Consider the following 57,671-nt stretch of genomic DNA (forward strand, 5'->3'; position numbering starts at 1 on the left):
TAATGATGGCAGAGAGGTCACACCCGTTCCCATACCGAACACGGAAGTTAAGCTCTCTAGCGCCGATGGTAGTTGGGACTTTGTCCCTGTGAGAGTAGGACGTTGCCAGGCTTGTATTATTCCGCAGTAGCTCAGTGGTAGAGCTATCGGCTGTTAACCGATCGGTCGTAGGTTCGAGTCCTACCTGCGGAGCCATATGCTTCCATAGCTCAGCTGGTAGAGCACTTCCATGGTAAGGAAGAGGTCACCGGTTCAAGCCCGGTTGGAAGCTTGTGAGAAGTATCAAAACTTTTTGGCCCGTTGGTCAAGTGGTTAAGACACCGCCCTTTCACGGCGGTAACACGGGTTCGAATCCCGTACGGGTCACCACTTTTGGAGGATTAGCTCAGCTGGGAGAGCACCTGCCTTACAAGCAGGGGGTCGGCGGTTCGATCCCGTCATCCTCCACCATATAAGTTTTCATGTCGGAGGGGTAGCGAAGTGGCTAAACGCGGCGGACTGTAAATCCGCTCCTTCGGGTTCGGCAGTTCGAATCTGCCCCCCTCCACCATTTTTAAAAACAACCTTACAAAGGTTTATTTTTTTGGTGAGATGAACATAATAGTGAGTATTAATGGGCTATAGCCAAGCGGTAAGGCAACGGACTTTGACTCCGTCATGCGCTGGTTCGAATCCAGCTAGCCCAGCCATTTAAGAGCCATTAGCTCAGTTGGTAGAGCATCTGACTTTTAATCAGAGGGTCGAAGGTTCGAGTCCTTCATGGCTCACCATTTTTGCGGAAGTAGTTCAGTGGTAGAATACAACCTTGCCAAGGTTGGGGTCGCGGGTTCGAATCCCGTCTTCCGCTCCAACCCGGGGCCTTAGCTCAGCTGGGAGAGCGCCTGCCTTGCACGCAGGAGGTCAGCGGTTCGATCCCGCTAGGCTCCATACAGTTAAAAAAAGCTTGAAGTCGAATAAAAGACTTCAAGCTTTTTTGTTTATATAAATCCAATTTTGATTTTTGGCCATGTAAGCCGCTACTATGTAGAATACAACATGACCGCTATTTAAACCTTGCATGTGGCAGAAAAAGGCCCTGAACGCTTCTATGCATGGCCGGATGCTCTCGCCCGCCTAAAAAGAAAAAGGATTTTTATGTCGGTTTTTAATTTGTATTTATATATTTTTGATGACTCCAACTTTAATATTGAAGATGAAGGGAGTTGTTTCATATGAAGATTATTATTGCGTCTGATTCATATAAAGAAAGTTTAACGGCTTTAGAAGTATGTGAAGCAGTAGAAAAAGGGTTTCGTTCTATATACCCAGAAGCAGAGTATATAAGAATTCCTATTGCTGATGGCGGGGAAGGGACAGTACAAGCACTTGTTGATGCAACGCAAGGGAAAATCGTGAAGGTCCCTGTCACAGGTCCATTAGGAAACGTGGTAGAAGGATTTTACGGCCTTTCTTCGGATAAACAGACTGCTTTTATTGAAATGGCAGCTGCTTCTGGTTTACATCATGTTCCACTTGAGAAAAGGAATCCATTTTTAACGACAACAAGAGGGACAGGGGAACTCATTTTACACGCGTTAGAAAAAGGGGTTCATCGTATTATTTTAGGACTTGGAGGAAGTGCTACAAACGATGGAGGAGCAGGAATGTTATCTGCGTTAGGTGTCCGTTTTTTTGATAGCAGTAATTGTGCTATAGAGCCAAATGGAGGCAATTTAGATTGTATTACTTATTTTGATATATCACGCTTAGATTCTCGTTTAGCACGGGTTAAAATTGAAGCAGCTTGTGACGTTGAGAATCCTTTAACAGGGATAACAGGGGCATCGTTTATGTTTGGGAGACAAAAAGGGGCTACAGACGAGATGATAGAGCGGTTAGACTGTAATTTGAAGCACTATGCTAGGTTAATTAAACAAACTCTTCGTGTTGATATCGAATTTGTTCCAGGAGCAGGTGCTGCAGGAGGACTTGGAGCGGCTATTGTTGCTTTTTTACATGGTACGCTTAGAAAAGGGATTGATATTGTACTTGATTACACGAATTTTAATGCTCATTTGCAAGAGGCAGATTTAGTGATTACAGGAGAAGGAAGAATTGATGAACAGACAGTCTATGGAAAAGCGCCTATAGGAGTAGCAAAGCGAGCTAAAGCGCATAGCCTTCCTGTTATTGCAATTGCCGGAGCGGTTCATCCGAATCATATCCCTATTTATGAAGAAGGCATTGATGCTGTATTTAGTATTGTTTCAGGAGCAATGACATTAGAAGAAGCGTATGAAATGGGAAAAGAAAATATCTATATAACAGCACGAAATATTGCGGCTGTATGGAAACTAGGATTGCAGAAACGTCCCTACTCGTAAGGGGCGCTTTTTTTATGCATATTTTAGTGGAAAAGTCTTAATTTATTGCTTCTTTGTGTTGTATTAAGTGTATATAAATACAAAAAAATGTCGAGTTGAGTCAGATAATATAAAAGATTTAAAATATTTAGTGAAAGCATAAAAGGGGGAATCATCTATGAAGAAAGAAATTTCAATTGTGGGAGTACCGATGGATTTAGGACAAATGCGCCGTGGTGTTGATATGGGTGCGAGCGCGATTCGTTATGCTGGAGTGGTTGAAAGAATTGAAAATATCGGATATAACGTAGAAGACTTAGGGGATATATGTATTGAAAGAGAAGTTCAAATAAATGAAAATGAAAAATTACGAAATCTTGAACAAGTTGTAAAAGTATGTCATGAGCTAGCCAGTAAAGTTGATAGCATTATTGAGAAGAAAAGCTTTCCACTTGTATTAGGCGGCGATCATAGCATTGCGATAGGAACGCTTGCTGGGATTGCGAAACACTATAAAAATCTTGGTGTTATTTGGTATGATGCACATGGGGATTTAAATACAGAGGAAACATCTCCATCTGGGAACATTCATGGTATGTCATTAGCTGCAAGTTTAGGACATGGTCATTCATCACTTGTTAATTTATACGGTGAGTATCCGAAAGTGAAAAAAGAAAATGTAGTTATTATCGGTGCTCGTTCTTTAGATGATGGAGAGAAAGAGTTTATTCGTAAAGAAGGTATTAAAGTTTTCACTATGCATGAAATTGATCGCATGGGAATGACAGCGGTTATGGAAGAAACAATCGCATACTTATCACATACAGATGGCGTACATTTATCTTTAGATTTAGATGGCCTTGATCCACATGATGCACCTGGCGTGGGTACACCGGTTGCTGGTGGTTTGTCGTATCGTGAAAGTCATTTAGCGATGGAAATGTTAGCTGAGTCTGGCATGATTACATCTGCTGAATTTGTGGAAGTGAATCCAATTTTAGATGAAAAAAATAAAACTGCAATTGCAGCTGTAGCATTAATGGGTTCTTTATTTGGTGAAAAGTTGAAATAATTTAAAAAAGCAGCTGAAAAGCTGCTTTTTTTACTTTAAAATAAAGATACAGTAATTATGTTTATAATCAGTTTTTAAAGTCTGACATCTAACGATTGCATGTCAGGTTTAGAGATGTGGTTTGAAATTTTGGTTCGTATAATGTATGTTATAATTAATTTGTTGTTGTAAATTACATATAGATGGAGGAAGGGTCAGAATGCCTTTTGGAGATATAAATGTTCTTTTGAAATATCTCAGCACTATAGTAGATATCGCCCTTGTATGGTTTGTTATATATAAATTGATTCTTGTAATCCGTGGTACAAAAGCTGTCCAGCTTTTAAAAGGAATTACAGTAATCATTATTGTTCGTATTTTAAGTAATTTCTTTGAATTGCATACACTGCAATGGCTTATGGATCAAGCATTAACTTGGGGATTTTTAGCGGTTATTATCATTTTCCAACCAGAGTTAAGACGTGCTCTTGAGCAGCTTGGACGGGGAAGTATATTTTCACGTGGAGGCAATCAAGAGGAAGATGAACATGAGTCGGTTGTAAATGCTGTTGTAAAGGCAACAGAATATATGGGAAAACGTCGTATTGGTGCACTTATTACAATGGCGAGAGAAACTGGTATGGGAGATTATGTTGAAACAGGAATTCCACTAAATGCAAATGTTTCATCAGAGTTATTAATTAATATTTTTATACCAAATACACCGCTGCATGATGGGGCAGTAATTATGCAAGGAAATATTATTAGAGCAGCTGCGTGTTATTTACCATTATCAGAAAGTCCACTTATTTCTAAAGAATTAGGAACACGTCATCGTGCGGCAATGGGCGTAAGTGAAGTAACAGATAGTTTAACGATTGTTGTATCAGAAGAAACGGGACAAATTTCTTTAACAAAAAATGGCGAGTTACATCGTGATTTAAAAAGTGAACAATTAAAGGAACTGCTTATGAAAGAATTAGGCGGAAACGTAAAACAGTCTTCTTCGTCTTTGTGGAATTGGAGGAGAAAACGTCATGGATAAGTTAATGGATAACCATTGGTTTTTAAGAGGAATTGCATTATTATTAGCAATTATGCTCTACATGTCAACAAACATAGATAAAAATGTGTCAGATAATTTTAATCCATCTCCTTTTCCTGTAGGAGATACAACAGAAACAATATCTGGGGTCCCGGTATCTGCATACTATGATGAGGATAAGTATATTGTAAGCGGAATTCCTGAAAAAGTAAGTGTCACGCTTGAAGGGCAAAATAACGTTGTGGCTGCTGCTAAATTAAAACGGCAGTTTGAGGTATTTGTTAATTTGCGTGGTTATACACCGGGAACATACGAAATCCCATTAAAATATAGCGGTGTTCCAAGTAACTTACATTTCAAAGTTCAGCCAGCGAAAATACAAGTTACCATTAAAAAGAAAGAAGTAAAATCTTTTCCTGTAGAAGTGAAATATTTAAATGAGAATCAAGTGCAGGCAGGAACGGTTATAGATAAACCGATTGTTAAGCCAAGCACAGTAGAAGTAGCTGGTACGACAGAGCAACTTTCACAAATTGCTCTTGTGCGGGCGTATGTTGATTTGAAGGGTGTTAACAAAACAGTAACAAAAGAAGCAAAAATTGTATTGTATGATAAAGACGGGAATCAGTTAGATTTGAAAACAGGTTCTTCTGCTGTCAATGTCACTGTACCAATTTCATTACCTGAAAAAACAGTTTCCCTAGGTGTCACGAAAACGGGAAGCTTACAAGAAGGTATAACTGTAACGAGTATAAAAGTTGAACCGAGTGAAGTGGAGATTTATGGTTCGAAAGACGTACTTGATAATATTACATCTCTTGAGGGCATCGAAGTGGACTTAAGTAAAATTACAGAGTCAACTACCTTCGATGCCTCTGTTTCTTTGCCTAAAGGTGTTACAAAAGCGGCACCTAGCCAAGTAAAAGTGACAGTTGAAGTACAAAAGCAACAGCGAAAAACAATAACTGACATTCCTTTACAGGTGAATGGGTTATCAGATTTATTAACAATGAAATTATCTGATCCACAAAATGGAAAAATTAGTGTTGATGTTTTTGGGGATGCAAGTGTTGTAGAGAAGATGAGCGCAGAACAGATTAAAGCATCAATTAATGTAGGAAATATGAGTGCAGGAACACATGACGTTCCGATCCAAATTAGTGGTCCCAATAATGTCACATTAGAATTAAAACAAAAAAATGCGAAGGTAGAGCTCGCAAAGAAGCAAGAAACCGGACATGAAGTACAAGGGCAGCCAGAGCAGCCAAAGCAGCCAACAAGTAAAGGAAATGAGCAAGAAAAAAGGAGCGAATAGCAATGGGAAAATATTTTGGTACTGACGGCGTACGAGGCGTTGCGAATGAGGAATTAACGCCTGAATTAGCATTTAAGATTGGTCGATTTGGTGGCTATGTATTAACTAAAGATACAGAGCGTCCAAAAGTAATTATTGGCCGTGATACACGTGTATCTGGACATATGTTAGAAGGTGCTTTAGTAGCGGGACTATTATCAATTGGGGCAGAAGTAATGCGCCTTGGTGTTATTTCTACTCCTGGGGTTGCCTATTTAACGAAAGCATTAGATGCACAAGCTGGTGTAATGATTTCTGCATCTCATAACCCTGTACAAGATAATGGAATTAAGTTCTTTGGTCCAGATGGTTTTAAATTAACAGACGAGCAAGAAGAAGAAATTGAAGCACTATTAGATAAAGAAGTAGATGAACTTCCACGTCCTGTTGGTACAGCTTTAGGTCAAGTAAATGACTATTTTGAAGGCGGACAAAAATACTTACAATACATTAAACAAACAGTGGATGAAGATTTCTCTGGCTTACATATTGCGTTAGATTGTGCACACGGTGCAACATCTTCTCTAGCACCGTATTTATTTGCTGATTTAGAAGCTGACATTTCTACAATGGGAACATCGCCAAACGGCATGAATATTAACGAAGGTGTAGGTTCTACGCATCCAGAAGTATTAGCAGCGTTTGTGAAAGAAAAAGGTGCTGATGTTGGTCTAGCATTTGACGGAGATGGTGACCGTTTAATTGCTGTTGACGAAAAAGGAAATGTTGTAGATGGCGATCAAATTATGTACATTTGCGCGAAATATATGAGTGAATCTGGAAAATTAAAACATAACACAGTTGTTTCAACAGTTATGAGTAATTTAGGATTCTATAAAGCAGTAGAAGCAAATGGTATTACAAGTAATCAAACAGCTGTTGGTGACCGTTACGTAATGGAAGAAATGAAACGTGGTGGCTATAACCTTGGCGGGGAACAATCTGGTCATATTATTTTCTTAGATTACATTACAACTGGAGATGGTATGTTATGTGCACTTCAACTTGTAAACATTATGAAAATGACGAAAAAATCATTATCTGAGCTTGCAAGTGAAATGAAAAAGTTCCCTCAATTACTTGTGAATGTTCGCGTAACAGATAAAAAACAAGCATTAGAAAATGAAAAAATTAAAGAAATTATTCGTGTTGTAGAGGAAGAGATGAATGGAGATGGTCGTATTCTTGTTCGCCCTTCTGGTACAGAGCCATTAATTCGTGTTATGGCAGAGGCGCCAACACAAGATCTTTGTAATCAATACGTAAGTCGTATTGTAGAAGTTGTAAAAGCGGAAGTAGGGGCTGAATAATAGCCGAATGTTACTACAAAAAGGAGCACGTTTTGTGCTCCTTTTGCATATACTTGTTATCTACAATGAAAAAATTTCATTGACGGTTTATTCCATTTGTTATAAGATGATTTTGTTCTTTTTCTCAGCAAAATAGTTTGAAGTAAGAAGCGCCAGAACTACCTGCGATGTAGTTGACGAGGAGGAGTTTATCGAGATTTCGGCGGATGGCTCCCGGTTGTTCATCACATCCGAAAGCTTTTACTTAAAGCATTGAGGTGACTCAGCGGACAAAGGTGAAAGTGTGATGAGAGAAAAAGAACGGATTACACTAGCAGTATGAAGTATACAGGCTGAAACCAAAATGAGAGGAAGGTGAAAGCCGTTACAAGCTTACAAAGCTAGCGATATGTAAATCCGTTTTTTTGTATTCAAAAATAAGATCGGGCTATGTCGTTATATGTTTATGAAAGAGCATAAGCATATTGTAACGGCGACTAATTATGTGTGGAATCGTAGGATTTATTGGGGAACAAGATGCAAAGGAAATTTTATTAAAAGGGTTAGAGAAGCTAGAATACCGCGGATATGATTCAGCTGGTATTGCAGTGCAAGCAGCGAACGGTGTTGTTGTATTTAAAGAAAAAGGCCGCATTGCAAAACTTCGCGAAATCGTGGATGAAAATGTAGCAGCTAACGTGGGAATCGGTCATACACGTTGGGCAACTCATGGTGTTCCGAGTCAGGTGAACGCACATCCGCATCAAAGTACTTTAGAGCGCTTTACCCTTGTGCATAACGGTGTAATTGAAAACTATGAGTTATTAAAGAATGAATATCTTCAAGATGTAAACTTTGTAAGTGAAACAGATACAGAAGTAATCGTTCAGCTTGTAGAAAAACAAGTGAAAACAGGTTTGGCTGTAGAAGAAGCATTCCGTAAAACGTTAACACTATTACACGGTTCGTATGCATTAGCATTACTTGATGCAGAAAACCCAGACATGATTTATGTTGCTAAAAACAAAAGCCCACTATTAGTGGGTACTGGAGATAACTTTAATGTTGTTGCAAGTGATGCGATGGCAATGCTACAAGTTACAGATCAATTTATCGAACTAATGGATAAAGAAATGGTTCTTGTAACAAAAGAAAAGATTACAATTCAAAATTTACAAGGTGAAACGATTGATCGTGCACCATTTACAGCAGAATTAGATGCAAGTGACATTGAAAAAGGAACATATCCTCATTTCATGCTAAAAGAAATTGATGAGCAACCACTTGTAATTCGTAATATTATTCAAAAGTATCAAAATGAAGCTGGTGAGATCGAACTTGATGCAGAAATTCGCGATGCGATTTTAGAAAGCGATCGTGTGTATATCATCGCGTGCGGAACAAGTTATCATGCAGGTCTTGTTGGAAAACAATTCATTGAACGTTTTGCAAAAGTACCAGTAGAAGTACATGTAGCAAGTGAATTCTCTTACAACATGCCATTATTAACAGAAAAACCATTCTTCATTTACATTTCACAAAGTGGTGAAACTGCAGATAGCCGCGCAGTACTTGTGCAAACAAATGAAATGGGACATAAAGCATTAACAGTTACAAACGTACCAGGCTCTACACTATCTCGTGAAGCGAATTATACATTGCCATTACATGCTGGCCCGGAAATCGCTGTAGCTTCTACGAAAGCATATACAGCACAGCTTGCAGTACTTGCAATCTTAGCAGCTGACATTGCAAAAGCAAAAGGTTTAGCAATTGGCTTTGATTTAATCAAAGAACTAGGTCTTGTTGCAAACGCAATGGAAGTACTTTGCGACCAAAAAGATGAAATGGATGCAATTGCAAAAGAATACTTAGCAACAACACGTAACTGTTTCTTCATTGGCCGCAGTGTTGACTTCTACGTTGGTTTAGAAGGCGCATTAAAGCTAAAAGAAATCTCTTACATCCAAGCAGAGGGCTTTGCTGGAGGAGAGTTAAAACACGGTACAATCGCGTTAATTGAAAAAGGTACACCAGTTATCGCACTTGCGACGCAAGAGCACGTAAACCTTGGAATTCGCGGTAACGTAAAAGAAGTAGCAGCACGTGGAGCAAACCCTTGCATCATCGCAATGAAAGGCTTAGAAATGGAAGGCGACCGCTTCATTGTACCAGCTGTACACGAAGCATTAGCACCGCTTGTAGTAGTAGTTCCATTACAGTTAATCTCATACTATGCAGCACTTCACCGCGAGTGTGACGTTGATAAACCACGTAACTTAGCTAAGTCGGTGACTGTTGAGTAAGAGATTTGTAGATTTAAAATAAAGTTGTAGCTTTATAAAAAAGATTGATAATTTGTAATAAAGTTTGATAATTTTAAAAAAAGATTGATAATTTATAAAAAAGTTTGATAAAAATCACCTCGTGAGATATCGTTATCTTAAGAGGTGATTTTTTTGTCTAAAAGAAAAAGAGTAAATTCTATAGAAAAGAAAATCAAAGATAATCGCGGCGTAGGTATTGGTGCTGAGTATAAACCGTGGTTAAACATTCAAGATGTTTCATCATTGGGGAGATCAACGAGATTAAAAGGTATTAAAACACAACGTCAGCATGAATTTTTATCTGATTTGGAACGAAACTACTTTTATTTATTGGAATATTCCGACTTATCGGAGGATATTCGTGAACAATACCCGTTGTTACCAATTGAGGATACGTTATTAATTGCAGATGAATTAGGGATTGTACATCCCAAAAATCCCAAAACAGGAGAGCCTATTGTAATGACTACAGATTTCTTAATCACCTGTAATGACACAATTAATCGTTATGATAGGGCACGCACAATTAAAAGCAAAACTGATTTACTAGAACCGCGTGTTTTGGGGAAATTTGAAATTGAACGAGTATATTGGGAAAGAGCAGGTATTGATTGGGGAATTGTAACAGAAGAAGAAATTAACAAAACAATGGCTTTAAATATTAGTTTTGTACATGGCTATCATGATATTTATAAAATTGATGGATTTGAATTTATGTCACCTCTGTACTTAGAGGATTTAACGATTGAATATATCAGTAGAATACTTCAAGAAAATGAATCAATTAGAACTATTTCGCAGCAATTTGATCATGAATTCGACTTGATGATGGGGAGTGGGTTAAGTATTTTTAAGCATTTGGTGATTAATAAAGTGATTGAAGTAGATCTTTTAGAGAAATTAAATATAGGTAGCATTATTCCTATCAAGGCCATTCGAGAGGATTTCTCGGAGAAGGTGAATGCTATATGATATTGAATAACCAAGTTTATCAGTACGTCAGTAAAGAGGGCAAAGATCGCATTAGAGTGATAGAAATTAACGAAAAGAGTATTTATTATGTTGAATTAGATGGAGATACTGCAATGCCTAAAAAGGCATCATATGCCTACTTAGAAGCAGAAATTCAAGGAGAATCTCTACTATTAATTCATGATCCTTATTCAAAAATGTATTCGGACAAGGATTTAACAATAAAGCAGATGTCAAAAAGAGATGAAGATTGGCAAATAGTATCTCAGTACTGGAATATGTATAAAGAACAGATATTAGAGAAATCAACTCGTGAGAAAGTTTTCGATGAAATAACAAATGTTAATAATCTAAGTAAATTGAAAGTAAAAAGGATGTTTACTCGTTTTTGGCAACGAGGCTTAAATAAAAACGCTTTGCTTCCTGATTATATGCATTCAGGCGGAAGAGGAAAAGAAAAAGAGCTTTCTAAAGCTAAGGTTGGACGCCCACGGAAAATAAGTTTACTTGGTGAAGAAAATCAGGGGATCAATATAAGTGAAGAAGTTAAAAAGCAATTTGTTTATGTAATTAATAAATATTATAGGAAAAAGAATCAGATTACATTGGCAGAAACATATGAGTATCTTTTAAGAGAATTTTTCTCAGATCATTATAAAGAAGATGGAATTATTAAGTATAAAGTTTGGGATAGTTCTAGAATACCAACGTATAACCAGTTTTACTATTGGTTTAAAAAGTATGAAGACCCTCAAAAGGATATTGTACTACGGCATAGTGCAAAAGAGCATGACTTAAAGCATCGCCCTTTATTAAGTAATTCAACAATTGAAACCGATGGACCAGGGACTCGTTTTCAGATTGATGCTACAATAGCAGATATTTATTTGGTAAGTTCTTTTGATCGTAATCGAGTTATTGGACGTCCAATCATATATGCAGCGATGGATGTGTTTTCTCGTTTAATAGCGGGTATATATGTTGGATTGGAAGGGCCATCTTGGATAGGAGCGATGATGGCATTAGATAACATGATATCAGATAAAATAGAGTATTGTAAGAAATTTGGAATTGATATAACACATGAACAGTGGCCGGCACAGCATTTGCCTGAAATTATTATTGCAGACCGTGGTGAGTTTGAGGGGTATTCAGTTGGAAACCTTATTAATAATTTAAATATCAAGGTTGAGAATACTTCGGCTTATCGAGGGGATTTAAAGGGTATTGTTGAACGAAAGTTTTGCACGATTAATGGGAAAATTAAGCGTAAAACCCCAGGAGCAATACAAAAAGAATATCGTGAACGGGGAGATAGGGATTACCGTTTGGATGCCACATTAAATTTAGAAGAGTTTACACAGATTATCATTCGTCTTGTATTACAACACAATTGTAAAATAATCGGAAAATATCCGATGGAAAAAGAAATGATAGCGAGTCATCTTACTCCAACTCCAATTAATTTATGGAATTGGGGCATAGCAAATAGAAAAGGACGGTTACAAGGTGTTACAGATAGAAGTATATTTCGAATGAATTTGTTGCCTAAAGAGAACGCAAGAATTACTAGGGCAGGTATTAAATTTAAAAATTTATTCTATGGTTCTGAAAAAGCTATGACAGAACAATGGTATTCAAAATATAAAAATACGAGTATTGAGGTTGCTTATGACCCGCGAGATATGTGGCAAATTTATTTACCGCACGCAAATGGACAAGGTTTTGATACATGCTATTTATTGCCGGCTAGTGAGCAATATAAAGGTGATTATTTGGAAGAAATCCAATTTTATCAAGAATTGCTACAAGAATTGAAAGCTTTACATGATACTGAGCAAAGAGAATTAGCAATTAATACAGATGCAGCTATTGAACAAATAGTAAAAAATGCGATGAAGGAAAAGAAAACCGTAGACCAAGGGGATAGCAATAAATCAAAGAAATTACGTGATATTCGATTGAATAGAAAGGTTGAAAAGAAATTAAATCGTGAAACAGAGAAGTTTGATTTAGGCGTGGAAAATGTTTCAGAATCAGCAGATATTATTGATTTTACAGTTAAAGAAAAAACAGATGCATCATCAACAGTGCAATCAACTAATTCTCGCTTAATGGAAAAACTGAGAAGGAAAAGGGATGAGGAGTTTGAAAAAGAATGAAGATATTGTTGTTTTAAAAGGTAAATTTGAAAAAGCGCAATATAAACAGCAAGCCTTATCAGAATATGAGAAAAATCCTTTTATTGAAGCCCTTCCACCAATTTTTACAGAAGATGATGTGTTAGAACGTTTTATGGTAGCGCCACGTATTACAAGGCAGGATAAAGCTCAAGAGGCAAACATCCGCTATCACATCTTGAAAAGAATAAAGACCTTCATGCAGCCGTTACCAATTCATTTTGAAGTAGAGCGCAGATTATCTACCTTGATTCGTAGAGGTTATTTAGCGAGAAATCCATTAGATAAAACATATTTTGAGAGAATTCGTGTATTAAATGAATTACAAGTAGAAGAAGAGAAATCAATAAAGAGTATAGATGAACGTTTGAATTATATACGCTCTACAGCCGATAGTTTATCTATTATCGGAATTTCCGGTATTGGTAAAACAACAGCAATTGAACGATTATTGTTAATGTATCCGCAAGTTATTAAGCATGAGCAGTATGATGGTCATCCCTTCAATCGAACACAAATTGTATGGCTCAAAATTGATTGTCCGTATGATGGTAGCTTATCAACGCTATGTAAAAGCTTTTTTAAGGCGATTGATGATTTATTAGGGACACGTTATCTCGAAAAGTTTGGTTATTTAAACCGAGTGACTTCTACTATGTTATTACATATGACATCGTTAGCAAGTATGTACGGTATAGGTGTATTGGTTATTGATGAAATACAGCATTTACTACATGCAAAAAATGAACAGGAGGAAATGCTTAATTTCTTTGTAACCTTATCAAACACCGTTGGTATTCCGACAGTTTTAATCGGTACTTCTAAAGCGCAAAAGTTATTTAAAGGGAATTTCCGCCAAGCCAGGCGTGCGGCTAGTGAGGGAGCGATTATTTGGGATCGTATGACCGAAGACAGTGAAGAATGGCAATTCTTTTTAGAAACACTTTGGCAACTACAATGTTTGAAAACTCGTTCTGAACTAACAGACGATATAAGAAGGACGTTTTATGAGGAATGCCAGGGGATTACAGCTGTAGCTGTTAATTTATTCATACTGGCCCAAGAACGAGCTTTATTCGATGAAAATAATCCCAATGAACTTATTACCGCTAGAACTTTAAAGCAGACAGCTCAAAAGGATATGCAAATGATTCAGCCAATGATGAAAGCTGTCCGTAAGAATAACTTGCATGACATGATGAAATATGAAGACATCATGATTAATTTAGATGAAGTTATGTTAAATCATAAACGAGATGTGGAACTAACAGGACGAATTCAAGAAGCATTTAAAGAAAGACAAAATACGATTGAATTTAAGAGACGTGATACAATCGAAAGTTTGGTTGTTGAATTAGCTTCACTGGGGATTTTTGATGGTTTAAAAGAAACAGACATTAAAAAGCTTGTTCAGCAGATTGTTGAAAAACAACCGCTTGAAACAGATTACAATGTTTTAAAAACAGATGCTCTAAAAGTTGCACTTGCATTAAATCAGCAGAAGAAAGAACAAAAAAATAAGCCGAAATCAAAAAATGCAGATATTCTGCCGTTATTGGCACTCAGACAAAAAGCGTTGAATCAAAAAAAGCACCCGTATGAATTGTTGAAGGTAAATGGATATATTAAAAATCCAATAGAAGAATTCTACTAGGAGGCGATTTTAATGCTGCCATTTTTTCCGGAGCCTTATCCAGATGAATTGATTTATTCAACCATTGCACGTTATCACTTTTATAGTGGTAATCTTGATTGTAAAGATACATTGGAAGAAGTATTTCAAAGTCGTACGCTGATACCGAGTGTAGAAATTGGTAGTCATTTCAATAGCCTTGCTAAACAAATGGGCACACATTATACAGTAGAAAACCTAGTATCAAAGTATACAATTTATCCTTTTTATGCTCCTTTTCTATCACAGAAGAAACAACAACAAATCATACAGGATGTTCAAGGAGATGGAAAAGGATTATATACACGGCTGGGAATAGTAGCGGGAAGTATTTGTAGAAAAGATGGACTTTATTATTGTCCTCGATGTGTAAGAAATGATATGGATCACTTTGGTGAACCGTACATTCATAGAGAACATCAATTACAAGGAATTGATATTTGTCCGCATCACTTTTTGCTGTTAAAGAAATATCCAGTTGATCATACAATGCAAAGTAGGATTGCGTATATTCGCTTCGATGTAAAAAGGATGGATTTATCGGTTTTGCAAAGTGTAGAGCAACCTTATTTTGATATTCAAGTTAGTCTAGCAAAGATGGCGTACAAACTCTTGAAAATAGATATAACAAAATTGTGGAGGGAGAGTATTGTCGCGAAATATAGAACACTTCTTCGTGAAAGAGGTTTGATTACAACAGCAAACCGTATAAGACAACATGATTTACGTAAGGCGTTTTTGAGTAAGTTCCCTACTGGCTTTCTAGAAAAGTATGAATCTACATTAGATGTAGATGATGAATATAACTGGTTAAAAGTACTAACAAGAAATGTGAAACGACATGTACATCCATTTCGACATCTACTATTTCTCTACTTTTTAGATCAAGATATTGAGAAATTTTTAGAGGAAGTTAGTGAAGATAGCGGTCCTTTTGGGAAAGGGCCATGGCCTTGCTTGAATAAAACCGCTAGCCATTATAAGCAGCATGTAATTCAAGAGGTCATTGTTACAAGGGATTTTAAATCTAGAGCGCCTATTGGGACTTTTGATTGCTCTTGTGGTTTTATTTATGCTAGAAAGGGTCCTGACAAATCAGTAGATGACTTATACCGTATTGGGCGTATTAAGGCATTCGGTGATGTTTGGAAGGGGAAATTGCAAAAGATAAACGGTGAAAAAAGATATAGCGTAAGAAAAATGGCTAGAATGCTTGGTGTAGATTCAAAAACGATTAAAAAGTATTTGGACTCAGATATGAACATTCCAAGCGTTGTTATGGATGATTCTCTTTTGAAAGTGGAGTTATATCGAGAGCGATTATTACAAGGCATTCGGGATCATCCTAGTTATTCACGAACGCAAATTCGTAAGCGTTTTCTGAATGAATATATGTACCTATATCATCAAGACAGAGAATGGCTCTTTGAACAGCTGCCAGTAAAACAAAGCAGTGGAAACCCAATGAATACTGTAGATTGGGAAATTCGTGATCAAGAATACCTTTCTAGAATAAAGGAACTTTATAAAAAATTAATTGTTTTAGATAAGCCTGTTCGTATCACGACTTCTCTTATTGGTAAACGTTTAGGCATATTATCAAATTTGGAGAAACATCGTGATAAACTGTCGCAAACTAAAAAATATCTTGAGAAGATTGCTGAATCAACGCAGCAATTTCAAATTCGTCGTTGTTGTATGATTATCGACCATATGTTGCAGGAAGAAGAGCCTATATTGCTATGGAGGGTACAGCGTATTGGTGCTATAAAGTCACATCATTTTTATGAAATAAAACCGTACTTGGAAGAATATTTACAAGCGAAACAGGAAGTGGACAATTATGAGCAAACAACAGGTTAAAATTAAATGGCCTTTCGCAAAAGGTGAAAAAACACAATTAATTTGGATTGGTGATCCCTTTCGACAAGATAATAAAATAATGTTTAAAGCTTATTTTCACGTGCAAGATTGTACAGAAAGTATATTAATGGATTGGGGGACATTACCTTGCTTGGCAATCCAACACTATTATACGGATGGAATCGTCACGACTAGTCATGCTCCATACGACATAATTGAAACTGATATAACTATTTATCCTAACGGAGTAAAATATTATGAAAAACCTTGGGTTATTAAAGGGAGTAAGGATCCTGCAACTTCTCGTAGTTTCGTATTCTCTTTCAAAGAGAAGAATATTGTATTGCCTGTTATTGAGGTGATTCGTAGTGTTTTAGCCCCCAATGGATTCTTATTATATCGCTTATTTGAATCTAATTCATTTCCTCAGTTTTTTACAGAAATATATGAAGCTAATAAAATGCATCTTAGTTTTTCGTCGCAATATGAAAAGAAGTATACAAAAACACCTTTTGTTTATCAATTGGCCTGGCTTTTAACAAATCCAGATTTACGGCAAGTCTTTGAAAATATATCTTTTACTTGGCTCCAACAACAAGTGTTAAAGTTTGAATGGACATTTACTAGGCCTATTACTGTAACGGCTAGGATTAAGGAAAGTAATAATAGTTGGACTATACTACAAATTATTAGCGTAAAGAATAAGCATATTCCCTATGAAAATATTTCAATTTCACATCCGGAAATACAGGAGAGAGAAAAGTCTGATGAAGCGAAGAAAATTGCTTACCGTAAACAGAATAAAAAAGATGGTGAGGAAGGACTTACATTAGATGAACAAATAGATGGATCCACTGAGGATTTTGACCTTGTTCAAATGAATCAATTAAAGCATGAATATACAAAAGTGCCTAAAATTGAGCGTGTTAAGGGTAGTTCTAGTAAGCAACGAACTAAAGAAGATGAAAATACGAAGAAATACTATATTAATAATGATTCTGTTCGTTCTACAGCAGATACTGGTGGCCAACAATTAGCTAGAGGTCTGGAGCATCAAATGCTGTATGAAGTTCAAGTAGAAGGCGAATTGCAGGGATTTATCGATGTATTGAAGATAATGGGGAAACGAAAAGAAGTGAAGGATATACGTATAATAATCGATGTGTTACCGAATAATTTTGGTGAACGACGATTTATCAAGCTTAATAACGGTATAACTAGGAGAAAATATGTGATTGCAGAAATTTTTCTTTTTACAGGAAAGAGGTTCAACATTATCGAAGTCGAGAGGGAAAATCATTCTTTATCTACATTGATACTTTCATCATATACTATCTATAATTGGAATTTGATTTATAAGGAGTTACTATCAAATCTGGTGTATGATGGTGGTACCTGGACAAGTGCATCAGTACAAGCTGTAGAGGATCGAGGAGTAACGATAAAAAAAGCTAAACACAGTTCCAAAGGGATATATGCGTGGGCAGAATGTCTAGTTAATAAATTTATCTAATATTGTATAATAATGATTAAAAAATGTTTAATATAAAAAACCTGAGGTTAATGTGTTTAAAGGTTTTGTTAATAATAAAATAGTGCTGATTCGGAGTGGGTTCTACATATTTAATAGGCTTTAAGATTTTTTTAATATTTTAAAGTCCTAATACTATAAATAATTAGAGTTTATCCAAGATTTTTGTGACAATTGTTTAGGATATAATCTGATTTGGAGAAGCCATGGAGGATTTTTTATTTAGAATTATATAATCATATTAAATTCATGCCATTGGTCTGTGATAAATATATGGTTAAATGAATTTAAATAATTATTTTTGGCGATGTATGAAAATTTTTAATAATATTTTTTACTAGTGATTGGAGAGTAGCTGTTGTAAAATATTTAATAGGGAAACCCTATTTTCTGTGAATTTGGTGTTATAACTTGATTCGGCAGGAAAAGGGTTTTTTTCTGTTTATTGAATTTTGTAGCGAGATATCGTAGGTATTAAATTATAGATTTAAAAATAAGTGTAATTTAGTATATAGAATCACAATGTATAATATAAGTTAATACTCAATCTGAAAATCTGGATATGTATTCTTAGTCAATGCAAAAAATTGAATAGGAGAAAGTTTAATGAATAAAAAGTGTCAAGTATTTACCCCACCTAAAGTAGTAAGCGATATGCTGGATAGGGTAGGATATATATCAAATTTATATGGAAAAAAAGTTATTGAAAATGCCTGTGGTGATGGGAATGTATTAATAGAGATTGTAAGAAGATATATTGAGGATTGTTTATGTGAGGACATGCCAGTAGGAAAGATTAAAATCGGTTTACAACTGGACATATACGGCGCGGAAATAGATGCAATTCATTATTCAAATTGTATAAAAAATTTAAATTCAATATCGGAAAAATACGGTATTAATGATGTATCTTGGAACATTTTAAATGTGGATATTTTAAAGACAAATTTGGATATCAAATTTGATTTTGTGATTGGTAATCCACCATATATTAATTATAGGGATTTGGATGAAGAGACAAGGTTATTTGTTAGAGAAAATTTTCAATCTTGTACACAGGGTAAATTTGATTATTGCTATGCATTTATTGAAGCTAGCTTGAATAGTTTAAATGATACAGGAAAAATCGCATATCTTATTCCAAACAGTATATTTAAAAATGTATTTGCTCAAGGATTGCGAGATATGATGTTACCTTATTTATCAAAAATCTATGATTATACAATACAAAAAATATTTGAAAATGCATTAACATCATCTGCGATATTAATTCTTGATAAAGGTGAAGACACTGGTAAAATTGAATATTTTGATATCGAAAATAACCAGTCTAATAGAATAAATAAAAAGAATTTGAACAAGAAATGGGTATTTTCTAAGCCTAAAGAAGAGACAGTATTAGAGAAATACAGGTTTGGTGATTTTTTCACTGCCTCAAGTAGTGTCGCAACATTATTAAATAAGGCATTTGTGATTAGTGATTTTGTAACAGAGCAAGAATATATTAGTGTAGAAAATCTAAGAATAGAAAAAGATTTACTACGAGTAGCAGCAAGTCCACGTGGATTAAATTATAATAGAGAAGAATTGATAATTTTCCCGTATTTTTACGAAGAAGGGGAATTGTGTAAATATTCGCTAGAGACATTTGAAAAAAATTTTCCAGAGGCAGTTAAATATTTAGAAACGTTTAGAGAAAATTTAAAAAAAAGGCATTCTGATAAAAATGTAAAATGGTATGAATATGGTAGAACGCAAGCCCTTTCACATTTGAATCAAGATAAACTTTTAACATCGACTATCGTAACAAAAGTGGTGAAAGTTTATAATTTAGGTAAAGAATGTATACCGTATTCAGGTATATATATTGTATCTAAAGGGGATTGGAAGTTAGAAAAAGCTAAAGAATTATTAGAGAGTGATTCGTTTTATCAATATGTACAGTCAATTGGGGTCAATGCTAATGGTAGTTCAGTAAGAATTACTGCTAGGGATATAAATAATTATGAGTTTTTAAAACAGGAGGTATTTCGGTAATGGAGAAAATGAAGTATAGGATCTCATCACGTGCGACAATATTACTAGGGCGTGAGAGTGTTTCAAAAGTTGATGGAGCGATTATTGAGTTAGTAAAGAACACATACGATGCAGATGCTACCCTATGCTTTATTTGCTTCGATATCGAAAATGATTGCATTTACATCTTAGATAATGGAATTGGTATGACTCGGGAGATAATAGAAAATTGTTGGATGATGATTGGAACTGATAATAAAAGGGAGAATTATAAATCCGTAAAAAATAGAATAAAATCGGGTGAAAAAGGAATAGGTAGATTTGCATTGGATCGTTTAGGGAGCCAATGCGATATGTATACTAAGAACAAGGAGGAACAATTAATATTATGGAGAAATGACTGGTCAAAATTTGAGGAGCCTGGTAAAACAATTGATCAGATAGAAGCGGATTTTGAATATTTGGATAAACCATTCAAACAGATCATTCCTTCTGATATTTTAGAGAGTATCAATAGTATAAAGGAAAAAAAACTTGGGGTTAATATTGAACTTGAGACAGGGACGTTATTGAAAATAAGTAATTTACGTGATACATGGACTCAAAGAGAGCTTAATAGTATATTTACCTCTCTTGGGTTTCTAATCCCTCCTACTGAACAAAGGGAATATATAATTTGTGCGCAAAAATCATTGTTAGACCCTTACTTTGTAGTAGAAAATGAGGTCTCAGAAGAATATGATTATAGGTTATCTGCGGAGTTTGATGGGGAAGTATTTAAAATCACTTTAAATAGAAATGAGTTTGATTTAAATCAAATGCCTAAGGATTTATTTGAAATAGAAGATTTTAAAATTTCTCCTTACAGACACCAAGATTTTAAAAATAAAATTATATATTACGAGTATACAATACCAGAGCTTATGCGTAATAAGGAGAAAGATTATCAGGATGCAGTTAGAAAAATAGGTTCATTTAAATTTGATTATACTTTTATGAAATTATCGCTTGCTGAAGATGATAAAGAAAGTTTTTTCTATAAACAAATTAGTAAAAAACGCAGAATTTGGCTTGAACACCATAATGGTATTAAAATTTACAGGGATAATTTTTTAGTTAGACCTTATGGGGATCCCAAATCAGATTCTTTTGATTGGTTAGGCATAGATGCTAGAATGGCTAAAAACCCAGCAGCGGTAAGTCACCCATCTGGTAATTGGCATGTTAGGAATCGTCAAGGACAAGGAACTCTATTTATTTCCAGAATTAATAATGATAGCATTTTAGATAAGTCGAGCCGAGAGGGAATTATTGAGAATGAGTATTTTAATATCTTCAAAGATGTCATAAAAAATATTATTTCTGTTTTTGAAAGGGATAGAGCTTATATTGCACGAACAATAAAAAAATATAAAGATATCATTAGTGAAAAAGAGCAAACAAAACAAAGTGGGGCCGAAATAGCTGATAAGTACCTAAAAGATAGGGAAAAGGACAGAAAGAGAAAAGAGTCTACTGTTAGCAAAGAGAAATTAGGACAACCAAAGCAATCAGAGCAGCAGGAGCAATCAGAGCAACCAGAGAATTTTGAAACCTTGGCAAAGGCTGTACAATATTTCCAGGAAGAGAGAGAAGAATTAATTTCTGAGATAAAGTTACTTCGAGAATTGTCTACAAATGGCTTAATAACGACATCCATAGTTCATGATTTAAAAAGTATAAATGCAATATTGGTGAACAGAGTAGATTCATTAAAATTTGCTCTTGATAATGATAATAAAACATTAATCAATCGTTGTTTAGAGGATTTAAGGAAAAATGATATTTTTCTAAAATCGTGGATAACAGTTATAACGAACCAAAAGAAAGATAAAAGAAAGCGAACGAAAAAAAACCTTTATGAAACAGTTAAAAACCTTATTCTGTTATTGGAACCAATACTAAATCAAAAAAAGATAAAAGTAAATATTAAAGAAGATAATAAAGAAGTATTCAAAAGGATATATGTTTCTGATTTTGAAAGTATTGTATACAATTTAATTATTAACTCTATCGAAGCTTTTGAAAAAACAAAAACAGATGAACGAATTATAAATATTACGATGGAAACAAAGTCAGAATTTATTTTGCATTATGAGGATAATGGTAGTGGTCTATCTGATACATTTAAAAATCCATATGATATATTTAATTATGGTGTAACTAGTAAAAATGATATAAATGGAAATCCCATAGGGACGGGGCTAGGCATGTATATCGTTGCATCAACGCTTCGAGAATATAATGCAAAATATAACATAACAAAGTATACAGCTGGATTTGGTCTAGAACTAAAATTCTCGATTTAGGGAGGAAAAGATGGAACAGATATTTAGGATAGGAATAATTGATGATGATTCGTCTAAAGTAACTCAAATAATGATAAAACTGATGGAAGGTTTTAATAAGGCAAAATCTGAAAAGCAAATGAAATATTCAATATACCGACTAGATCCGGTAGAATTAGAACTTAAAGACAATATTGATGATATGATTCAACAGGTAATAGAGGAAAAGCTTGATTGTGTAGTGGTAGACTATAAGTTATCATCTTATAAGAATGTAGATTATTCAGGGGTTGAGTTTGCCAAAACATTAGAAGACGCACTATATGATTTTCCCATTTTTATATTAACTTCTTATGAAGATGATTTGTTTTTTAATGAAATATTTAATGCGTATCAAGTGTTTGATTTTGCGCGATATTTAAATGAAGAATCAGAAAGAATAGAATTGAATTATAAAATCATTGAACAAATATTAAAGACTACAAAGCAAAAACAAAAATGGGAAGAGGAAATTAAAAGATTGTTACCTTTAGCTGGGACATCTCAAGAGGTAGATTCTAAATTACTTGAGTTGGATACAAAGCTAGAAAAATCTATGAATGGCGTAAATGCTATACCAGATAAATTAAAAAGAGATTTAGATTCGAATAAATTAACGGAACTAATAAGTAAAATTGATTCTATCTTAGAGAAGGGGTAAAGTGTTGGAAAGGGTAAAAAGTAAAAAACCGATTAGATCACTTACAGGAGAAATCTGGCGGACAAATAAATCTAATAAAAAGAGGTTAGCTAAAGACTTTGATAATAAATGTGCTTATTGCGATGATTTAGATATTTATAGCGGTGGGTACAATGTATACCATGTAGAGCATTTTGCTCCAAAAGAAAAATTTAAAGAACTCGAGTTTACATATGATAATTTATTATACAGTTGTCCCTACTGTAATATCTCAAAGTCTAATAAGTGGGTGAGTAGTTCCCCGGAAGAAAATGTTATTGGGAATAAGGGGTTTATTGATCCTTGTACAGATGAATACGATTTACACCTTGAAAGGGATGGGCAAGGGAACATTGTTTATAAAACATCATTAGGAAAATATATGCATGAGGAATTAAAACTCTACTTAAAAAGGCATAAAATTTTCTATAACCTTGAAAGAATACGTGTGAAAAGAAATTTGTTGAAGGAAAAAATTGCTGAGAAAAAACAGAATAAAGAGGATTATGTAGCTTTAGAAGAATTTTATAAAGAGTTATGTGTCGTCTTTTGTGAATATTATGATCTGATTTTTGAAGAAGAGTTTGAACATATAAGCTAGTAATTATAAGATATATAACTTCTATCGGAATTAAGAAGTAAATATTATTAATGTTAAATTTATAAAACATTATTATAAAAATTAAATTTGAAGATTGGATAAGAGAATCCATTTTAATCAAACTTTATTTCAAAGCTACAGATATAAATAAAGTAACGGTATCATAATATAAATATATAACTATAATAAGTAATTTTGATTTGTAGTTTGGTTCATCTGCCAGTGGTCATATTAGAAGAATATGTGCGTTTACTATCGATTTGGTACAAACATCTAGTCAATTAAATGGGAATCACCCAGGAATTATAATATTTGATGATCCTGGATAGCGTAGTATTGTAGTGGAAGATATGGAAGCATTTTTTGACTGTTTAAAGGGTGTATCTGTTAAAAATCAAGTAATTGTAGGAATAACTATTAAAGAAACTGATACAAGATAATTAGTACTTAGAAATATTGCAGATGGATACAAAGGAATAATAATCTGAGATAGAGTTTTTAATAAATGTTAATTATAAAATAATAAAACTGACGAGAAATCGTCAGTTTTATTATTACATTTAAGGTTCTTATTTTGAAAATATAGGATATTTAGATATAGGTTTTCCAAATCCAGTTATGACTGATGAATGAAACTAAATCCTTTTTTGTTGGGATAAATAAACATAATAGCGGTTCCTTCATTATTAGTTTGTGTTAATAATATATAACAAAGGGTTCAAATAGATTATAGGTTAAATGGGATTATGGCTTTTTATTAGGCCTCTCAAGTACAGTGTTGTTCAAAGAATTTTTAGAGGAATAGGAAGTTAATTAACAAAGATGATAGAGTGGTTTTAATCTTTTAGGAAATGGTACAAATAAGCTCAACCACTTTCGCAGTAATATTAATCTAAAATTAAGAGGAGAATTCTAATGTTAAGACGTACTAGGAACCAAGTCTTTCTAAATTATTATAAACGTTATAAATGTCCCGAATGTAATGAATATTCATTACGTATTTTTAACGATACAGTAATGGAATGCAAAAATGAATGTGATACTACTAAATTAAGTTTACAGCAAGTTGTTCAAGAAAATGAATTTAAGGGTTTTTTTACTAGAGAAGAACTGGAAAATGACTTTTACTTAACAGAGAAATATTGGATAGATTTATTTTTCCAAGAAAAATATCAATATCATAACTTCAAACAAAAGGAAGGGGAGAGTATTAATGCATTCTTTAGAAGGACCTCTTACCTAGAACAACAGGTGGATGAGATAGTGATCCAATACTTAAATCGAAATTCATTGACTACTCTCCCTAATACCGTTACTCCTTTTGGTTATCTCGTCCATTTAGTAGAAGAAATTCATTATTTTATTAATAGAAGTTGTAAGGATCTAAGGTTAGCTGACATTGCATTGGAGATAAATAAACAGCCATTATCACAGAATTTTTTTTCGGGTCGTTTCTTCTTCCACAATGCTATCGAAAATCTTTGGCATGCTACTGAACGTATTTGGACCTTCCTGGGGATTCATTATGATTTTGCATTTTCAAATGATTTCTCACAAAATAAGGTTCCAAAAATTAAGGACTTCATCAAGAAGGATGAACATTATAAAAAATCTAAATTAAAAGAGGTTCTAGGGCAATTACTAAGCAATAACTCTTACAGGAAATTAGATGCTATTCGAAAAACTAATACTCATGATTTAAGTTTTAATGTAAAAGAATGTAAAGAAGCTATACAGGATGGTAGAAAAACATCTGATTATTTTGACAGAGATGCAAATGATGTAGATTTAGAATTTTATTTGTCGGAGATTAGAGATATTCTATTTTGTATCGAAAAGCATTATGAACTTCTAGAGGAAATCATCTATCTAATTCAAAAAAATATTTTACACTATGAATTGAAGAATATACCTATGATTCAAGAATTTTTAAAATTCACTGAATCAATCACTCCTAAAGAAAAATTAGAAAAAGGTTTAATTAAATTAAAGACTTACAAAATTGAGTTATTACATGATATCGAATTATATCAAGGAGAAGATAAATTCTTGATTTTAGATGTATTCTTTAGACTAGAGGAAGCATCAAGATGTCTTATTGAAATCTTTAATGTGCACAATGGATATTTCTACTTCCATTGGGAAAGGTATTCGAATTCTAACCTTAGAGATTTAATAGATGAGCAGTATTTACTATATTCTTCATTATTGAGAATATATTCTTGCTTTGATAAAATTTCAAGGTACTTATCATTAAATTATGGAGACTACAGTAAAATAAAATATTTTGCTGATTTAGATGATGAAAAATATGCTGGTCGTTATGCTAAAGGAGCAAAGGAGGTAATAAAAACAAAAAATTATCAACTATTACATTCTTTTAGGAATGATATTTATCATAATCTACGTGTAGGGGGCCTATATGGGGAAAAAGGAATGGGATATCACAATCATATAATATGGCAAATCTGCTTTGGAAATATTGTAAGTTGTTATGAATATTTGAAATTCCTTGTTAAAGAGGTACCTAATCAAGGAAGGAATGCGCTATGCAAATGTGGAAGTGGAAGAAAATTCAAAAAATGTTGTTTGAATGTTTAATAAAGAGGTATTTAGAACATCAGAAAGAAGTGTTTAATAATGGCTAGTTATAGTGAAAATAAGATAATTAGACCTATAATCTCGAATAAAAGTAGTATCTATTTAGAAGGAAGAAAATTGAATTTCGAAAAAAGAGAACGTTTAACTATAACGCTTAATAATAAAGCAGAAGATGCCGATAAGGTAGTATCTATTATCATGATGAATCCATCGATAGCGGATGAGCATAAATCAGATACTACTGTAAATAAGGTAATCAGTTTTTTTGCAGACGATTATATAGAGGTTGTTAAAGGAGCAGAAATTAATACTGAAAATATCAAAACCTTGAACATTTTAAATCTTTTTTCCTTATATAATTCTAATTCTGAAAATTTAAATGCTGACTTTAAAAATTTGAGATCCTTACTACCTAAACAAAAATTTAATGCTATTTTTGATAAAAATCTGGCAGTAATAAAGCAAACTCTCAAAGAGTCAGACTATATAATATTGGCTTGGGGTATGCCTGAAGATTTTCATCTGACTCTATACTTCTCAATGATTAATCATATACTTAGTTATTTATTTACATTAGATAAATTAGTCTATGTTTTTCAAGCTAGTCCCTATAGAGTAGAGGAAAAGAAGATACATTCGAGAGAATTGAATCCTTATCATCCAATAGCAGTTAAATTAAAGGCTTTATCCCAAGTTGGAATCAAAACAGGACCGTTAGAGTCATATATGATAGTGTATTAAATAGTGCTTAACTATCTTTTTAATTAAGTAATTTAATCCTTCTAACTCAATTCTTTAGTTAGAATTTATACTAAAAATTTCTAAAGATATCAAAATGATTAATAATAGTGTATCTTTAAATGTTAATTGATTTAAATCTAAATATCTGTTTATCCAGTAATATATGTAGAGGTTTTTCTAGTGCTTTCATAAGTTGTTTCTAGGAGCGCTAATCAAAATTTTTTATAATCGGAACATTCTGCAGTAATTATATAATTGAATGCATAAATATTATGACAGGAAAGAATATATTAGCTTAGTTTTAATTATTGATCTAATTAATGTTTGGAATGGAATTTCTATCGCAATAGAAAGTATAGTGAATGAAAATAAATAGTTTAAAGATTGTTGTAGTTTAAGAATGCAGCATAAAATAATCAAACTTTTTTATAAAGAAGTTAATCTATCACATTAAATAAGTGTGTGTTTTGATCAATCTTTTTTCAAAATGTGTGAGTTTCTTCTATTATAAGAATCAGCATTTATAGCCACATTTTAATCAATCTTTATTCAAAAGCTACAAAAGTCGCGACGTTTATAAAGAAGTTGCGAAGCTTTACCCCTTTGGATATGATTATCTAAAGGGGTGTTTTTGTGTCGAAAAGAAAAAGAACATCTAAAATCGATAAGTGGATTAAAGAGGGTAGAGGACGGATAGTGGGGCAGATTATCAGCCTTGGCTTAAAATTCAAGATGTTTCCTCATTAGGGCGGTCAACAAGATTAAAAGGTATAAAGACCGCCAGACAACATGAGTTTTTATCGGATTTGGAACGGAACTACTTTTATTTAACTGAATTTTCAGATGTTATTTTAGATATTCGTGAACAATTTCCTTTATTACCACAAGAAGAGACGATTGTCATTGCTGAAGAGCTTGGGATTAAACACCCAGCTGATCCAAAAACAGGCGATCCAATTGTTATGACAACGGACTTTTTATTAACAGTTGATAAAGGTCAAGGTATTACAGTGGTGAAAGCTAAACACAGTTCTAAAGGGATTCAGCATAGGGCAGAGGTTTTATCCCGCATTAACGGGAAGTAAGACTCCCAACTCGAAATTCGGCGAATGCATTGTCCAGCTCTAGCGGCTAGAATCTCCGGTCGTTTCGCTCCCTCGGACGAGGCAGAAAGCGCCTCTCTGTCGGGTGCGTGGGCGTCCTGCGAGTCTGAGCGAGCCGCTTCCGCCTTTCTTAAGAAGTTAGGTGGGAGATAAACTGCCCGTAAAGGCCCGATTGGTTCAACTAATAATCAGTGAGGGATGGAAAAACCCCCACTGATTAAAGTTTCACTTTATTGAACAAATTAGATTACTAGACATTACGAGGGGGTTTATTAATGAAAATGAATGGAAAAACATATCTAAGTATAGAAGAGATTATTTCATTACCAATCTTATCAGGTACAAACATAAGTGATGATGGCAAAAACGTAGCATTTGTCAAGAAGACAGCTAACTGGAAAGACAATAAATATAGGAATCATGTATGGATATATGAAAAAGATAAGGGGCAGAGTTACCCATTAACAACTAGGGATATAGATAGTACATACCCATTATGGTCTCCAGATTCTAGGAATATCGCATACCTTAGCCCAGTTGGTGACGGGGATAATAAGAAAAATCAGATCTTTGTTAAGTCAATAGATGGTTATAGTGGGGTTCAAATTACTGATGAAAAAGAAGGGGTCAGTAAATTCAAATGGGAGTCTACTGGCAAGGGTTTTTATTATGTTGCACAGTCAAAAGAATCTGAGGTGATAAAGAAACGTAAGGAACTATATGGAAATTTCCATCATGTAGGTAAGGAATACCAGAATAATTGTTTATATTACATTGAAATAGAAAAAGTGATACAAAATGATAAATATGAACATGAAAATAGCGTTGTTTATCAACTAACTGATGGGAAGGATTTTCATATCCATGAATTTGATATTTCAAATGATGGAAAAAAGGTTGTATTTATGGCTACACCAAGCTCAAATATGGGAGATTATATGAATGGAGATCTATACATACTAGATATTAAAGCTGGAGAGCTACAAAAGATGAATATAGATAAGTTGTTGGGAGGGAGTGTTTGCTTTTCTCCTGAAGGCAGCAAAATATGTTACTCAGCAAGCATAAGGGAGAAGGATTACTATAAGACCCATATACAAGACAGTACATTAGAGATATATGATATTAATAATGGGGAGCTAATTCAACCTTTAACAGATTTTGATAGTACGGTTATGCCGTTACGGTGGACAGATAAAGGAATTTTAATTAGATGGCAGAATAAAACTAATTATCTTATTGGGTTGCTATCTGAGGATGGCACTGTGGAAATGTTAAGCGAAAAAGTAGATAGCTTTATAATGGATGCTTCTATAACAAGGGATGGAAATCATATATCCTATAATAAGGCTATAACAAATGAAACCTTTGAAATCTATTTAGACGATAAAAAAATAACGAATGAAAATAGCTTTTTCAAAGGAAAGCTTAAAAGTAACAGGGAAATAATCTCATGGCAAAGTAGTGATGGTCTTGAAATAGAGGGGGTTTTATCAATCCCAATAGAGTTTGACGCAAATAAAAAATATCCCTTATTAGTGGTAATCCATGGTGGTCCAGCTTGGGCATCCTTTCCAATATTTTCAGACTGTTTTAATGAGAAATATCCTATTGAAAAGTTTATCGAAAAAGGCTTTATCGTTTTAGAACCAAACTACAGGGGAAGTTCTGGTTATGGTAATGAATTCTTAAAAGCAAACTATAGAAAACTGGGAATTGCTGACTACGATGATGTTATATCTGGAGTGGATAAACTAGTTGACAAAGGGATTGCAGATAAAGATAGAGTAGGGGTTATGGGATGGAGCAACGGGGGATATATATCAGCTTTCTGCTCTACATTTAGTAGTAGATTTAAAGCTATTTCAGTTGGCGGTGGAATTACTAATTGGAGTACCCATTATGTAAATACAGATATCCCTTACTTTATTAGGATGTATTTAGGAAATAATCCATGGAATGATCCAGAGATATATACTAAAGCATCACCAATGACATATATTAAATCAGCTTGTACTCCCACCTTAATCCAACATGGCGAAAAGGATGCAAGAATTCCAACTCTAAATGCATATGAGCTATATCAAGGATTAAAGGACATGGAAGTTGATACAGAATTAATTATATTTAAAGAAATGGCATATAGTTCTGACCAGCCAGGAATTCATGTGGCTATTATGAAGCAGAATTTGATGTGGTTTTCACACTATATTCTGGGAGAAAGTATGAAAGATTTTAGGGTTTTATAATGGATATCCTCACAGGATACATAAAGATGAAACAGTCTTCATAAGGAAGCTTTTTTTCTGGGAGTGAAATTATGTCTGTCCTCCTGTAATCCATCAATTTATTTAATTCCTCCTGAAAATGAAGGTTGTAAGTGACGTTACATCACCTATTATAGTTAGGATATATAATACAAAGAAAGAGAAATGGTGAATGAAGAAAAGCGACATGAATTGTGAAAGGAACAAGACCACTGGGGATTAAAAGAATTTCTATTAATAATCTTGAAAGGTTTATCAAAATTTATCAATTGAAGAAGTAATAAATCTACGGTGTAGCCTAAATAAAAAATTATAAAGCGGAATAAAAAATTCACTTTTAAGGATTGCATTGGCTGGGATGAGGGAACAACCTCACCCCGGCTTCTCTTGCTGCTTTATTTCGGTAATGTGAATTTCACTTTTTTCCCATTTGAAAGATCTTTTGAATCGTTATTTCTCATAGGCCCTAATTCGATCTCAAAGCTTTTGTCTTTCCAAATCTTTTCATACTGTTCCTCATCTAAGATGTAAACTTGTAATAACTCGCCAGATGTTCCGGTTTTGAGCACATCATTACGCTTGTAAGTTAGTAACATGCTTTCGCCGAGCGTATACTGCGCGTCATCATTCATTTTTAGTGTAGAACTTATTGAAGACAATCCAATATCTTCAGACCCTTTGTTATCGAGTTTAAATTGAGCTGTCAATAAAACAATGCCATTTTTGAAATTTCTAAATCGGGAAGCTTCAACGGAATTTGGCGTGAATTTGGTGAATTGGTATCCATCTAATGTAACATTGACATCACCTAATTGTTCCTTTTTATTAATGTTCGCTTTCTCGCTTAGCATTTTCTTCTCGCCCATGTTATCAAAAGTTGCTTTATCTTTATAAAAAGTTTTATTTGCTGCAGCCTTTTCACTACCTTGTTTATTTAAACTTAACGTAAAGTTCCCCGGACTTCCGATTCGAGCGTCAAATTTTCCTTTATTAGCCTGCGCTTCAGGAACCATTACTGATACCGTTGATAGCTCCAAAATTTTTGCTAAATCATCTTTGCCGAATGGATAAGCAACATAACCAGAAACGCTTTTCCCTGCTTCTACTAAATAATTATTCTTTGGAGACAATTTCTCATATAATTGTTCTTCTTTTGGAATTAAATCTCTATAATTACTGTAATCCCTTTTAGCGCCTGTAAATGTTATGTTTAAAGTTGGCATATAATAAACATCTTTATTTGAACTATTCTTTACAGTATAGTGTGCAAGAATAACCCCGCCATTTGTCTGTCTGTTAAAAGGAATGTCAAAATCGGCATGAAAATCATTTAATTCAACTAATGTATAGTTATCAAGTGATACTGAAACATCTTGCAATTTATGTACTTGCGATTCCTTGTTTTCATAAAGGACTTTTGTTTTACCTTTTGTTTCTTTCTCCATAGATGAGATAAGCTTTGAATAATCGTTTGAGTTAGCTGCCGTATCTTTAGTGTTTTTATCTTTAGATTCTTTTTCTTTTGCTGTATCCGTCTTTTCTGCCTTATTTTCTTTTGTCACATTCTCTTTTTGATCTTTATTTGCTTTCTCACTTTGACCGCAGCCAGTCATCATAAAGGCTGTAATCATCATGACAGAAAATAAAGAAATTATTTTTTTTGACATTTCTCTTCCCCCTATTTTTTCCCCTATTAAACTTTTAATCTGTACAATCAAATAATTTGTTATAATCTCCTCCTTATCGTTTCTACGTTTTATTATAGAAAAAAGCTTTACCATTTACCAGCTTTTTCTAGCTCCTTGCACCGTCTAAGTGGATAAACCTGTCTGTCAAAAAGCAAACTTTATGACACAGTATAAAAATTGCATATCTTCTATTTAGTCTAACCCCACCATCCGTTAATGACATATAATGGTAAATCCGAATCTTTCTTTTATCCCGCATTAACGGGCAGTAATACTCCCACCTCAAAGTTCAGCGAAAGCATTGTCCAGCTCTAGCGGCTAGAATCTCCGGTCGTTTCGCCCCCTCGGACGAGGCAGAAAGCGCCTCTCTGTCGGGTGCTCCAACGTCCTGCGATTCTGAACGAGCCGCTTCCGCCTTTCTTAAGAAGTTAGGTGGGAGATAAACTGCCCGTAAAAGCCCGATTGGTTCAACTAATAATCAGTGGGGGATGAAGAAAACCCCCACTGATTAAAGTTTCACTTTATGAGTTAAGGTGAAGAAGGGAGGAAGAATATGATGGTATCAATAAAGTTTGACCGTTTGTAATAAAATTGTACCGTCTATAAAAAGATTAATCCCAATATTGGTTTGTACAATAAGATTGTTTGAAAATATCAAATATGTTCTTCCATCAAAGGGCCAGATTGTGGAATATAAAGTATTATATATCTAAACTAACTAAAGTTCCTTTTTTAAACGTTTTACTCTCTATTAAGCGCGGAGAACCATACCAAAAGTAACGGCAAATTGTGTTCCTAGGGCCTTGTGAACGGACTTCTCAGCTTTAAATAGTTTAAAATTATCAGATAACAGTAGATATTTTACTCTATAAATAATTATAATAGAATATGATACGGTTATAATTAAGACAGAAAAGGTGTGTTCCTAGGTGGGGGCTAGGTGGTGCCTTGCTTTTTGTGACATCTAAGCAGGAGTACCTACTCTTTTTTGTAAATATAGGGGATGAGGAAGGTTATCATGAGCAAAATGCAGAAGAAAACAGACGTTATCTTAATTGGTGCTGGAGTCATGAGCGCGACTTTGGGATCATTGCTGAAAGAGTTAGTACCTGAATGGGAAATCAAAGTGTTTGAGAAACTCGCAAACGCAGGAGAAGAAAGCTCTAACGAATGGAATAATGCGGGGACGGGCCATTCTGCACTGTGCGAGCTTAACTATACGTCCGAAAAATCTGACGGATCTATAGATATTAGCAAAGCTACAAAAATTAATGAACAGTTTCAGCTTTCCAGACAGTTTTGGTCTTATCTTGTAAACAGCAATCTGATTCGTAATCCGCAGGACTTTATCATGCCAATACCTCATATGAGTTTGGTACAAGGGGAAAAAAATGTAACGTTTTTGAAAAAACGTTTTGAAGCGCTTTCAAGTAATTCCTTGTTTCAAGGGATGGAATTTTCCGATGACCCTGAAAAACTGAAGGAATGGATTCCGCTTATCATGGAAGGCCGTACATCGAATGAACCGATAGCGGCAACAAAAATCGATTCTGGAACAGATGTCAACTTTGGTGCTTTAACACGCATGTTATTTGACCACTTACAGAGTAAAAACGTCGAGATAAACTACAAGCATAGTGTCCAGGATATTAAACGTACTAGCGATGGCTCGTGGGAAGTGAAAGTGCATGATATCGATAGCGGTAAAATCGAACACCATACTGCAAAATTCGTCTTTATCGGTGGTGGGGGCGGAAGCCTGCCTTTACTACAAAAAACTGGTATTCCTGAGTCAAAACATATTGGAGGGTTCCCGGTAAGCGGACTATTTATGGTATGTAACAATCCGGAAGTTATAGCGCAGCATCATGCAAAGGTATACGGTAAAGCTAAGGTTGGTGCTCCTCCAATGTCTGTTCCGCATCTTGATACAAGATATATCGACAACAAAAAAACATTGCTGTTTGGACCGTTTGCCGGCTTCTCACCAAAGTTCTTAAAAACTGGTTCAAATTTTGATTTGATAGGTTCCGTAAAACCGAATAATGTTTTTACTATGTTGGCAGCAGGCGTAAAAGAGATGGCATTGACAAAATACCTGATCCAGCAAGTTATGTTATCGAATGAAAAGCGCATGGAAGAATTACGCGAGTTTATTCCGAACGCCAAAAGCGAGGATTGGGGTATAGTGGTAGCGGGTCAACGTGTGCAAGTTATCAAAGATACTGCAAGTGGAAAAGGAACACTTCAATTTGGTACGGAAGTTGTTAGTGCCGCTGATGGCTCGGTAGCTGCATTGCTCGGCGCTTCTCCGGGTGCTTCTACTGCCGTTCAAGTTATGCTTGAGGTATTAGAAAAATGCTTCCCACAACATATGAAAGAGTGGGAACCGAAAATAAAAGAAATGATTCCTTCTTATGGCGTGTCTCTAGTGGAAAACCCAGAGCTTTTCCAAGAAATTTATACTTCAACAGAGCAGACGCTTGGTCTAAGTAGAAAAGAACCAGTCTATAGTTAATTCTTTGGACGTAGAAACAAAAGTATTTAATGAAAGAGTTTAAGCAACATAAAGTGAAACTTCCATCAGTGAGGGTTTTCTTCATCCCCCACTGATGGTTAGTTGAACCAATCGGGCTTTTACGGGCAGTTTATCTCCCACCTAACTTCTTAAGAAAAGCGGAAACGGCCGGAGATTCTAGCCGCTAGAGCTGGACAATGCTTTCGCCGAATTTTGAGGTGGGAGTATTACTGCCCACGAATAGCGGGATAAAGTTGTATACTAAAATTTTTGTTGTGAAATATATTGCTAGGAAGCATGGCATTAAAATGTCATGCTTTTTTGTGTTATGCAACAAATAAGGATGAAAGAAACAAAGTAAGTCATGTTCTAAATCTTGTTTAGATCCTGTTTTACAGGATCTTTTTATTTAACGAACAGGGCAGTTTAGTAGCAGAAGGATTTCACTATAATTACATTGAATTTAGATAAAGTGCAGGACATTATTGTAATCTATGTCATGGAGATTTTCATCCATTTAATTTGATCATGAGTAATGACAACGTGAAAATTATTGATTGGGTAGATTCTAGTTCAGGAGATATTCGTGCAGATGTATATCGAACATATCTATTGTATTCACAGTCTTCAGTAGAATTAGCTGAAATGTATTTACGTATATATTGCAAAAATACTGGTTTATCCAAGGATGAAGTTTTTGGGTGGGCTCCCATTATTGCTGCGGCAAGATTATCAGAAAATGTATCTTCAGAAAACATAGAACGTCTAAATAAGTTAGTAAAACAGTATTGTAATTAAGGAATATCTTATTATGAAACTATAGAGTCAGCATTCCTGTATTGATAGACAGGATTTTTTTGTTCAGCTGGGGTATTTTGTTGAATAATTAGAGTCCTATATTTTGCTGTGGTACATAAATAAAATAGACTGTGAATATATTGTAAATATGTTGTATGACTTCAATAGGGATAGGAGTGAATAAGCGATTATAAAACAAAAGATGCGCGTTCTTATTTCCGGTGCGAGCATTGCTGGGCCGGCACTAGCATATTGGCTTCACCGCTACGGTTTCGACGTGACTGTAATAGAACGGGCGCCCGCATTGCGCTCAGGTGGATATGGTGTTGATATCCGTGGTGTAGCCATTACGGTGCTTAAACGGATGGGGATTCTCGATCAAGTTCGTACAGCTGACACGCACATGACTGGTGTTTACTTCGTGAACAGCAAAGGTAAAATCGAAGGTCAAATAAGCGAAGCGAGTATGGGGAACCAGCAGGGGCTGGATATCGAAATCATGCGCGAGGACCTTAGTCATATTTTGTACGACTTGACCGAGGATACGATCGAATATATTTGGGACGATTCGATTACCGCTATACATGAGACCGAAGCTGGTACAGAAGTCCAATTTATTCGTGGCAAGCCGCAGACATTCGATTTGATTATCGGGGCGGACGGGCTCCATTCCAATGTGCGCAACTTGATTTTTGGTGACAAAGAACAATTTAAGCGTACTCTGGGCTGTTATATCTCGATTTTTACCCTCGAGAATTACCTTAACCTCGACCACCGCCAGCTACTTTATACAATGCCAGGCAAAACTGTAGGTATGTATAGTGCCCGTGATAATACTGAAGCAAAGGGTATGTTCTTGTTTAAATCAGAGGAACTGAAGTACGACCGCTATGATGTGGAAGTCCAAAAGAAACTTGTAGACAATGCTTTCCAAGGTCATACGGGTTGGGAAACTCCGCATCTACTCAAAACTATGAAAGAGGCAACAGATTTTTACTTTGATGAGATTTGCCAGATTGATATGCCAACATGGTCAAAAGGTCGGATTACATTGGTAGGTGATGCGGCGTATGGCCCATCGCCACTTTCGGGTCAAGGCTCTAGCCTGGCACTTGTTGGAGCTTATGTATTAGCTGGTGAACTGAAAGCTGCGCATGGCAATTACGAACGTGCCTTTATTGCCTACGAAAAAGAGATGAGAAAGTTTGTTGAGGAAAACCAAAAAATAGGGTTGATAGCTGCTGGAAGTATGATTGAAACCTCAAAATCCAAAATCTTGCTACGCAATTTTATGTTGCGTGTACCTATCCTTATGGGTGGAATGTTTAAGATGGTTACGAAAATGATGACGAAAGCTTCCAATGCGATTGAACTGAAAGATTATTGATATGGATATTTACTATTGAGTGATAATAAAGTATTTCTAATACTGTCCGTTTTTAATCAAACTTTATTTCGAAGCTACACAATCATGTTCATCAGCAATAAAGTTATTTAAAAACACACCAAGAGAGATATCATGATGACATCTCTTTTGGTGTGTTTTTTGTAATGTGTAATAAGAGAAAATTTCAGCTCTAAGTGTCTGATGAAAATAAAGTTGTAGACTGAACTGTAATTTGATTGATTAAGCTAACGGACAGATTATGAAGATGGGAATGAGGAGAACTTATGGATTCGAGGAAAGCATCTTTGAGCTTCGAGAAAGCCAATTGTGGTGGTTTTCATGGAGGCGCCATTTATACAATTATCGTCAACAGGCTTCGGGCTGCTGGTTGTGTTTTCGCTGAGGATGAAGCTCAGTTGCTCATTTCTGCGGCCAGGACACCGAAGGATCTCACCGCTATGGTGGACCGACGAGTAGCTGGTTTACCCCTCGAACACGTTATCGGCTGGACGGAGTTCTGTGGTTTACGGATAGCGGTGGATCCGGGAGTCTTCGTACCCCGTAACCGCACTGAGTTTCTCGTCCGTCAGGCTGCCGCTCTTACCCGGCCAGGGTCTGTCGTAGTTGACCTATGCTGTGGTTCGGGGGCGTTGGGCGCTGTACTAGCCGCAATGCAGGAACGGATTGAATTATACGCCTCTGATATTGATCCAGCTGCGGTGCGGTGTGCTTTGCGCAACGTCACTGCAGCTGGTGGTTATGTGTATGAAGGTGACCTCTATGAACCGTTGCCCGTCATACTGCAGGGCCGCATCGATGTCCTGGTTGCGAACGCACCTTATGTACCCACCGCGGCAATCGGGCTGCTACCCCCGGAGGCGCGTATACACGAAGCGCGTGTGGCGCTCGACGGGGGAACGGACGGTCTTGATATACAGCGACGGGTGGTGGCTGAGGCGCCACTTTGGCTGGCACCTGGCGGCCATCTGCTTATTGAGACGAGTGATCGACAGGCGCCGCATACCGTCGAGATATTTATCCGCAACGGACTAATAGCACAGTTGGCCAGTTCTGAAGAGCTGGATGCCACTGTGGTCATCGGAACCAAGATAGCCTATAAAAGTACATAGTGAGGCAATGAAAACGTAGAGGGGAGGATTACACAAAAAATACGACGGGCTTGCATACCCGTCGATGCTTTATTTGCACACTAATTTAGCCAACTGTTTATAAATCTCTACAATTTCTTCAAGCTTTATTCTTACTAACCCGCTTGAGGACGGGGCAACAAAATCAATTGTTCCAGGTATGACGGGCTCAGGCTGCTGTCCCCATGGGGCTACTCTTTGTCCGCTATATTCCTGATAAACACCTTTCCCAACAAAACAGACTATTTTTGGCTTTAGCTGTATAATTTTTTGTTTTAAAATTTCTTTTCCTTCTTTATACTCTTCCTTTGTAATTTCATCCGCTGCCTTAGTTGGTCTTGCTACTATGTTTGTAAGACCCATATCCAAATCCAACAGTTTATAATCTTCCGAAGCATTATATTTCTTGGGGGCTAATCCCGCTTCATGGAGAATTTTCCAAAAACGATTATTGGGATTAGCGAAGTGATGCCCTGTCTCACTTGAGCGAATGCTTGGATTAAAGCCGACAAACAAAATTTTTAAATCTTCTTTAATGTAATCATTAACTCGATTCAAGATTAACCCTCCTTCTTTATGGAATTGAAATGTATAAAGTTTTTTTATTTTATCACAATTTCTGAATTTAATTTTTTATCAAAAGATGTAAGGGGTAGTGCAAGCGCACATGGGAAAATTCATGATGTTCTGGTTGTTATCTTAACTGCATTTTAGCACGAGTGAGAAGTGAGTTCCGCATTCACTTTTCCTCGTGCTTTTTTATTTCTTGTGAAGAAATGGGACTTAACTACTCCTTAATTAAGAAATAGTTAAGAAGTAGTTAAGTCCCATTTAAATCTTTTTTCCCATAATAAAATTATAAGCATATAAGAAGGTTGTTATTTTTAGATGAGTACAATATTAAAAACTATTAATGTAATGAAGGTATATGGCAATCAGTTGATCACCTTACTATAAAGGAGTGATTTAAAAATGTCTTTTTCTCAATTAAATATTGATGTTTTTCGAGCAATCAATGATTTAGGTAAACAATATTCGTTTCTAAACGCAACCATGGTATTTTTGGCGGAATATATGGTATATATTTTAGGGTTCATTATTATAGCTTATTGGTTTACCGGGTCCATAAAAAGTAGGATGATGCTTATTCAAGCGATGATAGCTTTCGTGATTGCTGAGGTGGTTGGAAAAATAGCAGGGAAATTTCATTTCAATTATCAACCATTTGCAGTGTTGCCGGATGTTAATAAACTTGTCGACCATGCTGTAGATAATTCATTTCCTAGTGACCATACGATTCTCTTTTTTTCGATTTGTTTTTCGTTTTGGCTTGTTCGTAAAAAGACTGGGTGGTTATGGCTTATACTTGCATTTTGTGTAGCAATTTCTCGTATTTGGGTAGGGGTTCATTATCCTTTTGATGTGGCAATAGGGGCTATAATAGGATGTATTTCAGCGTTGTTTTCGTATTGGTTAGTACCAAAGTTTTCTTTTATCAAGCAATTGCTTACTCTATATGAAAGAGTAGAGCAACATGTTTTACCATTCAAAAACAAATCAAAGGGATTTTGAGTATACAAGTATAAAAATCTTTAAAGAGGCTGAGTATAAATCAAATTTTCGATTTATCCCGCATTAACGGACAGTAAGACCCCCACCGCAAGATTCTGAGCGAGCCGCTTCCGCTTTTCTAAAGAAGATAGGTGGGGGATAACTGTCCGTAAAAGCCCGATTCGACGGGCTAACCATCAGTGGGGGATGAAGAAAACCCCCACTGATGGAAGCTTCACTTTATGTCTCAGCCTCTTATTATATCTTTGGGCTTATTCAGCCACTACTTGTTCGTTTTTTTCCATAGCTCTGATGGATTCGGCTATTTTAACCATCATGGAGCATTCCACTCTCTTACGGAAGATGTCACAACTGAAATCATAGATTCCATTGAGGGAGCCGGTTGCGTGCAGCGCGTTGGCAGGGCAACCGCCACTGCAGTAAAGTTTCGCCCAGCAGTCCTGACATTCCGGTTTCGAGTAGCAGTTGCTCTCTTTAAATTGGCACTCTGTTTCTGGTTTTGTGATCCCATCCCAGATGTTTCCCATGCTGTATTCTTCGTCCCCGACAAATTGGTGGCAAGGGAAGAGCTCGCCCCATGGTGTGACAGCGAGATATTCGGTTCCTGAGCCACATCCGGAAATTCTCTTTTGAATGCAAGGACCTTCAGAGAGGTCAAGCATGTAATGGTAGAAGGTGAAGCCATTGCCTTCTTCCCCGCGCTTTAGCATTTCCTTGGCGAGAATTTCGTACTGGTTGTAAATCTCTGGGAGGTCCTCTTCAGTGAGCGCATATGGTTCCCGGGGATCACAGATAACCGGTTCCATCGAGAGTTTGTCGAAACCAAGATCTGCAATATGAAAAATGTCATTGGTGAAGTCGACGTTGTTGTGAGTGTAGGTTCCACGCACATAGTATTCTTTATCTCCACGCTTTTCAACGAATTCCTGGAACTTCGGAACGATATAATCGTAGCTTCCCTTTCCAGTTACTGTTCTACGAAGGTGATCGTGGACTTCTTTTCTTCCATCAAGACTTAATACGACATTGTACATTTCCTTATTCAAGAAATCGGTGACTTCATCGCTGAGCAACATGCCGTTTGTAGTGAAGGTGAAGCGAAAAGTTTTTTTGTACTCTTTTTCTTTGCTTCTTGCGTAAGCGACAATCTGTTTAACAACTTTCCAAGCCATAAGCGGTTCTCCACCGAAGAAGTCGACGTCGAGGTTTCGGTGGTGACCGGAGTTCTCCAATAGGTAATCGATAGCTCTTTTGCCAACCTCATAGCTCATGATCGCTCTACTTCCGTTGTATTTTCCTTGGCTGGCGAAGCAGTATTCGCATGAAAGATTACATGTATGTGCGACGTTGAAACAGAGGGCCTTTACATAAGTTTGGCGATTTCTTAAATCAATTGAAAGATCTTTATATTCATCCTCAGTAAAGAGTTGCCCATCATTTTTCAGTTCTTCGATATCTGCGATTGTTTCTCGAATATCCTTCTCAGAGATGGTGGAATCATGTGCGTATTTTTCCAGTATCATTGTAACGATTTCTTCCGCAGAAGTAGTCTCATAAAGCGCGATGATTTCATAGGCGAGATCGTCGACAACATGTACCGATCCACTGTAGGTGTCGAGCACAATGTTGTATCCGTTTAGTTTATATTGATGAATCATACTTGATAATCAAGCTCCTTTTATCTATAAAGTGAAACTTCCGTCATGTCTGTTAATACGGGATAAAAATGGCCGCCCATCTGGGAAGCAGCTGGGCGGTACATTTCTTGTTTTCTATCTGTTCATTGTGTTTTCACACTTTTGATTTGCAACTCCGCAAGACGTTTTGCAAGCGGATTGGCAAGATGTTTGGCATGCACCACATCCACCATGTTTTACCGTATCCGTCAGTTTACGAGTGCTCAGTGTTACGATTCTTTTCATAACGTATAACTCCTTTTTTAAGAAATAAGGGCAATGTTTGTGAATATTTTCACATTGAGGATTAAACTTTGTGAGTACTTTCACATTAATTCCAGTAATAATTTTAACAACACCTTTGATTCACGTCAATCATTCGTGGTGTTTTGATACTGCGGAAATGCCACTTGATTGTACGTCTCCTTTTTTTCATCGCGATGTAAAGGGTCTTGAGACTTATATAATTATGATTTGGGATTCCCTATTATAATAGGGAATCCGTCCGTTTATGATCTTAAGAACGGACGGATGTTTTTTTACTATTATGGTGTTTGTGCGCGATACTTCTTTTGTAATTCCTTCAACTCTTCTACCAAATCTTCTCCAATCGTGGGTGCAAGTTTATCATATAAGGGTAATAGTACTATTTCCCAATCTTTTCGTTGTTCATTGTTTAGTTCATGAATTTGAATCGATGAATTTTGTTTAATAAGTTCAAGTTGTTCTTTATTTATTTGGGCGGCTTGTTGATTATTCCAGGCGGTAGTTTCTTTCATTGCCTCTATTAATATTTGTTTCGTTTTTTCCGTTTGTTTGTTCCAGGTATTTTGATCCATCATGACAACATATCCTAAATATCCGTGATTACTAATTGTCAAATAGTTTTGAACGTTATAGAATTTTTTAGAGTAGATATTTGAAATGGTATTTTCTTCACCGTCAACTTTTCCTGACTCAATTAATTGATAGGTAGAGTTGAATGAATCTTGATGTGCATTAGCTTTTAATAAATCAAATTGAGATTGGATGACATTACTTTGCATAATGCGAAAAGATTGTCCTTGTATATCTTTGGGTGTATAAATAGGTCCTTTGTTTGAAGTGATCTGTTTAAAGCCGTTGGACCAGTGAGCAAGCCCTTTTATTCCATCTTTTTGTAAGGATTGAAGTAATTGTTCCCCAATTTTTCCGTTTAGTCCTTCTTGCAAGGCTTCATAACTTGAAAAAGCAAATGGTAAATCAAGTACGCCCCATTCCGGAGAGAACGTTCCAAGTTTTGATGTAGAGGGAGCAATAAATTGCACTTGTCCCGATTTTAAAGCGCGAAATTCTTCTATATCAGAATATAAGCTTCCGTTAGGAAAGACTTCTATTTTTATTTTACCATTTGATTTTTCGTTCACGAGTTCCGCAAATTTGTTAGCAGCAAGTCCTTTCGGTGTGTTTTCTGCAACAACGTGGCTAAATTTGAAAACGATTTGGTCTTTTAGTCCTTCTTGGTCATCGTCATATGAGAGTTCATTGTGAGGAGAATGACTCTGATAATTAATAAATAAAGCGCTTGCAATAAAAGTGATAAAAAGGAGTATAAAAATAGCTGCTTTTTTCATCTTCGTTCTCCTTTTGAAGTTGTTATCCCGTAAGCCCCCCCTCAAGATTTAGAGAGAAGCATTGTCCAGCTCTAGCGGCTAGAATCGCCGGTCGTTTCGCCCCCCCCCTCGGACGAGGCAAAAAGCGCCTCTCTGTCGGGTACGTGGGCGCCCTGCAATTCTGAGCGAGCCGCTTCCGCTTTTCTTAAGAAGTTAGGTGGGGGATGACTGTCCGTAAAAGCCCGATTGGTGAGGGCTTTCCATCAGTGGGGGATGAAAAAAACCACTGATGGAAGTTTCACTTTATTGTAAGCATACCGAGAAGATTTCTATTCGTAAAGATGCTTTTAGGGGAAAGGAGGACTAAGTATGAGGAATTTATCAATCCGTTGGAAGATTACGATTCTTTCTTATGCAGTTGTTATCGTTTCACTCATGATTGGTGGAGGGATTGTAGTTGCAAATATTCAACAAAAAGAAGAGAAAGAATTAAGAATTAGATCTATGAATACAGCGCGAACGGTAGCAGAAATGTCAGATGTAAAGAAGTCTCTTCAAGAAACAAATGGATGGGTAACATTAAATTCTGTTATTGAAAATATTAGAGTCATTAATGAAACAAATTATATTGTGATCATGAATATGGAACGAGTTCGGTATTCGCATCCCGTAAAAGAAATGATTGGAAAAGTTTCAAAAGGAGCAGATGAAGAACCGGCATTTGCAGAACATATTTATTTTTCAAAAGCAAAGGGAGAAATAGGTACTGTCATTCGTGCTTTTATGCCCATTAAAGATCAAAATTTAAACCAAATTGGTGTTGTTGTTGTAGGAAATAAAATACCCAACTTCTTTGAGATTATGAGCGAATTAGGGGGAGAAATTCTTTTTATAGTTATCTTAACTTTAATACTTGGATTCATAGGTTCATTAATGCTTGCTAATCATATAAAAAAACAAATGTTTCAGTTAGAGCCATATGAGATTAAAAGAATACTTGAAGAAAGAACAGCAACTTTTCATTCAATGAATGAGGGAGTAATTGCGATTGATAATCAAGAAATGATTACGGTTTTTAATGAGAAAGCGAAGCAAGTTTTTCATGTAAAAGGAGATGTTGTAGGACAGCCTATTCGTAGCATATTACAGGATACAAGGCTTCCAGAAATCGTGGAGAAAAATCAAGCGGTATACAATGAAGAGATAAAAGTAAGCGGAAAGGTCATTTTAAGTAATCGTATACCTATTAAAAAGGATAATGAATTAATCGGAGCTGTGGCAATTTTCCAAGATCGTACGGAGGTAACGAAGCTTGCGGAAGAATTAACTGGGGTGAAGAACTTTGTTGAAGCATTGCGTGTGCAAAGTCATGAGCATATGAATAAACTTCATACAATAGCAGGCTTAATTCAGCTCGGTAAGGCTGACAAGGCATTACAACTTGCTTATAACACTTCAGAAGAGCAGGAGAGTGTAACTAATTTTTTAAATGAGACAATTAAAAATGATGCCGTTGCAGGTCTTCTTTTAAGTAAAATAAGTAGAGGGAAAGAACTTGGAATTCATGTGAGTATTGATCAAAATAGCTATTTGGAGGCTTTTCCGTATCAATTAGATCAACATGATTTCGTTGTATTATTAGGGAATTTAATAGAAAATGCATTTGGATCGTTTGAACAAATTGAGACCGCGAATAAAAGAATTGATATTAGTATTGAGCAGTCAGAGGACGTGTGCGCGATCTTGATTGAAGATAATGGATGTGGAATAAAAGAAGAATATTTACCAAGGTTATATGAGAAAGGGTTTACTGTGAATAAACGTGACGGGACAGGTTATGGTCTTTTTCTAGTAAAACAAATTATTGAAAAGGGGAGAGGAGAAATTAGAATTTCATCTTTTGAAGGTGAAGGAACTACCTTTATCATTACTTTTCCAATGGAGATGGAGGCGGAATTGTATGGCGTATAAAGAGGAATTTAAAGTAGTGCTAATAGAAGATGACCCAATGGTTCAAGAAGTAAATAAAGAGTTTATAAGAAGTGTAAAAGGGTTTCAAGTAATCGCTGTCGCAAACAATGGCGAGGAAGGGGTTAGCTTTGTAAAAGAAATGAATCCAGATCTTGTTATTTTAGATATCTTTATGCCTAAAAAGGATGGTATTCAGGTATTGCAGGAATTTCGAAAACAACAATTAGAAACGGATGTAATTGTTGTGTCTGCTGCTAAAGATAGGGAAACAATTAAACTCATGCTGCAAAATGGAGCCATAGATTATATTATTAAACCTTTTAAACTGCATCGTATTCAGCAAGCATTAGAGAAGTATCGTCAATATAGAATAAGTTTGAGAGATTCTGGATCTATTTCACAGGAGCAGCTGGATTTATTACTATATTCTGGGCGTTCTGAGAGAACGATGAGCAATTTGCCAAAAGGTTTGAACAAGTTTACATTAAATGAAATTATAACGTATGTAAAACAGCAAGAAGAACCTCTCTCTGCTGAAGATGCGGCACGTGCAATTGGGATCGCTAGAGTGACGGCTCGTCGTTACTTAGATTATTTAGAAAAAAGAGGTGTCATTCATCTGGCAGTTCAGTATGGCGGCGTTGGAAGACCGATTAATCGTTATATGTTTCGAGAAACGAAAGACTAAGACCAAAATGAACAAAATATTCGTTATGACCATAAACTTCTCACTTTTCCATGTAAACGCTATCATTATGTTAGAAATAAACAGAGAGAAAATTTAGAAAAATCAGGGGAGTGAGAAGAAAGGTGAAACGACTCTTTAAAAACTTAACCTTTCAAGTATTAGCGGCTATTGCGCTTGGGGTGTTAGTTGGATTACTTTGGCCAAGTGTTGGTAAAGAAATGAAGCCGTTAGGTGACACGTTTATCAATGCGGTAAAAATGGTAATTGCACCGATTATTTTTTTAACAATTGTACTCGGTATTGCCAAAATGGGAGATATGAAAAAGGTTGGTAAAGTCGGCGGAAAAGCTCTTATTTATTTTGAGGTGGTAACGACATTTGCACTTATTGTTGGTTTAATTGTTGTAAATGTTATGAAACCAGGAGAAGGCCTTAACTTTAATGAGCTTGCAAAAGGGGACGTATCAAAATATACACAAAACGGGGGACATAGCCTTAATTGGATTGACTTTGTAACCCATATCGTTCCGTCTAATATGGTTGATGCATTTGCGAAAGGTGATATTTTACAAGTATTATTCTTTTCGATTTTATTTGGTGTAGGGTTAGCGGCTCTTGGGGAAAAAGGAAACTCAGTCATTGATTTCTTAGACAAACTTTCACACGTATTCTTTAAAATTATTGGCTATGTAATGAAAGCTGCGCCGATCGGGGCATTTGGTGCTATGGCATATACAATCGGTCACTTTGGCCTTGCTTCGCTTGCACCACTTGGAAAATTAATGATGTCAGTATATATAACGATGTTTTTATTCGTTTTTGTTGTTTTAAATATTATTTGTAAGATATATGGATTTAGTTTATGGAATTATTTAAAGTTTATTCGAGATGAGATATTAATTGTATTGGGAACAAGTTCTTCCGAATCTGCATTGCCAAGAATGATGAACAAGATGGAGAAATACGGATGTTCAAAATCTGTTGTTGGTCTCGTTATTCCAACAGGTTATTCCTTTAATCTTGATGGTACGTCTATTTATTTATCCATGTCGGTTGTCTTTTTAGCACAAGTATTTGGTATCGATCTAACAGTTGGACAGCAAGTTACGATTATTCTAGTGCTAATGTTAACATCCAAAGGAGCTGCAGGTGTGACAGGAAGTGGATTTATTGTATTAGCGTCTACGTTAGCTGCGCTAAAGGTTATTCCTTTAGAAGGATTAGCATTACTTCTTGGAGTCGATCGCTTTATGAGTGAAGGAAGAGCCATTGTAAACTTAATTGGAAACGGGATTGCGACAATCGTTGTTGCAAAGAGTGAAAACGAATTTGATGAAGCAAAGCATGCAGAAGCCGTTTCGGGTACAGAAGCATTAACGGGGGCGAAGGAAGCTGTATAGTGCATAAGCAGTAATTTTGTAGAATATAATGAGAAAGGGAGCTATCCACTACAGTAGGTGGATAGTTTTTTTTAGTTCTACTATTTTTGGGGGCAGTAAGACCTCCACAGACGGAAGGTCCATTGCATATTTACTGGCAACAAGAGGAAAGTACAAGACATAAGCAATCGTGTGAATTTCAAGAGTAGCTTTTTCATGAGTATCTCCTCCTTTTGGATGTACATAAATGTTCCATTGTTAGTTTGTATTACCTCATTCATTTTATTCAGGTTAATAAAATGAAGATTTAAGTGTTTTATCATGTAGTGGATAAAGTGACGAAATTGTGAACAGAATATTGCTGTAGGTATAATAGAGAGCAGATACGTGTAAATTTTTACTCGTTATCGCTATAATAATGAGAGAAGACATACGGTGAATAAAAGGAGCAGTTGAGATGAAGCAAAAAGCTTGGGGTGCGATTCTGCTTAGTAGTGCATTACTATTAACAGGATGTACTAGTAATAAAGAAGCAAAACAAGAAACGAAAGACAAAGTAGAGCAAGCAAATCATAAAGAAGACAATCCTGAAGATATGAAAGTGTATCAATCTGTTCATAGTCAATATGAAGAAAAGATTAATAAAGAAGTAAATGAGGCTATGAAGCTTTGGAAAGAAGCGGAAGAGGAGTCTGGAAAGGCAATGAAACTCCCAAAGTTTAAAGAAGACGTACAAAAGTTAACGGACAATACGTTAGCAGATATTGAGAATGTGCGTAAAGAAATTCGGGTTCCAAAGTCAAAAGAAAGAGAAAATGAGTTATACGCAGGTTTTTTAAACGAAACAGAACAAGCGATGAAAAAATTAGAACGAGTAGCGAAAGAAGAAAATTCTTCATTAATTCGCGATATTGAGGTGCACCTGTCTACAGCAATTAATTATTATGACCGCTTTAAAAAAGAAGAGAAGACAGCGAAATAACTTTGTTTCCAAACAAAGTTATTTTTATTTTATCCCGCTATTGGCGAGCGGTAAGACCCTCACTTCAAGATGGAGAATGAAAGGTAAAAAAATTTAGAAAGTAGCCCTTTTAGACAAGAGTTAAAAAGGCTACTTTATTTTTATTCATTGTAAGTGAGCGTTCAATCCATACGTTCGGATCTTCGTCGCTATAAATATAGGTGTACTTTTAGAGTTCGCTTTTACTTTGGTACTTTATATTCTTTTTTCGTTCCATCTGTAAAGACAACTTTTAAGTCGAATTTTTCATAGTCTTTATCGAGTTGGAATACATCTACTACTTGATTAATGACATCTTCATCTTTTGTGTCTTTATCAAATTTTAGTTGCTGTAAGAGTGGAGCCAATTTATTTATTGCTTCATCTCCAGCCAACTTTTCATTTGTTTTACTATCGTCTAGTTTTGCTTCTGGTTTTTCACTTGCTTTTTTATGTTTATAGTCTGCTTCATAGTCTTTCTTTGTATCTTGAAAATTTGCCCTTAAGTCGAATTCATTAAAACTTAATTTTAAATCTTGATTTACTTCATTTTTTGTCCCTTCTGTTGTTTTCTTGTTAGTAGTTGTATCCTGTTTCTTAGGTGTACACCCTGTCATTGCAGGTAATAGCATGAATGCTAAAAGGATTGAAAATAAGATTCTCATTTTGTGTGCCTCCTTAGTAGTTTTCAATAAAAGTCTTTCCAATATTTATCTTTTTATGTAAGAGAAAGGAATAATTTTTTGTAATAAGAAAATGAAACATAAAGAAGAAGTGGTTGTTCCAAAGGCTTGGAAAATGTCATGTTTTTGGGAGCAATCACTTCTTTTTTGATATATACCTTGTCATTAAGGGAAACGGCATGAGTACGAAAAGGTTTTCTAATTTCTATGTATCGAGGAGAGGAATATCGCAATTTAAATCAAAAAATAGATAGAAGATTTATGTTAAATTGGAAATGTAAGGAGGAATGGTGAGTGTGCAGAGGGTATGATGAACTATTAAAACGTGCAATTGATTATATGGAAAAGCATATTGAAGAAGAACTGACTTTAGAAGAAATAGCTTCTTATTGTGCTATGTCTATGTATCATTTTCATCGGGTTTTTCAAGACAATATTGGAATGAGCGTCAACGCATATATTCGGAAGAGACGATTAACATATGCGGCGCAGGCATTAGTGATGACAAATCAATCTATATTAGACATTGCGGTGCAGTATGGGTTCTCTTCACAAGAAGCATTTACTAGAGCATTTAAAGGTATGTTTCATTTACCACCGAAAAGGTATCGGACATATTTTCAATCTTTTTATATAGAAAGAGAGGGTGTTTCAATGCAAAAAGGATTACCGAAAGGCTGGGTATTAAGCGGAAGTCATCCTACAGAATACGAAATGGGATTAGATTATGAGACTGTTCATCAAGGAAGAGCATCAGCTTATATACAAGCGAGAGAAGGTGTTACACATGGCGGGTTTACAACGTTAATGCAGATATTTAAAGCGGACAAATATAGGGGGAAGCGTTTGCGTCTAACGGCTTTTATTAAAAGTGAGAATGTAAAAGATTGGGCAGGGCTGTGGATGCGTGTAGATGGAAAAGATACAGAGCCATTAGCTATGGATAATATGCAAAATCGTCCAATTAAAAATACGACAAACTGGGAGCCTTATTCAGTTGTACTAGACATAAAAGAAGAGGCGCTCGGAATTGCATTTGGCATTTTATTATCAGGAGAAGGCTGTATATGGGCGGATAGTTTTCGATTGGATGAAGTTGATGAAAAGGTACCGTCAACGGACTTAGCGGAAAATTTTTATGAGACTCTTTCTAAAGAACCTATGAATTTGCAGTTTGAAGACATAGAAGAATAAGTAAAGGTGAGAAAGAACACATGTGGAAAATGTTATTCTATTCAATATCGGAATTATTAAAATTAGAAACGCCTTTTTATTTCTTTATATGGTTTTTTGTACTCTTTATAATTGGTGTGCTGAGTGAAATGATAGAAGTAATAGGGAAAAGCAAGCCAATTTTAAAATCTCTGTTTAAGGCTAGTATAGAATGTTTACTTGGATTAATTATTTGTATCGGTATTGGCATTCTATTATTTCGTATTATTCATTTCATATTCCCGAGTCAAATTGAACCTTATGATGTTGCTTATGGAAGGTGGCTAGCATTTATTACATTAACCTTATTTTCGGTTAGCGGATTTTTAGTGAAGATTACAAAACAAAAAACAAGGATATGGTTGAAACCAACGGGAGTCATTGCTCAATTTCTCTTTTTCAGTATAAGTGTTTGGGGAGCAATTACTATTTTTCAACCATCGTTACATATGAGTATGTTAGTCATGCTTTTATTTAGTTTTATATTAACTGTATTTCAGTTTCTTGGTTGTCTGTACGAGTATCGTTCTTAATGATTTACAAAAAGTGGATTGACAATAATTAGAAAAGTTATATAATCTAAATGTAAGTGATCACTTGCATTAGAAAGAGAGGATTGTATGGCGCGCTCAAAGACAGCAGAGAAAATTATTCAAGCAGCAATTGAGTTAGTGAAAGAAAAAGGATATAAAGCAGCAACAACGAAAGAAATCGCAATGCGTGCTGGCGTCAATGAAGTAACAATATTTCGTAATTTTAAGAACAAAAAGGGTATCATTGAAGCAGCCGTTTATGAATTTTCATATGTACCGCATTTAAAACATTTTTTACAAACAGAAATTGTGTGGGAAATAGAAACAGATTTGAAGAATTTGGCAAGACACTATCATAAATTTTTGAATGAAGCGAAAGACATCATTTCCATTGGTATACGCGAAACAGGTGAATTTCCTGAATTAGACGATGAAATTTCTAAGATACCAAAAGGGTTAAAAGAAGAATTGATGATTTATTTTGAAAAGATGCAGCAAGAAGGAAAAATTATTCATACAAATATTGAAGCGCAAGTAATGAACTTCATATGGATTAATTTTGGTTATTTTCTATCCAAATTACGTTTTGAAAATCGACTCATAGAGATCAATGATGAGAATTTTATTGAAAATAATATAACCTTATATGCTAGGGCATTAAGACCCTAGTATTTATTTAAAAACAAATGCAAGTATGTACTTACTTGCTAAGGAGGAAAAGATGAATACATTTAAACAGTTTTTAAAAATACCGGGTACGTATGTAGGGATTGTGGTGGCATTGGCATTCCAACTTATTTTCTTTTGTGTTTGGTTAACAGCGTATGATGGGGTATATGAAAGAGCAAATCAAATGCGTATTGCTATTGTGAATCAAGATACGAACATGGGAAGTAAAATAGCACAAGGTTTACAGAAAAACCTTCCCTTTCAAGTAAAGAAAGAGAAGTCTATAGAAAACGCGAAAGAGGAAATGGATGAACACGTATACGATATGATTATTGAAATTCCATCTTCTTTTTCAAAGGACATTAGTGAAAAAGGAAAGGCAAATTTAAATTTCCATATTAACCAAGCAAACGCTATGATGGCAAAGCAGATGATGGAAGGAGCCGCGAAGCAAGTTCGTGATAATGTAAATAAAGAGGTATCAAGCTATAAACAGCAAGTGGTTGCTGGGAAGTTGCAAGCTATGGAACCAGGCAGCACAGAAGCAATAAAAGGATTAACGGAAGACTCGATTGGATTTACGATTCATAAAGTAAATGATGTGAAAGGATTTTCCGTCAACATGGTGCCGCTTATGATCGTGTTAGCATCATTTGTAGGAGCGATGATTATGAGTATGGAGTTATATAAAGCATCGCAACTTGTTGAAGGAGGTTTGGGGAATTTCTTTTCAAGGCAACTTATTAATATAGTTGTCGCTGTAGTAATGGCAATTATTACAGTTACTTTGATGAAGTTCTTTCATATTCAAATACAGGAACCGATATTTACAGTTTGGTTGTTTCAAATCCTTGTCTTTTTTGCCTTTCTTTCTTTAACGCAAATGTTTCTTAATTTGTTTGGAAATGCAGGAATGCTATTTAATATTCTTTCGTTATCTTTACAGCTTGTGAGCGCTGGTTTAATGGTACCGCATGTCATGTTATCACATACGTATCAAACAATTGGAACATTACTTCCTGCCACATACGCAGCAGATGGATATTATACAATTATATTTGGAGGAGAGAATGTAACAAAAAATATCATGTTTTTATGCATGATTATTGCAGTGACTCAAATAATCGCTATGGTCGGGTATAAAATATCTATCCTACTTAAGAAAAATCAAACTGTAATAAAAGCGAATGAAGCATAAAGAAAAAGGTATCCTTTGAAGGGGGATACCTTTTGCATATCTTTTAATCCTTCCTGTAGGAAATGTACTACTAAAACGATAACACTGATGAAAGAGCATTGTAAAAAGAAAAGATTTGCATATAAAAAAATCCTAGTCTCAGGAAGTATCATGTCCGAAACTAGGATGTATCATTAAGATTTTGTCATACCAAGAAGAATAGCACCGCCGATAATTAAAGCACTGCCAAGCGCGATAAATACCATTTGACGTTTTGTTTTCTTTTCACCTAAGAAGACAATTGCACCAAACGTTGAAATTACAATACCTGTTTGCGATAATGGGAAGCTCGTTGCAACACCAACTCGTGGTAAGGAAAGAAGTAAGAATAAGTTTCCGGTTCCCCAAAGTAGCCCAGATAAGATATTGCGAATTGCATATTTGTTAAATGGTTTATGCTTAAATGTCAGTACAACTGCTCCGACAAACATACCAACTGCTTGAGGTAAAATAGCAGCCCAGCCATCAATGTTGTACCAACGAATAATGATTACATACACAAAATAACCAAAAGTAGAAACAATTAGAGTAAGTAACCCCTTTTTCAATTGTCCAGGTGGTTGTGCATTTTCTTTATCATCTAAAGAAGTTAAAACAACACCGATTACGATTAAGAGGATTGCAATCGTTCCCATGATAATTGTAGTAGTAGTTGTCCACTCATGAAAGGCAATAACCCCAAAGATAGAAGTAGCTACAAGCTGCATACCTGTTGAAATGGTAACTGTTGTTGAAACGCCTAATGTTTGAACTGTTTTTAATTGATTGACTTGCCCTAAAGCCCAAAATAAACCTGAAATAAAGCCAACAATTAATATAGTTAAAGGTAGTGCCGGTGTTGTAAATGCATACATAATTGTTGCGAAGAATAGAGCGCCAATTGTTATACCTACCGTTTGGCTATATGCACCGCCACCCATTTTTACACTTATTAATAAAATATTTCCCCATGCTAATGCAGGAAGAAGTGCTAATAAAATGTCCATTACAAGACTCCCTTCTTGTTATATCAGAGTTCTAACGATTGGTAATTTTCCACTTAAGAAGTAGAGGATTACCGATTGTTAAAACGATGAAGTAGTGATGTTCATAAGGAGAACGCTGTCATTATATAAATGCGTTTTCATTTCCCTCTTTTTTGGCACCCCCATATAGTAACAGGAAAGAACCTCTTTTAGAAAGTAAATTAAAATAGAATGTATATTTCTATGAATATGAAAATTGTAATAGTTTATGTGAAAATTAGAAGATATAATTAACCGTAATGATTGGATTTTTTATCCATTTTTATTGATATAGTGGGGCTAAAAATAGAATGTAAGGGAGATAGAGAGTATGGAAGGTTATGTAGCACAAGAGAAGAAAACAAACCAGATTCAAGTGGTAAGAGCAAATGTAAGTCATGTTGAAGGAATTGCAAAGGTTTGTACAGATGGATGGTTAGCGACATATGATGGTTTGCATAGTCAGGAATATATCGATCGTGTCATTGAAGAATACTATAATCATGAGCGTATTCATAAGGAAGTACTGACGAACGACGAAAATTGGTATGGATGGTTCGTCGCATTGGAAAACGAGAAAGTTGTTGGAGCAATTGGTGGAGGCACAACAGGTGAAAAGTGTGGAGAGATTTTTGTCCTCTATTTAGATCCAAATCGAAGAAGAGAAGGAATCGGAACATTGTTAGTAGATTATTTTACAGAAATGCAAAAAGAAAAAGGGATTTTAGAGCAGTGGGTATCAGTTGCAAAGGGGAATGAAAAAGGGATTCCCTTTTATGAAGCGAAGGGATTTGTAAAACAATTTGAGCGTCTGAGTCAAGGAAGTACAGAAGAAGAACCGACTGTATCTTGCAGGTACTGCCGGAATATATAGCAAAATAGCCTCTGCTAAAGAGGCTATTTCACATTTACATGTGCCTTTTGTTCGTAGTGTACAAGCTGATTATTGTCGAAAACAGAAGTATGATCGTATATGTTTTCATCTTGTAAAACAGTGGGTAAAAAATGCTTTGTTAAAGCGTTTATTCCTCTATTTTCTTTAGATAAAATCCAAGAAATGTGTTTCCAATCTAAAATTCCTTCATCTACTTTTTTCGGAGTGTGATAAGAAATATGAGACGGGAGGTTAGCTGTAAAAAGGTACAATCCATCGGAATTTGTACTGTCACTTGTCCATGATAATGTTCCTTTATAGGTGACTTCTTTCTCCGTTAAATGTAGTCCTGTTTTTTCCTCAATCTCACGTAGAATACATGCCATTGGTGTTTCCGTTTCTATCATTTTGCCAGCTCCCTCTAAACCATAAAAAACCATACTAAATGATATAAAATCATATAACATTTTATTTTTCTTAGGTTTTTTGAGGTAAAGAAACATTGGTCCGACCCTCCGCTGGATTAGGGTCTAGCACAACACCTGTGTCTTTCGGTCTCGTAAGCACACCACAGGGCTGGAGTTACCAGGGCTATCTATAGTTCCACACAACAATCCTTCCATTGGAATTTTCACAGCCTCTAAAGGGCTTGTCCATGCAGAAATATAGACTTAAAAGTTTTATTTTAAAATGGAGCATCTATTATCTTGTAACTTAATATCTCTTTGAAGTACATTCCATTGTTGTGAATTCCTACATCTTTCAATTCTTTTTTTGTATCATCAAACCACTTTTTCGCCTTTTTCCAATGTTTGAAGAGGTCTGATACCTTCTGTCCCTTTTTTACTTCCCTTGTAAAAAGGACTGACAGAAGTTCCTTGGGAATTTTTTCTTCAAACCCCATCCCCCTACGAGCCAACACAAATGCAGCTGCTTGGTGAACAGATAAACCATATTGTTGCTGGTACTTTACTCGACCTATAAAGCTAGAATAATAAGCATCTACTTCAATTAAGGCAATGTTTTCTTTAAAAGAGATGGAAAATAGAGACTTCATGATATTACGAAAAGAAAAGTTGCTTGCCATTCTATTAAACGATTTACTTCCACCTGATTGTAAAAACTTCAATTTTTCAATTACAAGGGTATCTACTCCAAATGAATGGATCCATCTCATAACTTCATACAATGTTTCTTGTATGATAAAGTCTCGTTTGTTCGCAGGTACAGTATTGACATCATGCATCCAAAACACTCTAGAAGCACGGAAATTTCCTTTTTCATGAATAATCGTCACAGACAAGTTATCTGGATTCATATCCATTCCTGCAACGCCTTTTGAAAAATCAGGTTTTGTTGTTATTTCTTCTTCTAAAGTGAAATGAACTTCGTATCTGCCATTTCTTCGTTTTAAACGAATGGAATAGGATTCACCTGTTTCCAAATAAGAAGCGATGGCATGTACAAATTTTTCAGGAAAACGAACAGTAAAACGCAACCGATCATTTCGCTTGGAACTCAACGGATTCAAAATGGCAATCTCAAAAAGATTTTCTTCTACATAACTTAATTTTATATTTTCATTTCCGCCTTTAGACTTTTCCCCACGAGAATAAAGAGAGTCACTTCTAACTTCACGCCATTCTTCTTTGGTGATTTTCCCTTTTTTCAAAAGTTCCATTCGTTTTTTTGTTCCATCTACCATTTTAGGAACAGTTCCATTATCGATATGATGTTGATAATAATTACGTTGTTTTGTAAGTTTTTTGATTTTGGATTGTTTATATAAAATCCTTTGTTTCGTTCGGAGTGTTTGTTTTTCATTTTTAGGTGTGAAAGATTTTAACTTCTCGACTTCTTGATGTAATTTTGCAATCTTCGTATCATTTTGCAAAACATATGTAGGAAGGAGTTCTTCTTGTGAGGAAATAGAAGCTTCTGCTTCTAAAAAGGAGTCTCTCATGTAACGAGAGTTTGGAATGAACAATTGTTTTGTTTTTTCTACAACTTCTTTACGAGTTTTCCCTTCGAATATTCGTTCACGAGAATATCTTTTAGAAGATAAAAATTTACGCATCAACTTATCCAATATTTGTGTTAAAACTGCATCTGGATGAATAAAAACGCCTATATATGTTACTTGTAAACAGTCCTTCTTCTTTGCCATGAGCACCCCACCCCTAAAACGAACTAATGTTCTTGTTTTGATTTTACAAAATTACGAAGAAAAATACAATGGACTTAAAGAAGATGTTTCTGAAAAATCTTATAAAATACTACGTTTTAATATTGGTTTATACGATTTTATACAGTTTTAGGTTGACAATAAATGCCACCAACACCATTCCACAATCCTTGCAGCAGTGCTTTTTCTCGATTTAGCATTAATATTTCATCGTCGTTTCGGATAAAACAAAGTGTTTGGTTATACATATAATTCCCCCTTATTTTCTATAATTCTACATAAATATCTAAATTCCATTTCATTTCGCGGGAAATAATATAAAAAACAGTAGCTTTGTCGAAAACTACTGTTAAACAGATGTTATTTTTTTATTTATAAACTGAATGAGCAATAAAAAAACAATCGACATACCGACAGTTGTAAGAACGAGTGCCCATGCAAGCGGCATATTACTTGCATCAATTGCCATGTAAATTGCGGTTGGAATCGTTTGTGTTTTACCGGGAATATTACCAGCGAACATAAGCGTTGCACCAAACTCTCCTAGAGCACGGACGAAACTTAAAATCATTCCGCCAAGTAGAGAAGGGAACGCGAGTGGTAATGTTACATATAGGAACACTTGTAGTTCATTTGCCCCAAGGTCCCTAGCCCCGTCTTCAATTTGTTTATTGGCAATGATAAAGCCTGTTTTTGCTGATTGGTACATAAGCGGAAATGCAACTACAGTTGAAGCAATAACAGCAGCCCAAGATGTAAACATAATAGATTGTTGAAACAAAGTTTCTATCCCCTGACCAACCGGACTGTTTTTTCCGAAGATGATAATGAGAAAAAATCCAATTACAGTAGGGGGCATTACCATCGGTAATAGAAAAATTGTTTCTAGTAAAATTTTATAGCGCTTCGAGGAGCGAGCTAAAACACGGCCAATTATCGTTCCGAACACCATCACAATGATCATAGAAAGTGCAGCAACTTTTAGTGAAAGAATGATAGGTGACCAAAATGTATCAAATATCATCGTTACGATTACAGCACTGTAAAACCATATTTTTTGAAGATGGCTATAGCATCTTTAGACTGTAAATATTCATAAAAAGCAGTTGCCTCTTTTTTATGTTTCGTTGCTTTTACAATACCTAATGGATAGTGGATTGGTTCGTGTGAATTTGTCGATGCTGTGTTAGCAATGTTTACTTTCTTCGAAATAAGGGCATCTGTTTTATAAACAATCCCTGCATTAACGCTTCCTGTTTCCACGTATGTTAATACTTGGCGCACATCTTTTGTGTATACGATTTTATTTTGGAGGTCGTTCCAAAGATTTAAATGAGTAAGCACGTCTTTTGCGTATTTTCCAGCCGGAACAGATTCAGGTGTACCTAGTGCAATTTTTGTTACTTGCCCGTCTTTTAACGATTGAAAATCTTTTAGGTTACTATCTTTAGGAACGACTAATACTAACTCATTGCCGAGTACGTTTTTTCCTTCTTTTTGATCAATGAGTCCTTTCGTTACGAGTGTTTGAAATTTATCCTCTGCGGCAGAGAAGAATAAATCAACAGGAGCCCCTTGTTCAATTTGCTGTTGAAGTGCGCCGGAACCTCCGAAGTTAAATGAGATCTTTGTATTCGGTTCTTTCTTTTCATATTGTGTTTGAATCTCTTTTAATGCATCTTGTAAACTAGCTGCTGCAGAAATGGTAAGTTCAACCTTTTCTCCTTTAGCGGTGGTTTTTTCTTGTTTATTTGTGTTCGTACATCCTGTACTTATTACGAGAAGTAGTGTGAATAAAATACTGCAAATAAAACGAAATGTGTACTTGTTCATCTTTATTTCTCCCTTCTTTTTTCC

Annotated in this window: 43 protein-coding genes, 9 tRNA genes, 1 rRNA gene and 2 pseudogenes; 43 read left to right on the forward strand and 12 right to left on the reverse strand. The window is 35.4% G+C overall.

What is annotated here, in order from left to right:
• From rrf to MR076_RS19045, 29 genes and pseudogenes are all read left to right on the forward strand, one after another.
• A 5S ribosomal RNA gene (rrf, locus tag MR076_RS18905) occupies positions 1-111 on the forward strand; the annotation flags it as partial.
• A 9-nt stretch (positions 112-120) separates the two neighbouring features.
• Positions 121-195 (forward strand) — tRNA-Asn (locus MR076_RS18910).
• 3 nt (positions 196-198) lie between these two features.
• A tRNA-Thr gene (locus tag MR076_RS18915) sits at positions 199-271 on the forward strand.
• Positions 272-294: 23 nt separating this feature from the next.
• Positions 295-369, forward strand: a tRNA-Glu gene (locus MR076_RS18920).
• Positions 370-374: 5 nt separating this feature from the next.
• Positions 375-450 (forward strand) — tRNA-Val (locus MR076_RS18925).
• 16 nt (positions 451-466) lie between these two features.
• Positions 467-550, forward strand: a tRNA-Tyr gene (locus MR076_RS18930).
• Between the two features lie 64 nt (positions 551-614).
• A tRNA-Gln gene (locus tag MR076_RS18935) sits at positions 615-689 on the forward strand.
• A 5-nt stretch (positions 690-694) separates the two neighbouring features.
• Positions 695-770, forward strand: a tRNA-Lys gene (locus MR076_RS18940).
• 5 nt (positions 771-775) lie between these two features.
• A tRNA-Gly gene (locus MR076_RS18945) sits at positions 776-850 on the forward strand.
• A 4-nt stretch (positions 851-854) separates the two neighbouring features.
• Positions 855-927, forward strand: a tRNA-Ala gene (locus MR076_RS18950).
• A gap of 284 nt (positions 928-1,211) precedes the next feature.
• Complete coding sequence (locus MR076_RS18955; protein ID WP_242223134.1) at positions 1,212-2,363, forward strand: glycerate kinase; 1,152 nt, start codon at positions 1,212-1,214, stop codon at positions 2,361-2,363.
• A 157-nt stretch (positions 2,364-2,520) separates the two neighbouring features.
• Positions 2,521-3,414, forward strand: coding sequence for an arginase (gene rocF, locus MR076_RS18960; RefSeq protein ID WP_242223136.1), 894 nt, complete (start codon positions 2,521-2,523; stop codon positions 3,412-3,414).
• Positions 3,415-3,613: 199 nt separating this feature from the next.
• Positions 3,614-4,438 carry a diadenylate cyclase CdaA gene (gene cdaA, locus MR076_RS18965; RefSeq protein WP_242223139.1) on the forward strand — a complete coding sequence of 275 codons (825 nt, stop codon included), beginning with the start codon at positions 3,614-3,616 and terminating at the stop codon, positions 4,436-4,438.
• Complete coding sequence (locus MR076_RS18970; RefSeq protein ID WP_242223141.1) at positions 4,431-5,753, forward strand: CdaR family protein; 1,323 nt, start codon at positions 4,431-4,433, stop codon at positions 5,751-5,753. Before cdaA ends, MR076_RS18970 begins: the two co-directional genes overlap by 8 nt.
• Positions 5,754-5,755: 2 nt before the next feature.
• On the forward strand, positions 5,756-7,102 hold the full coding sequence (gene glmM / locus MR076_RS18975) for a phosphoglucosamine mutase (RefSeq protein ID WP_242223143.1): 1,347 nt from the start codon (positions 5,756-5,758) through the stop codon (positions 7,100-7,102).
• Between the two features lie 482 nt (positions 7,103-7,584).
• Positions 7,585-9,387 (forward strand): glutamine--fructose-6-phosphate transaminase (isomerizing), encoded by a 1,803-nt coding sequence (gene glmS / locus MR076_RS18980; protein ID WP_242223145.1) that lies wholly within the window; start codon positions 7,585-7,587, stop codon positions 9,385-9,387.
• Positions 9,388-9,540: 153 nt separating this feature from the next.
• Positions 9,541-10,380, forward strand: coding sequence for a TnsA endonuclease N-terminal domain-containing protein (locus tag MR076_RS18985; RefSeq protein ID WP_242223149.1), 840 nt, complete (start codon positions 9,541-9,543; stop codon positions 10,378-10,380).
• Positions 10,377-12,542, forward strand: coding sequence for a Mu transposase C-terminal domain-containing protein (locus tag MR076_RS18990; RefSeq protein WP_242223150.1), 2,166 nt, complete (start codon positions 10,377-10,379; stop codon positions 12,540-12,542). The genes MR076_RS18985 and MR076_RS18990 overlap by 4 nt, the downstream gene beginning before the upstream one ends.
• A complete protein-coding gene (locus tag MR076_RS18995; protein ID WP_242223152.1) occupies positions 12,520-14,214 on the forward strand; it encodes an ATP-binding protein in 1,695 nt (564 codons plus the stop codon). Before MR076_RS18990 ends, MR076_RS18995 begins: the two co-directional genes overlap by 23 nt.
• A 12-nt stretch (positions 14,215-14,226) precedes the next feature.
• Positions 14,227-16,095 carry a TnsD family transposase gene (locus MR076_RS19000; protein ID WP_242223154.1) on the forward strand — a complete coding sequence of 623 codons (1,869 nt, stop codon included), beginning with the start codon at positions 14,227-14,229 and terminating at the stop codon, positions 16,093-16,095.
• Entirely contained in the window at positions 16,076-17,608 is a 1,533-nt protein-coding gene (locus tag MR076_RS19005) for a Tn7-like element transposition protein TnsE (RefSeq protein WP_242223156.1), read from the forward strand. The genes MR076_RS19000 and MR076_RS19005 overlap by 20 nt, the downstream gene beginning before the upstream one ends.
• A 624-nt stretch (positions 17,609-18,232) precedes the next feature.
• Complete coding sequence (locus MR076_RS19010) at positions 18,233-19,663, forward strand: Eco57I restriction-modification methylase domain-containing protein (RefSeq protein ID WP_242223158.1); 1,431 nt, start codon at positions 18,233-18,235, stop codon at positions 19,661-19,663.
• Positions 19,663-21,990, forward strand: a complete 2,328-nt coding sequence (locus MR076_RS19015) for an ATP-binding protein (RefSeq protein ID WP_242223159.1) — start codon at positions 19,663-19,665, stop codon at positions 21,988-21,990. The genes MR076_RS19010 and MR076_RS19015 overlap by 1 nt, the downstream gene beginning before the upstream one ends.
• Before the next feature lie 10 nt (positions 21,991-22,000).
• A complete protein-coding gene (locus MR076_RS19020; RefSeq protein ID WP_242223160.1) occupies positions 22,001-22,669 on the forward strand; it encodes a response regulator in 669 nt (222 codons plus the stop codon).
• A gap of 4 nt (positions 22,670-22,673) precedes the next feature.
• The gene (locus MR076_RS19025) at positions 22,674-23,288 is read left to right on the forward strand and encodes an HNH endonuclease (RefSeq protein ID WP_242223162.1); all 615 of its coding nucleotides are present in this window, start codon (positions 22,674-22,676) and stop codon (positions 23,286-23,288) included.
• Between the two features lie 915 nt (positions 23,289-24,203).
• A complete protein-coding gene (locus MR076_RS19030; protein WP_242223164.1) occupies positions 24,204-25,889 on the forward strand; it encodes a YecA family protein in 1,686 nt (561 codons plus the stop codon).
• Positions 25,890-26,006: 117 nt separating this feature from the next.
• Complete coding sequence (locus tag MR076_RS19035) at positions 26,007-26,630, forward strand: DUF1643 domain-containing protein (RefSeq protein ID WP_242223166.1); 624 nt, start codon at positions 26,007-26,009, stop codon at positions 26,628-26,630.
• A 633-nt stretch (positions 26,631-27,263) separates the two neighbouring features.
• Positions 27,264-27,637, forward strand: a pseudogene (locus tag MR076_RS26600) (TnsA endonuclease N-terminal domain-containing protein); the annotation flags it as partial.
• 371 nt (positions 27,638-28,008) lie between these two features.
• Entirely contained in the window at positions 28,009-29,982 is a 1,974-nt protein-coding gene (locus MR076_RS19045) for a S9 family peptidase (RefSeq protein ID WP_242223170.1), read from the forward strand.
• 413 nt (positions 29,983-30,395) lie between these two features.
• Here MR076_RS19045 and MR076_RS19050 read toward each other — a convergent pair whose 3' ends face one another.
• Positions 30,396-31,667 carry a DUF5068 domain-containing protein gene (locus tag MR076_RS19050; RefSeq protein ID WP_242223172.1) on the reverse strand — a complete coding sequence of 424 codons (1,272 nt, stop codon included), beginning with the start codon at positions 31,665-31,667 and terminating at the stop codon, positions 30,396-30,398.
• A 1,039-nt stretch (positions 31,668-32,706) separates the two neighbouring features.
• Here MR076_RS19050 and MR076_RS19055 point away from each other — a divergent pair.
• From MR076_RS19055 to MR076_RS19070, 4 genes and pseudogenes are all read left to right on the forward strand, one after another.
• Entirely contained in the window at positions 32,707-34,206 is a 1,500-nt protein-coding gene (locus tag MR076_RS19055; RefSeq protein ID WP_242223174.1) for a malate:quinone oxidoreductase, read from the forward strand.
• 492 nt (positions 34,207-34,698) lie between these two features.
• Positions 34,699-35,004, forward strand: a pseudogene (locus tag MR076_RS19060) (aminoglycoside phosphotransferase family protein); the annotation flags it as partial.
• A gap of 190 nt (positions 35,005-35,194) precedes the next feature.
• Positions 35,195-36,391, forward strand: a complete 1,197-nt coding sequence (locus MR076_RS19065) for an FAD-dependent monooxygenase (protein WP_242223292.1) — start codon at positions 35,195-35,197, stop codon at positions 36,389-36,391.
• Between the two features lie 284 nt (positions 36,392-36,675).
• On the forward strand, positions 36,676-37,521 hold the full coding sequence (locus MR076_RS19070) for a putative protein N(5)-glutamine methyltransferase (RefSeq protein ID WP_242223176.1): 846 nt from the start codon (positions 36,676-36,678) through the stop codon (positions 37,519-37,521).
• A 69-nt stretch (positions 37,522-37,590) separates the two neighbouring features.
• On the opposite strand, the gene mug is transcribed toward MR076_RS19070, so the two are convergent.
• Positions 37,591-38,097: a G/U mismatch-specific DNA glycosylase gene (gene mug / locus MR076_RS19075; RefSeq protein ID WP_242223178.1), complete on the reverse strand. Its 507-nt coding sequence runs from the start codon at positions 38,095-38,097 to the stop codon at positions 37,591-37,593.
• A gap of 414 nt (positions 38,098-38,511) precedes the next feature.
• Here mug and MR076_RS19080 point away from each other — a divergent pair, with 414 nt between their 5' ends.
• Complete coding sequence (locus MR076_RS19080) at positions 38,512-39,111, forward strand: undecaprenyl-diphosphatase (protein ID WP_242223180.1); 600 nt, start codon at positions 38,512-38,514, stop codon at positions 39,109-39,111.
• Positions 39,112-39,362: 251 nt separating this feature from the next.
• On the opposite strand, the gene scfB is transcribed toward MR076_RS19080, so the two are convergent.
• The 3 genes from scfB to MR076_RS19095 form a co-directional block, all read right to left on the reverse strand.
• A complete protein-coding gene (gene scfB / locus MR076_RS19085; RefSeq protein WP_242223182.1) occupies positions 39,363-40,769 on the reverse strand; it encodes a thioether cross-link-forming SCIFF peptide maturase in 1,407 nt (468 codons plus the stop codon).
• A 114-nt stretch (positions 40,770-40,883) separates the two neighbouring features.
• Entirely contained in the window at positions 40,884-41,033 is a 150-nt protein-coding gene (scfA, locus tag MR076_RS19090) for a six-cysteine ranthipeptide SCIFF (protein ID WP_079999468.1), read from the reverse strand.
• Positions 41,034-41,332: 299 nt separating this feature from the next.
• Positions 41,333-42,400, reverse strand: coding sequence for a TRAP transporter substrate-binding protein (locus MR076_RS19095; RefSeq protein ID WP_242223184.1), 1,068 nt, complete (start codon positions 42,398-42,400; stop codon positions 41,333-41,335).
• 348 nt (positions 42,401-42,748) lie between these two features.
• Here MR076_RS19095 and MR076_RS19100 point away from each other — a divergent pair, with 348 nt between their 5' ends.
• From MR076_RS19100 to MR076_RS19115, 4 genes are all read left to right on the forward strand, one after another.
• On the forward strand, positions 42,749-44,350 hold the full coding sequence (locus MR076_RS19100) for an ATP-binding protein (protein ID WP_242223187.1): 1,602 nt from the start codon (positions 42,749-42,751) through the stop codon (positions 44,348-44,350).
• Positions 44,340-45,038, forward strand: a complete 699-nt coding sequence (locus MR076_RS19105; protein ID WP_242223189.1) for a response regulator — start codon at positions 44,340-44,342, stop codon at positions 45,036-45,038. Before MR076_RS19100 ends, MR076_RS19105 begins: the two co-directional genes overlap by 11 nt.
• Positions 45,039-45,160: 122 nt before the next feature.
• Entirely contained in the window at positions 45,161-46,438 is a 1,278-nt protein-coding gene (gene dctP / locus MR076_RS19110; RefSeq protein WP_242223191.1) for a C4-dicarboxylate transporter DctP, read from the forward strand.
• Between the two features lie 436 nt (positions 46,439-46,874).
• Positions 46,875-47,399: a hypothetical protein gene (locus MR076_RS19115; protein ID WP_242223193.1), complete on the forward strand. Its 525-nt coding sequence runs from the start codon at positions 46,875-46,877 to the stop codon at positions 47,397-47,399.
• A 221-nt stretch (positions 47,400-47,620) separates the two neighbouring features.
• Here the strand turns inward: MR076_RS19115 and MR076_RS19120 are convergent, their stop codons facing one another.
• On the reverse strand, positions 47,621-48,082 hold the full coding sequence (locus MR076_RS19120; RefSeq protein ID WP_242223195.1) for a YusW family protein: 462 nt from the start codon (positions 48,080-48,082) through the stop codon (positions 47,621-47,623).
• 357 nt (positions 48,083-48,439) lie between these two features.
• Between MR076_RS19120 and MR076_RS19125 the strand changes: the two genes are divergently transcribed.
• From MR076_RS19125 to MR076_RS19140, 4 genes are all read left to right on the forward strand, one after another.
• On the forward strand, positions 48,440-49,294 hold the full coding sequence (locus MR076_RS19125) for a helix-turn-helix transcriptional regulator (protein WP_277928547.1): 855 nt from the start codon (positions 48,440-48,442) through the stop codon (positions 49,292-49,294).
• A gap of 20 nt (positions 49,295-49,314) precedes the next feature.
• Complete coding sequence (locus tag MR076_RS19130) at positions 49,315-49,845, forward strand: DUF5823 family protein (protein WP_242223199.1); 531 nt, start codon at positions 49,315-49,317, stop codon at positions 49,843-49,845.
• A gap of 87 nt (positions 49,846-49,932) precedes the next feature.
• Positions 49,933-50,514 (forward strand): TetR/AcrR family transcriptional regulator, encoded by a 582-nt coding sequence (locus tag MR076_RS19135; RefSeq protein ID WP_242223201.1) that lies wholly within the window; start codon positions 49,933-49,935, stop codon positions 50,512-50,514.
• Positions 50,515-50,566: 52 nt separating this feature from the next.
• Positions 50,567-51,712 carry a YhgE/Pip domain-containing protein gene (locus MR076_RS19140; protein WP_242223204.1) on the forward strand — a complete coding sequence of 382 codons (1,146 nt, stop codon included), beginning with the start codon at positions 50,567-50,569 and terminating at the stop codon, positions 51,710-51,712.
• A 173-nt stretch (positions 51,713-51,885) separates the two neighbouring features.
• Here MR076_RS19140 and MR076_RS19145 read toward each other — a convergent pair whose 3' ends face one another.
• Positions 51,886-52,737 carry a GRP family sugar transporter gene (locus MR076_RS19145; RefSeq protein WP_242223206.1) on the reverse strand — a complete coding sequence of 284 codons (852 nt, stop codon included), beginning with the start codon at positions 52,735-52,737 and terminating at the stop codon, positions 51,886-51,888.
• Between the two features lie 349 nt (positions 52,738-53,086).
• Here MR076_RS19145 and MR076_RS19150 point away from each other — a divergent pair, with 349 nt between their 5' ends.
• Positions 53,087-53,629 carry a GNAT family N-acetyltransferase gene (locus MR076_RS19150; protein ID WP_242223208.1) on the forward strand — a complete coding sequence of 181 codons (543 nt, stop codon included), beginning with the start codon at positions 53,087-53,089 and terminating at the stop codon, positions 53,627-53,629.
• Positions 53,630-53,652: 23 nt separating this feature from the next.
• Here MR076_RS19150 and MR076_RS19155 read toward each other — a convergent pair whose 3' ends face one another.
• The 5 genes from MR076_RS19155 to modA form a co-directional block, all read right to left on the reverse strand.
• On the reverse strand, positions 53,653-54,036 hold the full coding sequence (locus MR076_RS19155) for an NUDIX hydrolase (protein ID WP_242223209.1): 384 nt from the start codon (positions 54,034-54,036) through the stop codon (positions 53,653-53,655).
• A gap of 278 nt (positions 54,037-54,314) precedes the next feature.
• Positions 54,315-55,796, reverse strand: a complete 1,482-nt coding sequence (locus MR076_RS19160) for a hypothetical protein (RefSeq protein ID WP_242223211.1) — start codon at positions 55,794-55,796, stop codon at positions 54,315-54,317.
• 137 nt (positions 55,797-55,933) lie between these two features.
• Positions 55,934-56,062: an NUDIX hydrolase gene (locus MR076_RS19165; RefSeq protein WP_396021718.1), complete on the reverse strand. Its 129-nt coding sequence runs from the start codon at positions 56,060-56,062 to the stop codon at positions 55,934-55,936.
• 101 nt (positions 56,063-56,163) lie between these two features.
• Positions 56,164-56,838: a molybdate ABC transporter permease subunit gene (gene modB, locus MR076_RS19170; protein WP_242223213.1), complete on the reverse strand. Its 675-nt coding sequence runs from the start codon at positions 56,836-56,838 to the stop codon at positions 56,164-56,166.
• Positions 56,839-56,846: 8 nt separating this feature from the next.
• Entirely contained in the window at positions 56,847-57,647 is an 801-nt protein-coding gene (modA, locus tag MR076_RS19175; RefSeq protein ID WP_242223216.1) for a molybdate ABC transporter substrate-binding protein, read from the reverse strand.
• Positions 57,648-57,671 lie beyond the last annotated feature (24 nt).

This window comes from Bacillus cereus group sp. BfR-BA-01380 (genome assembly GCF_022663535.1).
In the GTDB taxonomy this organism is placed as follows: domain Bacteria; phylum Bacillota; class Bacilli; order Bacillales; family Bacillaceae_G; genus Bacillus_A; species Bacillus_A cereus_BB.

Bases quoted from the DNA above. Each gene is read 5' to 3' on its own strand.
- MR076_RS19050 (WP_242223172.1), bottom strand. From the start codon at position 31,667: ATGTCAAAAAAAATAATTTCTTTATTTTCTGTCATGATGATTACAGCC.
- MR076_RS19045 (WP_242223170.1), top strand. From the start codon at position 28,009: ATGAAAATGAATGGAAAAACATATCTAAGTATAGAAGAGATTATTTCA.
- MR076_RS19080 (WP_242223180.1), top strand. From the start codon at position 38,512: ATGTCTTTTTCTCAATTAAATATTGATGTTTTTCGAGCAATCAATGAT.
- MR076_RS19165 (WP_396021718.1), bottom strand. From the start codon at position 56,062: ATGTATAACCAAACACTTTGTTTTATCCGAAACGACGATGAAATATTA.
- MR076_RS19030 (WP_242223164.1), top strand. From the start codon at position 24,204: ATGTTAAGACGTACTAGGAACCAAGTCTTTCTAAATTATTATAAACGT.
- scfA (WP_079999468.1), bottom strand. From the start codon at position 41,033: ATGAAAAGAATCGTAACACTGAGCACTCGTAAACTGACGGATACGGTA.
- MR076_RS19140 (WP_242223204.1), top strand. From the start codon at position 50,567: ATGAATACATTTAAACAGTTTTTAAAAATACCGGGTACGTATGTAGGG.
- MR076_RS19020 (WP_242223160.1), top strand. From the start codon at position 22,001: ATGGAACAGATATTTAGGATAGGAATAATTGATGATGATTCGTCTAAA.
- MR076_RS19130 (WP_242223199.1), top strand. From the start codon at position 49,315: ATGTGGAAAATGTTATTCTATTCAATATCGGAATTATTAAAATTAGAA.
- glmM (WP_242223143.1), top strand. From the start codon at position 5,756: ATGGGAAAATATTTTGGTACTGACGGCGTACGAGGCGTTGCGAATGAG.
- MR076_RS18990 (WP_242223150.1), top strand. From the start codon at position 10,377: ATGATATTGAATAACCAAGTTTATCAGTACGTCAGTAAAGAGGGCAAA.
- MR076_RS19095 (WP_242223184.1), bottom strand. From the start codon at position 42,400: ATGAAAAAAGCAGCTATTTTTATACTCCTTTTTATCACTTTTATTGCA.
- MR076_RS19115 (WP_242223193.1), top strand. From the start codon at position 46,875: ATGAAGCAAAAAGCTTGGGGTGCGATTCTGCTTAGTAGTGCATTACTA.
- cdaA (WP_242223139.1), top strand. From the start codon at position 3,614: ATGCCTTTTGGAGATATAAATGTTCTTTTGAAATATCTCAGCACTATA.
- MR076_RS19010 (WP_242223158.1), top strand. From the start codon at position 18,233: ATGAATAAAAAGTGTCAAGTATTTACCCCACCTAAAGTAGTAAGCGAT.
- MR076_RS19070 (WP_242223176.1), top strand. From the start codon at position 36,676: ATGGATTCGAGGAAAGCATCTTTGAGCTTCGAGAAAGCCAATTGTGGT.
- MR076_RS19015 (WP_242223159.1), top strand. From the start codon at position 19,663: ATGGAGAAAATGAAGTATAGGATCTCATCACGTGCGACAATATTACTA.
- MR076_RS18995 (WP_242223152.1), top strand. From the start codon at position 12,520: ATGAGGAGTTTGAAAAAGAATGAAGATATTGTTGTTTTAAAAGGTAAA.
- scfB (WP_242223182.1), bottom strand. From the start codon at position 40,769: ATGATTCATCAATATAAACTAAACGGATACAACATTGTGCTCGACACC.
- MR076_RS18955 (WP_242223134.1), top strand. From the start codon at position 1,212: ATGAAGATTATTATTGCGTCTGATTCATATAAAGAAAGTTTAACGGCT.
- MR076_RS18970 (WP_242223141.1), top strand. From the start codon at position 4,431: ATGGATAAGTTAATGGATAACCATTGGTTTTTAAGAGGAATTGCATTA.
- MR076_RS19145 (WP_242223206.1), bottom strand. From the start codon at position 52,737: ATGGACATTTTATTAGCACTTCTTCCTGCATTAGCATGGGGAAATATT.
- MR076_RS19055 (WP_242223174.1), top strand. From the start codon at position 32,707: ATGAGCAAAATGCAGAAGAAAACAGACGTTATCTTAATTGGTGCTGGA.
- MR076_RS19135 (WP_242223201.1), top strand. From the start codon at position 49,933: ATGGCGCGCTCAAAGACAGCAGAGAAAATTATTCAAGCAGCAATTGAG.
- MR076_RS19160 (WP_242223211.1), bottom strand. From the start codon at position 55,796: ATGGCAAAGAAGAAGGACTGTTTACAAGTAACATATATAGGCGTTTTT.
- MR076_RS19120 (WP_242223195.1), bottom strand. From the start codon at position 48,082: ATGAGAATCTTATTTTCAATCCTTTTAGCATTCATGCTATTACCTGCA.
- modB (WP_242223213.1), bottom strand. From the start codon at position 56,838: ATGATATTTGATACATTTTGGTCACCTATCATTCTTTCACTAAAAGTT.
- modA (WP_242223216.1), bottom strand. From the start codon at position 57,647: ATGAACAAGTACACATTTCGTTTTATTTGCAGTATTTTATTCACACTA.
- MR076_RS19105 (WP_242223189.1), top strand. From the start codon at position 44,340: ATGGCGTATAAAGAGGAATTTAAAGTAGTGCTAATAGAAGATGACCCA.
- glmS (WP_242223145.1), top strand. From the start codon at position 7,585: ATGTGTGGAATCGTAGGATTTATTGGGGAACAAGATGCAAAGGAAATT.
- MR076_RS19125 (WP_277928547.1), top strand. From the start codon at position 48,440: ATGGAAAAGCATATTGAAGAAGAACTGACTTTAGAAGAAATAGCTTCT.
- MR076_RS19100 (WP_242223187.1), top strand. From the start codon at position 42,749: ATGAGGAATTTATCAATCCGTTGGAAGATTACGATTCTTTCTTATGCA.
- MR076_RS19000 (WP_242223154.1), top strand. From the start codon at position 14,227: ATGCTGCCATTTTTTCCGGAGCCTTATCCAGATGAATTGATTTATTCA.
- MR076_RS19005 (WP_242223156.1), top strand. From the start codon at position 16,076: ATGAGCAAACAACAGGTTAAAATTAAATGGCCTTTCGCAAAAGGTGAA.
- rocF (WP_242223136.1), top strand. From the start codon at position 2,521: ATGAAGAAAGAAATTTCAATTGTGGGAGTACCGATGGATTTAGGACAA.
- MR076_RS19155 (WP_242223209.1), bottom strand. From the start codon at position 54,036: ATGATAGAAACGGAAACACCAATGGCATGTATTCTACGTGAGATTGAG.
- MR076_RS19150 (WP_242223208.1), top strand. From the start codon at position 53,087: ATGGAAGGTTATGTAGCACAAGAGAAGAAAACAAACCAGATTCAAGTG.